General features: G+C 68.8%; 30 protein-coding genes. 15 read left to right on the top strand and 15 right to left on the bottom strand.

Annotated elements, in window-relative coordinates:
• Positions 1 to 42: 42 nt before the first annotated feature.
• The 5 genes from ACYP33_RS31735 to ACYP33_RS31715 form a co-directional block, all read right to left on the bottom strand.
• Entirely contained in the window at positions 43 to 1,479 is a 1,437-nt protein-coding gene (locus ACYP33_RS31735) for a heavy metal sensor histidine kinase (protein ID WP_414447533.1), read from the bottom strand.
• 8 nt (positions 1,480 to 1,487) lie between these two features.
• Complete coding sequence (locus tag ACYP33_RS31730) at positions 1,488 to 2,183, bottom strand: heavy metal response regulator transcription factor (RefSeq protein WP_459625163.1); 696 nt, start codon at positions 2,181 to 2,183, stop codon at positions 1,488 to 1,490.
• Complete coding sequence (locus ACYP33_RS31725; RefSeq protein WP_459625208.1) at positions 2,180 to 3,619, bottom strand: efflux transporter outer membrane subunit; 1,440 nt, start codon at positions 3,617 to 3,619, stop codon at positions 2,180 to 2,182. Before ACYP33_RS31725 ends, ACYP33_RS31730 begins: the two co-directional genes overlap by 4 nt.
• A 128-nt stretch (positions 3,620 to 3,747) precedes the next feature.
• A complete protein-coding gene (locus ACYP33_RS31720) occupies positions 3,748 to 5,118 on the bottom strand; it encodes an efflux RND transporter periplasmic adaptor subunit (RefSeq protein ID WP_459625162.1) in 1,371 nt (456 codons plus the stop codon).
• 31 nt (positions 5,119 to 5,149) lie between these two features.
• Positions 5,150 to 8,392 carry an efflux RND transporter permease subunit gene (locus tag ACYP33_RS31715; protein WP_459625161.1) on the bottom strand — a complete coding sequence of 1,081 codons (3,243 nt, stop codon included), beginning with the start codon at positions 8,390 to 8,392 and terminating at the stop codon, positions 5,150 to 5,152.
• Positions 8,393 to 8,743: 351 nt separating this feature from the next.
• Here ACYP33_RS31715 and ACYP33_RS31710 point away from each other — a divergent pair, with 351 nt between their 5' ends.
• Positions 8,744 to 10,390, top strand: coding sequence for an acyl-CoA synthetase (locus tag ACYP33_RS31710; RefSeq protein WP_459625160.1), 1,647 nt, complete (start codon positions 8,744 to 8,746; stop codon positions 10,388 to 10,390).
• Between the two features lie 42 nt (positions 10,391 to 10,432).
• On the opposite strand, the gene ACYP33_RS31705 is transcribed toward ACYP33_RS31710, so the two are convergent.
• Positions 10,433 to 10,912: a 2,4'-dihydroxyacetophenone dioxygenase family protein gene (locus ACYP33_RS31705; protein WP_459625159.1), complete on the bottom strand. Its 480-nt coding sequence runs from the start codon at positions 10,910 to 10,912 to the stop codon at positions 10,433 to 10,435.
• Between the two features lie 208 nt (positions 10,913 to 11,120).
• Here ACYP33_RS31705 and ACYP33_RS31700 point away from each other — a divergent pair, with 208 nt between their 5' ends.
• The 4 genes from ACYP33_RS31700 to ACYP33_RS31685 all read left to right on the top strand — a co-directional run bounded on the left by ACYP33_RS31700 (position 11,121) and on the right by ACYP33_RS31685 (position 17,105).
• Positions 11,121 to 11,681 carry a hypothetical protein gene (locus tag ACYP33_RS31700; protein WP_459625158.1) on the top strand — a complete coding sequence of 187 codons (561 nt, stop codon included), beginning with the start codon at positions 11,121 to 11,123 and terminating at the stop codon, positions 11,679 to 11,681.
• A gap of 37 nt (positions 11,682 to 11,718) precedes the next feature.
• Positions 11,719 to 12,486: a precorrin-6A synthase (deacetylating) gene (gene cobF, locus ACYP33_RS31695; protein ID WP_459625157.1), complete on the top strand. Its 768-nt coding sequence runs from the start codon at positions 11,719 to 11,721 to the stop codon at positions 12,484 to 12,486.
• 411 nt (positions 12,487 to 12,897) lie between these two features.
• Entirely contained in the window at positions 12,898 to 14,568 is a 1,671-nt protein-coding gene (locus ACYP33_RS31690) for a VRR-NUC domain-containing protein (protein ID WP_459625156.1), read from the top strand.
• A complete protein-coding gene (locus ACYP33_RS31685) occupies positions 14,565 to 17,105 on the top strand; it encodes an ATP-dependent DNA helicase (RefSeq protein WP_459625155.1) in 2,541 nt (846 codons plus the stop codon). The genes ACYP33_RS31690 and ACYP33_RS31685 overlap by 4 nt, the downstream gene beginning before the upstream one ends.
• A 40-nt stretch (positions 17,106 to 17,145) precedes the next feature.
• Here ACYP33_RS31685 and ACYP33_RS31680 read toward each other — a convergent pair whose 3' ends face one another.
• Positions 17,146 to 18,447 carry an acyl-CoA dehydrogenase family protein gene (locus ACYP33_RS31680; protein ID WP_459625154.1) on the bottom strand — a complete coding sequence of 434 codons (1,302 nt, stop codon included), beginning with the start codon at positions 18,445 to 18,447 and terminating at the stop codon, positions 17,146 to 17,148.
• Positions 18,448 to 18,765: 318 nt separating this feature from the next.
• Between ACYP33_RS31680 and ACYP33_RS31675 the strand changes: the two genes are divergently transcribed.
• A complete protein-coding gene (locus ACYP33_RS31675; protein WP_414447545.1) occupies positions 18,766 to 19,185 on the top strand; it encodes a DUF1842 domain-containing protein in 420 nt (139 codons plus the stop codon).
• A 79-nt stretch (positions 19,186 to 19,264) separates the two neighbouring features.
• On the opposite strand, the gene ACYP33_RS31670 is transcribed toward ACYP33_RS31675, so the two are convergent.
• Positions 19,265 to 20,752: an aminotransferase-like domain-containing protein gene (locus tag ACYP33_RS31670; RefSeq protein ID WP_459625153.1), complete on the bottom strand. Its 1,488-nt coding sequence runs from the start codon at positions 20,750 to 20,752 to the stop codon at positions 19,265 to 19,267.
• 460 nt (positions 20,753 to 21,212) lie between these two features.
• Here ACYP33_RS31670 and ACYP33_RS31665 point away from each other — a divergent pair, with 460 nt between their 5' ends.
• The gene (locus ACYP33_RS31665) at positions 21,213 to 22,160 is read left to right on the top strand and encodes an aldo/keto reductase (RefSeq protein WP_459625152.1); all 948 of its coding nucleotides are present in this window, start codon (positions 21,213 to 21,215) and stop codon (positions 22,158 to 22,160) included.
• A 113-nt stretch (positions 22,161 to 22,273) separates the two neighbouring features.
• Here the strand turns inward: ACYP33_RS31665 and ACYP33_RS31660 are convergent, their stop codons facing one another.
• Positions 22,274 to 22,711 carry a carboxymuconolactone decarboxylase family protein gene (locus ACYP33_RS31660; RefSeq protein ID WP_414439256.1) on the bottom strand — a complete coding sequence of 146 codons (438 nt, stop codon included), beginning with the start codon at positions 22,709 to 22,711 and terminating at the stop codon, positions 22,274 to 22,276.
• A gap of 501 nt (positions 22,712 to 23,212) precedes the next feature.
• Between ACYP33_RS31660 and ACYP33_RS31655 the strand changes: the two genes are divergently transcribed.
• The 7 genes from ACYP33_RS31655 (at position 23,213) to pelG (ending at position 36,512) form a co-directional block, all read left to right on the top strand.
• Positions 23,213 to 26,170, top strand: coding sequence for a bifunctional glycoside hydrolase 114/ polysaccharide deacetylase family protein (locus ACYP33_RS31655; protein ID WP_459625151.1), 2,958 nt, complete (start codon positions 23,213 to 23,215; stop codon positions 26,168 to 26,170).
• Positions 26,145 to 30,221, top strand: a complete 4,077-nt coding sequence (locus ACYP33_RS31650) for a tetratricopeptide repeat protein (RefSeq protein WP_459625150.1) — start codon at positions 26,145 to 26,147, stop codon at positions 30,219 to 30,221. Before ACYP33_RS31655 ends, ACYP33_RS31650 begins: the two co-directional genes overlap by 26 nt.
• Positions 30,222 to 30,243: 22 nt before the next feature.
• The gene (locus ACYP33_RS31645) at positions 30,244 to 30,795 is read left to right on the top strand and encodes a penicillin-binding protein activator LpoB (RefSeq protein ID WP_459625149.1); all 552 of its coding nucleotides are present in this window, start codon (positions 30,244 to 30,246) and stop codon (positions 30,793 to 30,795) included.
• Positions 30,796 to 30,872: 77 nt separating this feature from the next.
• A complete protein-coding gene (locus ACYP33_RS31640; protein WP_459625148.1) occupies positions 30,873 to 32,366 on the top strand; it encodes a PelD GGDEF domain-containing protein in 1,494 nt (497 codons plus the stop codon).
• Complete coding sequence (locus ACYP33_RS31635; protein ID WP_459625147.1) at positions 32,353 to 33,543, top strand: sugar ABC transporter permease; 1,191 nt, start codon at positions 32,353 to 32,355, stop codon at positions 33,541 to 33,543. The genes ACYP33_RS31640 and ACYP33_RS31635 overlap by 14 nt, the downstream gene beginning before the upstream one ends.
• A gap of 8 nt (positions 33,544 to 33,551) precedes the next feature.
• On the top strand, positions 33,552 to 35,126 hold the full coding sequence (gene pelF, locus ACYP33_RS31630; RefSeq protein WP_459625145.1) for a GT4 family glycosyltransferase PelF: 1,575 nt from the start codon (positions 33,552 to 33,554) through the stop codon (positions 35,124 to 35,126).
• Between the two features lie 15 nt (positions 35,127 to 35,141).
• Complete coding sequence (gene pelG / locus ACYP33_RS31625; RefSeq protein WP_414439249.1) at positions 35,142 to 36,512, top strand: exopolysaccharide Pel transporter PelG; 1,371 nt, start codon at positions 35,142 to 35,144, stop codon at positions 36,510 to 36,512.
• Between the two features lie 51 nt (positions 36,513 to 36,563).
• Here the strand turns inward: pelG and ACYP33_RS31620 are convergent, their stop codons facing one another.
• The 6 genes from ACYP33_RS31620 to shiA form a co-directional block, all read right to left on the bottom strand.
• Positions 36,564 to 37,604, bottom strand: coding sequence for a hypothetical protein (locus ACYP33_RS31620; protein WP_459625143.1), 1,041 nt, complete (start codon positions 37,602 to 37,604; stop codon positions 36,564 to 36,566).
• A gap of 31 nt (positions 37,605 to 37,635) precedes the next feature.
• A complete protein-coding gene (locus ACYP33_RS31615; RefSeq protein ID WP_459625141.1) occupies positions 37,636 to 38,025 on the bottom strand; it encodes a RebB family R body protein in 390 nt (129 codons plus the stop codon).
• Between the two features lie 151 nt (positions 38,026 to 38,176).
• Positions 38,177 to 39,205, bottom strand: a complete 1,029-nt coding sequence (locus ACYP33_RS31610) for a diguanylate cyclase domain-containing protein (RefSeq protein WP_414447556.1) — start codon at positions 39,203 to 39,205, stop codon at positions 38,177 to 38,179.
• A gap of 290 nt (positions 39,206 to 39,495) precedes the next feature.
• Positions 39,496 to 40,962 carry a MocR-like pyridoxine biosynthesis transcription factor PdxR gene (pdxR, locus tag ACYP33_RS31605; RefSeq protein ID WP_459625140.1) on the bottom strand — a complete coding sequence of 489 codons (1,467 nt, stop codon included), beginning with the start codon at positions 40,960 to 40,962 and terminating at the stop codon, positions 39,496 to 39,498.
• 65 nt (positions 40,963 to 41,027) lie between these two features.
• Positions 41,028 to 41,798: an IclR family transcriptional regulator domain-containing protein gene (locus ACYP33_RS31600; RefSeq protein WP_414439244.1), complete on the bottom strand. Its 771-nt coding sequence runs from the start codon at positions 41,796 to 41,798 to the stop codon at positions 41,028 to 41,030.
• 85 nt (positions 41,799 to 41,883) lie between these two features.
• Positions 41,884 to 43,200 (bottom strand): shikimate transporter, encoded by a 1,317-nt coding sequence (gene shiA / locus ACYP33_RS31595; RefSeq protein WP_414439243.1) that lies wholly within the window; start codon positions 43,198 to 43,200, stop codon positions 41,884 to 41,886.
• A 440-nt stretch (positions 43,201 to 43,640) separates the two neighbouring features.
• On the opposite strand from shiA, the gene ACYP33_RS31590 reads away from it, so the two are divergent.
• On the top strand, positions 43,641 to 44,728 hold a 1,088-nt coding region (locus ACYP33_RS31590; protein ID WP_459625138.1), incomplete at its 3' end, for a 4-hydroxyphenylpyruvate dioxygenase family protein.

Genomic DNA, 44,728 nt, shown 5'->3' with positions numbered 1-44,728 from the left:
GGCCGGCTCGTGATCGAACGAGCCGGCCGCGTCAACCGGCGATCAGGAAGGGCGCAGTGTCGCCTTGTGCGGCATGGTCTTGATGACGGCCCGTTGTTCGGGCGGCATCGCCGGCGGCTTGGCGGGCACCGAGAAGCCGAACGTGTTCCAGCCGTCGTCGCAGCTCACGAACACCGCGCCGCCATGCATGTCGGCGACGGCCTTGACGATCGACAGCCCCAGCCCGTGATTCTCGTTGCTGTTGGTGCGGGCTTCCTCGAGCCGGTAGAAGCGCTCGAACATATGCGCGCGCTTGGTCGGATCGAGCGAAGCGCCGGGGTTGGCGACGGCGATCTCGACCTGCTCGCCGGTCGCGCGGATCGTCACGCGGATTGCATCGCCGGGCCGCGAGTGCTGGATCGCATTGATCAGCAGATTGGTCATGGCGCGGCCGAACAGCGAGGTATCGACGCTCGCGCGCGCATCGCCCGACAGCTCGGCGCGCAGTTGCGCGTCTTCCAGCGAGAACTCGAGGAAGTCGAGCATGCGTGCCACCTCGTTCGCCAGCGACACGTCGCTGAGGTTGGTCGCGCGCTCGCCGCGATCGCTGCGCGACAGGAACAGCATGTCGTTGACGATCACGCGCAGCCGCTCGAATTCCTCGAGGTTCGATTGCAGCGTCTGCTGCATGCGCTCGACCGTGCGCTCGCGCGAGGTCAGCGCCACCTGGGTCTGGCCGATCAGGATGCTGACCGGCGTGCGCAGCTCGTGCGCGACGTCGGCGTTGAACGATTCGAGCCGGTCGTAGGCCAGCTCGATCCGCTCCAGCGCGCCGTTGAACGAACTGGCCAGCTCGTGCAGCTCGCTCGGCAGCGCGTCGGTCTGCAGCCGCTGCTTGCGGTTCGCGGGGCTCAACGCCGCCGCTTCCTTCGACAGTTGCGCGAGCGGCTCCAGCCCGAAGCGCGTCACGGCGCGGCTCAACAGCAGCGACACCACGGTGGCCGCGCCGATCAGCGCCGCCAGCGTCAGCGCGATGAAGCGCAGCATCTTCTGGGTGCGGTCGCAGGCGGTGGCCACGATCAGCGTCAGCTCGGGGTGCGTGCCGTTCGCCGCGATCGTGGTGGTGCGCGTCATCACGTTGTAGCTGCTGCCCTCCACATGCTTCAGGTCGAACTCGCCCACCGGCACGTCCACCGGCGTGCCTTCCACCGGCTTGCCGAGCGTGTAGGCCGGATCGGGGCTGGTGACGATATAGCGCGTCGAGCCGTCGAGCGGTTGCAGGTCGGTCAGTTTTTCCTGGGTGATGTGCCAGCGCGCCGGGGTGCTCGCATGCGAGAGGATCATCTCGGCCACCTTGGCGCGGGTTTCCAGCGTCGCGCGCAGTTCGGCGAACAGTTGCCGTTCCATCATCGCGAACAGGCCGATGCCCACCAGCGAGAACACCAGCAACGAGGTGATGGCGAACATCACCGACAGACGCATCGAGATCGAGCGTTTCATGGCAGCCCTCAGCGACGCAGGTCGGCTTCCGGCTCGTCGCGCACTTCGAGCACGTAGCCCATCCCGCGGATGGTATGCAGCAGCTTGTCGGAATACGGGCCGTCCAGCTTGGCGCGCAGGCGCTTGATGGCGGTTTCCACCACGTTCGCGTTGCTGTCGAAATTGACGTCCCACACCAGCTCGGTGATGGTCGTCTTCGACAGCACCTCGCCGCGCCGGCGCGCCAGCACGCCGAGCAACTGGAATTCCTGCGCGGTCAGATCGAGGCGGATGCCGTTGCGCGAGGCGCGGCGGCTGATCAGGTCCACCCGCAGGTCGCCGATCGAGATCAGCGTCGATTCCTGCACGCGCGCGCGGCGCGTCAGCGCGCGCAGGCGTTCGATCAGTTCGAGGAACGAGAACGGCTTGGTCAGGTAGTCGTCGGCACCGCCGCGCAGGCCGCGCACGCGGTCGTCCACGCGGTCGCGCGCGGTCAGCATGATGACCGGGGTGTCCTTCTGCGCACGCAGCGCGCGCAACACGCCGAAGCCGTCGATCTTCGGCAGCATGACGTCGAGCACCACCACGTCGTAGTCGTATTCGACCGCTTTCCAGGCGCCGTCCTCGCCGTCGGTGGCGATATCCACCACCCAGCCTTCTTCCGACAGCCCGCTTTTCAGGTAATCGACGACCTTCGGTTCGTCTTCGACGATCAGTACTTTCATTCGGATTTCCCGTTGGCTGGCTCGGCGGCGGACCAGCCGCCGCCGAGCGCTTTTGCGAGATATACCACCAGCGCGGCCCGTTGACCACGAATCTGCACCTCCTGGCGCTCGCTGGTGAGCAACTGCTGTTGCGCGCTGATCACGTCGATGTAGGCGGTCAGGCCGCCGGCATAGCGGTCGCGCGCGAGCGAGACGAGCTGGCGCGAATCGTCCACGCCGGCGCGCGCGCGGCGGCTGGCCTCGTCGAGCGTCGACAGGCCGGTCACGGCGTTCTGCACTTCCTGGAACGCGGTCAGCACGGTTTGCCGGTAATTGGCCTGCGCGGCCGCGTAGCCGGCCTGCGCGTAGTCGACGCCGGCCTTGAGCCGGCCGCCCGAGAAGATCGGCTGCGACACCGACGCCCCCACCGACCAGACCAGCGACGGCACCGAGAACAGGCTGGCGAAACGGGTGGCTTCCCAGCCGATGTCGGGCGACAGCGTCAGGCGCGGAAAGTACGCGGCGCGCGCCACGCCGATCTGCGCGTTGGCGGCGGCCATCGCACGCTCGGCCGACGCCACGTCGGGCCGGCGCTGCAACACCTCGCTCGGCAGGCCCGGCGGCAGCGCGGGCGCGTTCAGCGGCTGCACGCGGGGCGCGATCGAGAACGACGGTGCGGGCGTGCCGGTCAGCGTGGCGATCGCGTGCTCGTATTGTTGCCGCGTGTTGCGCAGCAGTTGCGCCTGGGTTTTCGTCGCGTCGAGTTGGGCGCGCTGCTGGAGCAGATCGAGCCCCGATACCGCGCCCAGTTCATGCTGCGCGCTGACGAAATCGAGCGCTTTCTGCTGCAGCGCCACCGAGCGGCTCAGGACGTCGATCTCGGCATCGGTTTCGCGCAGCGACAGGTAGGCGGTCGCGAGATCGGCCGTCAGCACGAGGCGGGCATTGGCGAGATCGTCGGCGGATTGCTCGGCGCCGGCCTGCGCGGCCTCCACGGTGCGGCGGATGCGGCCGAACAGGTCGAGTTCGTAGCTGGCCGCGGCGCCGAACTGCGTGTCGTTCTGGACCGTCGAGTGGTTGGTCTGCGCGTAGTTGGTCAGCGGGCGGTCGGCCGAGATCCGCGAACGGCTCGCACCGGTGTTCAGGCCGATCGCCGGCAGTTGCGCGGCCGAGGTCGAGGCCAGCGTGGCGCGGGCCTGCGCGTAGTGGGCGGCGGCGGCGGCCAGCGTCTGGTTGGCGGCCAGCGCCTGCGTTTCGAGCTGGTTCAGCAGCGAATCGTCGAACACGGTCCACCAGTCGGGCGTGAGCGCCGCGTGGGACGGGCGGGCGCGTTGCCAGTAGGTGTCGTCGGCCGGCGTTTGCCAGGTGTCGGGCGTGTCGACGGCCGGGCGATGGTAATCGGGGCCGACCGTGCAGGCGGCCAGCCACAGGGGGGACGTGGCGGCGAGGGCGGTCAGGGCGGCGCGGCGGGCGAGGGTGGCTGAAAACCGTTGGCGCTTGTGCGGCGACGGCGGCGGCGAATCGCCATCCAGCGCGCGCGCCGATGCGACGCGCGCGAGCCGGCCCGAAGTGCGAAGCACGGCGTTCACGCTCCGGCCCCTGAAGCAGTCGCAGCATTCGAAGCGCCCGAAACGTTCGAAGCACCGGAAGCACCGGAAGCACCGGAAGCACCCGAAGCACCCGAAGCACCCGAAGCACCCGAAGCACCCGAAGCACCCGAACCGGCGGCCGCCGACGAAGCCGCCTTGCCGCTCCCGGCCACCGTCCCCTTCACCACCACCAAGTCGCCGTTCGCCAGCGAATCGCTCGGATTCAGCACGATCCGATCGCCAGCCTCGATGCCTTCGTCGAGTTCGAGCGACTTGCCGAGCGTGCGGGCGATCCGCACCGGCCGCAGCGTGACCCGGCCGTTGGCGTCCACCACGGCCAGCGTCGGCCCTTCGGCGCGGAACAGCAGCGTGTTGGCGGGCACCGTCAGCGTGCCGACCGCCGCCATCGGCAGCGTCGCCTTCACGTAGGCGCCCGGCAGCAGGCGGCCGTCCTGGTTCGGCAGCGTGATCTCGATCTGCAGCGTGCGGGTGGCCACGTCGATGGCGCGCGCGGTGTGCGTGACGGTGCCGTCGAAGGTCTGGCCCGGCAGCTCGGTTTGCGTGACGGCCACGTGCTGGCCGATCCTGATCTGCTGCGCGTAGGTTTGCGGCACGCGCACGTAGAGCCGCAGCCGGTCCGCCTGCGTGACCATGAACAGCGCGCGTCCGGTGCCGCTGTTGCCCGCGTTGATCAGGTCGCCCACGTCGATGTTGCGCTGCGTGACCACCCCGTCCACCGGCGCGACGATCTTCTGGAAGCCCTTCAGCTCGGTCAGGCGGCGCACGTTCGCCTCGGCCGCGGCCAGGTTCGCGACGGCCTGATTGAAGGCGCCCTGGCGGTCGTCGAGTTCCTGCTGCGAGACGGCGTCGCGCTGGCGCAGTTGCTGCGCGCGGTCGAACGAGGTGCGGGCCAGCGCCTGCGACGATTGCACCTGCTGGCGCTGCGCCACCGCCTGCGCGAATTCCTGGTCGACTTCCGGCGTATCCAGCTCGGCCAGCACCTGGCCGGCCTTCACATGCGTGCCGATATCCACGTCCCAGCGCGCCACGTAGCCGCTCGCGCGTGCGTAGATCGGCGCTTCCACATAGCCGCGCAGCGAGCCCGGCAGCGCCAGCCGCGTATCGCCGGTCGCCGGGCTCGGCGTGACCACCATGACGTACTGGCGCGCGTTCTGTTCGGCCAGCTTGTCGAGCTTGCCGTGATTGAAGTAATCGGCCACCAGCGTGCGCGCCGCCAGCACGGCCAGCACCACGCCGGTCACGATCAGCGCGAGCTTGGTGCGCCGGCGCACGGCGGTGCGGGCGGGCAGGTCCAGCCCCGATTCCTCGACGTGCAGCCCGACGGCGCTATGACGTTTCTCTTCCATGAGTTCAACCGGTCTAAAACGAATCCAGGGGTCAGGACGCTTCGGCGCGGTGCGCGCGCCGTTTCGCCAGGCGATGATGCACGCCCGCGAACACCAGCGGGACGAAAAACAGCGTCGAAACGGTGGCGAACAGCAGCCCGCCGATCACGGCGCGGCCGAGCGGGGCGTTCTGCTCCGCGCCCTCGCCCAGCCCGAGCGCCATCGGGATCATGCCGATGATCATGGCCAGCGCGGTCATCATGACCGGGCGGATTCGCGTCGCGCCCGCCTCGAGCGCGGCCGACAGCGCCGGCACGCCGGCATCGAGCCGCTGCCGTGCGAACGACACCACCAGGATCGAGTTCGCGGTGGCCACGCCCACCGTCATGATCGCGCCGGTCAGCGCCGGCACGCTCAGGTGGGTGCCCGTCACGAACAGCATCCAGGCGATGCCCGCCAGCGCCGCCGGCATCGCACTGATGATGATCAGCGGGTCGATCCACGACTGGAAGTTCACGACGATCAGCAGATACACCAGCACGATCGCCATCGCCACGCCCGCGCCGAGCCCGAAATACGAGCTGCGCATGGTGTCCACCTGGCCGCGCAGCGTGATCGTGGTGCCGCGCGGCAGCGTCTTGCGGGCCTCGCTGACGATCCCGTCGATGTCGGACGCCACGCCGCCGAGGTCGCGCCCGTCCACGCTGACGTACAGGTCCGTCACCGGACGGATGTTGTAGTGCGTGACCACCGCCGGATCGACGCCGCGCTTCAACTCGGCCAGGTTGGCCAGCAACTGGTACGGCGTGCCGGGCGCACCCGAGGCCGCGATCGGCGTACTGAGCAGGTCGCCGACCGAGTGGATCTGGTATTGCGGCGTCTGGATCGTCAGCGGGTATTGCACGCCGGTTTGCGGATTGACCCAGAACGTCGGCGTGGTCTGCGAGGTGCCGGCCAGCGAGATCAGCATGTTCTGCGCGACGTTCTGCGCCGACAGGTTCAACTCCTGCATCCGCGTGCGATCCATGTAGGCCGTCAGCGTCGGCTCGTCGATGCGCTGCAGGATGTGCGCGTCCACCGCGCCCGGCACGGTGCGCACGCGCTTGAGCAGGCGGCTCGCGATCGCCATGTTCGAGCTGGCGTCGTTGCCCTGCAATTGCACGTCGATCGCGGCCGGCTGGCCGAAGTTGAGGATCTGCGTGACGATGTCGGACGGCTGGAAGAAGAACTCCACGCCCGGGAAGCGCTCGGGCAGCACGCGGCGCAGCGTCTCGACATAGCCGTTCGCGGGCGGGTGGCCTTCCTTCAGCGCGATCATGATCTCGCCGTCGAGCGTGCCGATCGTGCCGGCGTTGCTGTACGACAGGTTGATGCCGCTCGACGGCAGGCCGAGGTTGTCGACGATGGTTTCGAGCTGGTCGGCCGGCACCACCTCGCGCACCACCTTCTCGACCTGATCGGCCAGCCGCGCGGTTTCCTCGATGCGGATGCCCGTTTGCGCGCGCATGTGCAGGCGGATGTTGCCGGCGTCGACGCTCGGGAAGAAATCGCGGCCCAGCACGAAGATCAGGCCCGTGGACAGCACGCAGAAGCCGAGAAACGCGATGGCGGCCGCGCGGCGGCGCACGATCAGCATGCCGAGCAGCACGATATAGCCGGCGCGCAGGCGCTCGAACGCGCGGTCGAAGCCGTGATGGATGCGCGCGAAACGCGACGGGCGGCGGGCCGGCGCATGCGTCGCGTCGGCGGCCGTGGCGTTGGCGCTGTTGGCTCCATCGGCGCCATCGGCGCCGTGCGCGGCCGGCGCATGGGCCGCGTCGCGCCGGAACAGCAGCATCGCCATGGTCGGCACCAGCGTGCGCGACAGCACGTAGGAGGCCAGCATCGCGAACACCACCGCCTCGGCCAGCGGCACGAACAGGTAGCGCGCCACGCCGGTCAGGAAGAACATCGGCACGAACACGATGCAGATGCACAGCGTGGAGACCAGCGCCGGCACCGCGATCTCGCCCGCGCCGTCGAGGATCGCCTGGCGCAGCCCGGTGCCGAGGTGCAGGTGGCGCTCGATGTTCTCGATCGTCACGGTGGCGTCGTCCACCAGGATCCCGACCGCGAGCGCCAGCCCGCCGAGCGTCATGATGTTGATGGTCTGGCCCAGCGCGGCCAGCGCCAGGATCGACGTGAAGATCGACAGCGGGATCGAGATCGCGATGATCAGCGTGCTGCGCCAGTTGCCGAGGAACAGCAGGATCATCATCGCCGTCAGCAGCGCCGCGATCAGCGCCTCGTGGATCACCCCCTGCACCGCCGCCTTCACGAACACCGATTGATCGAACAGCGAACTGATCTTCAGGTCGGCCGGCAGCGTGGCCTCGACGCTCGGCAGCAGCGTCTTCAGCGCGTTCACCACCTGCAGCGTGGACGCGTCACCCGTCTTCATGATCGACACCAGCACGCCGCGCTGGCCGTCCTTGCGCACGATGTTGGTTTGCGGCGAGAAGCCGTCGCGCACGTGCGCCACGTCCGCCAGATAGATGGTCGCGCCGTTCTGGGTGCGCACCGGCAGGCGGTTCAGCTCGGCCACCGAGTCGGGCGAGGCGTTGGTGCCGACGCGATATTCGGTCGGCCCGATCTTGGCGGTGCCGGTGGGCAGGATCAGGTTCTGCACCCCCACCGCATTGACGATGTCGGACGGCGTCAGGCCCTTGGCCATCAGCGCCTGCATGTCGAGGTCGACCGAGATCACGCGGGTGCGCCCGCCGTACGGATAGGGGATCTGCACGCCGCGCACCGTGATCAGTTGCGGGCGCAGGAAGTTCAGCGCGATGTCGGCCAGCGATTCCTCACTGAGCGACGAGCTCGACAGCCCCAGTTGCAGCACCGGAATGCTCGACGCCGAATAGCTGATCACCAGCGGCGGCGTGGCGCCGGGCGGCATCTGCCGCACGATCGACTGGGCCGACGAGACCGTCTGTGCGATCGCAGTCTGGGTATTCGCACCCGGTTGCAGGAACACCTTGACGATGGCGATGCCGGGCAGCGTCTGCGATTCGATGTGCTCGATATTGCTGACGGTGGTGGTCAGCGTGCGTTCATGGACCGAGGTGATGCGCTCGGCCATGTCGCGCGCCGAGAAGCCGCTGTAATTCCAGATCACGCTGATGACCGGGATATCGATCGAGGGCAGCACGTCGGTGGGCGTCCTGACCAGCGCCAGCGGCGTCGCGAGCAGGATCATGATGGCCATCACGATGAACGTGTACGGGCGGCGCAGCGCGAGATTGACGATCCACATGGAGGCAGGCGGGGGGCGGCTCGGAGGGTGGGGTGTAAGGTCGGGACTGGATGATAGTCAGGTGGCCGGGGCGCTTTCCTGACGCCAGGATGGCTGAATTGTCAGGAAGCGGCGGCCGCGATCGGCGGACGGCCGGGCCGCGCGGGGCCGTGGGGCAGGCGGGTGGCGGCTGGGCGGGCGGCGGCGGTCATGGGGTCAGGGTTAGCGATCTCAGGGATAACGTGGGTTGGTCTGGCGCGAGCCTGTCGTTTCCATGACGGACGCCCCACAATGCGCCGAGTAGCCTGACACATTTCGAAACCGGCCGATATCGCCGATAACGAGCGGGCCGAGCCCGCGGGAGACGCAGTCATGACGCAGTTGTTCGAGGATGGGCTGGGCCGGCGCGACGCGAACTACGTGCCGCTCACGCCGACCGATTTCATCGCGCGCGCGGCCGAGGTGTACGGCGACCGGCTCGCCGTGGTGCACGGCGCGCAGCGCTATACCTGGGCCGAAGCCTATGCGCGCGCCCGCCGCCTGGCCGGCGCGCTGGCGCAGGCCGGCATCCGGCGCGGCGACACGGTGGCCGCGCTGTTGCCGAACATCCCGCCGATGCTCGACGCGCACTTCGGCGTGCCGATGACCGGCGCGGTGCTCAACGCGATCAACACGCGGCTCGACGCGGCGTCGGTGCTGTTCGTGCTGCGTCATGGCGAGGCGAAGCTGCTGATCGTCGATACCGAATACGCCGAGGTCGCGCGGCGCGCGGCCGAGGAGCTGCCGGGGCTGCGGATCGTCAGCGTGGCCGACGCGATGCCGGCCGACCCCGCCAGCTTCGCCGGCGCGACCGACTACGAGGCGTTCATCGCGGGCGGCGACCCGAACACGCCGTGGTCACCGCCCGCCGACGAATGGGACGCCATCGCGCTGAACTACACGTCGGGCACCACCGGCGATCCGAAGGGCGTGGTGTATCACCATCGCGGCGCGTATCTGGCCGCGCTGTCCAATCTGCTCGAATGGGACATGCCCAAGCACGCGATCTACCTGTGGACGCTGCCGATGTTCCATTGCAACGGCTGGTGCTTCCCGTGGGCCGTGGCGGCGCGCGCGGGCGTCAACGTCTGCCTGCGCAAGTTCGACGCGCGCGCCGTGTTCGACCTGATCCGCCGCGAGGGCGTCACCCACTACAGCGGCGCGCCGATCGTGCACAGCACGCTGGCCAATGCGCCGGCCGAATGGCGCGCGGGCATCGATCACGTGGTGCAGGCGCAGGTGGCGGGCGCCGCGCCCGCGCCGGCCGTGATCGCGCGGATGAAGTCGATCGGCTTCGCACTGACTCACGTATACGGGCTGACCGAGGTGTACGGGCCGGCCACCGTGTGCGCCGTGCAGGAGGGCTGGGCCGCGTTGCCCGACGAGGAGGTGGCGCGCCTGACGGCTCGCCAGGGCGTGCGCTACCACCTGCAGGCCGGCGCGACCGTGCTCGATCCGGACACCATGACGCCGGTGCCGGCCGACGGCGAGACGCTCGGCGAGATCATGTTCCGCGGCAACATCTGCATGAAGGGCTATCTGAAGAACCCGCGCGCCACCGACGAAGCGTTCGCCGGCGGCTGGTTCCATACCGGCGATCTCGGCGTGCTGATGCCGGACGGCTATATCCGCATCAAGGATCGCCGCAAGGACATCATCATTTCCGGCGGCGAGAACATTTCGAGCATCGAGCTGGAGGACGTGCTGTATCGGCATCCGGCCGTGGCGGTGGCGGCCGTGGTGGCGCTGCCCGATCCGAAATGGGGCGAGGTGCCGTGCGCGTTCGTCGAGTTGCGCGAGGGCATGACGGCCACCGAGGAGGAGATCCTCGCGCATTGCCGCGCGTTGTTGGCCGGCTACAAGATGCCGAAGGCGGTGCGTTTCGGCGAGCTGCCGAAAACCTCGACCGGCAAGATCCAGAAATTCCAGTTGCGCACGCAGTTGCGTTCGGATGCGGCGATCGACGTGGCGGGGGATTGAGCGCGGGCGGCGTGTCCGGCTGTTGCGGCGCGCCGCGCCTGATCAGCGCGTGACGAACGGCGCCGCCGCGTCGGGCGTGGTGCGTGCATGGCGGCGCTGACGCAGCAGCGCGACGCGACAGTTCTCGCGGGCCACGTCGCGGCCCGCGTCGTCGAGCAGCACCAGATCGCCGCGCATCACGTTGAACGTGATCACGTTGCCGGTCGGCGAGGCGACCGTTTCCGGCGTGTGCACCGAGCCGGCCGGCTCCAGCACCGTGCTGCCGGCGCGCGCGATCCAATCGTATTCGCGGTAGCGCCACTCGCCTTCCAGCGTATAGACGAACACCGTGCCCTCGTGGCGATGGCGCGGCAGCGTCGTGCCGACCGGCATGCGCAGCAGCACCGTCAGCTCGTCGCGGGCCGCATCGATATGGAGGTACTTGATCGCCAGGCCCGGCAGCGCGTCGGCCATCGGCAGCCACGGCAGGTCGTCGTGTTGCAGGCAGTGGATCGGCGGCAAGGCGGCGACGGCTTCGGTCATGGCGGTATCGACGGGGAGGGAGAGCGGGAGCCGCGATTATCGCAGAGCGGCCGCGCTGCGCTTCCTGTTGCCGCCGCCGCTTCGTGCTGCGCGCTGCCGGTTCGGATCGGCCGGCGCCTCGCGACGTGTTCGGCGTTATACAGGGGCACGCGGCAATGCCGCCCGCCGGTGGTCGGCGCGGCCGGCTGTTGCCGCGCCAGCCCGACCGATGACCCGAATCCCGTCCCTTCGCCTGCCTGCCGCCGATGCGCCGTCCTTGCCGGACGGTGCGTCGTCGAGCATGACGCAAGCGCGCGGCGCTGACGCTGCGGGCGCGCCGGGCGGCCGGATCGCCGCGCTGAAAACCTTGGCCGCCGACACCCATCGCCCGCGCGGCGCGGTGACGGCGCGTCGTGGCGAAACGGTCGAGCGCCTCGGGCGGCTGCGCACCGAGCTGTCGCGCATCGCGCCGCCGCCCGATTCGGCCGACGCGGCGCGCGACGCGATCCTCGCCGCGATGGCGCGCGCCGGCCTTGCCGGCTGGACCGTGCCCGAGCTGCACGACGCCGCCACGCTGTGCTACCGCGACGGCTCGAAGCGGATCGACCTGATCTCGCACGGCGTGGTCTTCAACCCGTGGGGTGCGTTCCGCATCGTCGACCTGCGCGCCGGCGCGGCCGCCTATTTCGAACTGGCCGGGGCCGGCCCGCGCGAGTTCGTTGCGCCGCGCGAGCGCCGCTCGCCGGTCGCGCCTCCGTCGGCCGGCAAACCGGCGCCCCGGACCGTTTAGACTGCGCGTTTCCTTCCCGGCCACTTCGGAGCCGCCCATGAAACGCATTCTCGTCATCGGTATCGGCAGCGGCGATCCCGATCATCTGACCTTGCAGGCCGTCGACGCGATGCGCCGCGCCGACGTGTTCTTCGTCATGGACAAAGGCCCGGCCAAGGCCACGCTGGTTGCGCTGCGCCACGCGATGCTGGCGCGTCATCGGCCCGACGACGGTTATCGCGTGGTGGAGGCCGCCAGCCCCGAGCGCGGCCCGGACGGCGACAGCTACGCCGACGCGGTCGCGGCGCTGAACCGCGACAAGCAGCAACTGTTCGAGCGGCTGATTGGCGACGAATTGCGCGACGGCCAATGCGGCGCGTTTCTCGTGTGGGGCGACCCGGCGCTCTACGACAGCACGATGCGGATCGTCGGCGCGATCGCGGCGGGCGGCCGGCACGAAATCGCTTACGAGGTGATCCCCGGCATCAGCAGCGTGCAGGCGCTGGCCGCGCGGCACCGCGTGCCGCTCAACGAGATCGGTCGCGGCGTGGCGATCGTCAACGGCCGCACGCTGCCGGCGCGTTTGCCCGAGGAGGCGGACAGCGTGGTGGTGATGCTCGATGCGCGCAATGCGTTCGAGCGGGTGGAGGATGAGGTGGATATTTATTGGGGCGCGTATGTTGGTACGCCGGATGAGATTTTGCTGGCGGGGCCGCTGGCCGACACGAAGGACGAGATCGTGCGGGTGCGGGCCGAGGCTCGGGCGCGGCATGGGTGGATCATGGATACGTATTTGTTGAAGCGGCGCGTGCCGTCGGGGGACTGAGGCGGGCGGCGCACGTCTCGGCTGAACCAGCGATTTTCCCTTGCCCCGCCTGCGAACAGCTTCGGCCACGACGCTGACTCGCTGCCGGGGGCACCGAGCCAGCCGCGGCGGCAAGCAGCGGGCGGCGTGAATCGTTCATGTCGCGGGCGAAATCCGGTAACGGGCCAGGAAGCGCTCATTTTTAAGCAAATCGTTGCGGGCGCGGGCGGGATGACGTGCATCGATTCGGTGACAAATAGCAAGCTGTCGGCTGTGGCCCACGGCTCGGCGGTCGGCTCCGAGGAATCGCGTGTCAGGATCTGGGCCGCACGCTATGCTGTGTGCTTCGGCCGCCTGGATGCACTGATCCAGCCCTTATTGGCCGTCACCGCAGCCGATGCACCGTCTGACACGAAGCCCCACCCGAACCCCGTGCCGTCCGCCGTCCCCACCCCGTACGCCTTCTACTACCTCGACAATTTCGAGCGCGCCCTGGCCTGGCTTGCCGCCCGCTACGACGATCTGTTCGACGCCGCCGAGCTTGGCTTCCTGGAAGCATTCGCAGCCTTGCCGCAGCCATCCCGCGCGCTGCTCGTGCGCATGCTGATGCGCAGCGGCCCGTATTTCCGCGAAAGCAAGCTGGCCTACGACGAGATCGGCGCGACGCCGGCCGCCGCCGCGCCGCTGGTGGCGCTCGGCTGGGTCGACGCCGCGCCGGCGTTGACGCTCGACGGCGTGTTCGCGCTTGCCACGCGCCCGGAACTGAGCCAGCGCTTCGCCGCGCCGAAGGGCGCGCGCAAGGCCGAATGGCTCGACGCGCTGCGCGCCGACCACAGCGCCGAACAGGCGTTCGAGGCCTGGCTGCCCGCCACCGGCGATCGCGTGCTGGAAGTGCGCGTCGGCGCGCTGTGCGACCGGCTGCGGTTGATGTTCTTCGGCAATCTCCATCAGGACTGGTCGGAATTCGTGCTGGCCGATCTCGGCGTGTTCCAGTACGAACGTGTCGAATTGGCACCGTCTTCGCGCGCGTTCCAGCAACGCGCCGACGTCGATGCGTATCTCGCGCTGTTCGTCTGCCGCGACGCGCTCGACGCTTGGCCCGAAGCCATGCCGCTCGACACGCTGGCAAGCCACGTCAACGCGATCGATTGCGCGCAGCCCTGGCTCGGCACGCGCCGCGCCAAGCTGCTGCACCAGATCGGCAACGCCTGCGAGCGTCGCGAGGATTGGGCCGGCGCGCTGGCGGCCTACGGCGCGAGCGCGTGGCCCGGCAGCCGCCACCGCCAGGTGCGCGTGCTGGAGCGCTGCGGCCGCGACGCCGATGCGCTGGCGCTGGCCGAAACGGCCGCCGCGCAACCGGAAAACGAGGAGGAGCGGCAGCGCATCGCGCGGATGATGCCGCGCCTGCTGCGGCGTGCCGGCCGGCCCGGCGCGCGGGCAATGGCCGCCGCGCCGGCCGCACGCGAGACGCTGGTGCTGGCGGTGCCGGGCCCATCGCATTCGGTCGAAACGGCGGTGGGCGCGCACCTGAGCTGCGACGGCGCGATCGTCTATTACGTCGAGAACACGCTGATCAATTCGTTGTTCGGATTGCTGTGCTGGGATGCGGTGTTCGCGGCCGTGCCCGGCGCGTTCTTTCACCCGTTCCAGCGTGGCCCGGCCGATCTGCACGCGCCCGATTTCCGGCTGCGACGCGCCGCGCAACTCGACGCGAGCCTGGCCGAACTCGATACCGGCGCGTATCGCGACACCATCGTGCGCCGCTATCGCGAGAAGGCCGGGCTGCAATCGCCGTTCGTGTTCTGGGGCGCGCTCGACGACGCGCTGCTGGCGCTCGCGCTCGACTGCATCGATCCGCGCCATCTGCGCCGCTGTTTCGAGCGCCTGCTCGACGACCTGCGCATCAACCGCTCCGGGCTGCCCGACCTGATCCGCTTCTGGCCGGCCGAGCGCCGCTACGAACTGATCGAGGTGAAAGGGCCGGGCGACCGGCTCCAGGACAACCAGATCCGCTGGCTCGACTACTGCGTCGCGCACGGCGTGCCGGTGCGCGTGATCGACGTCGAATGGGCCGAGCCCGAGGCGCAGGAGCGCTGCGCATGAACTACACCGTCGCCGTGCGCGCGATGTGCGAGTTCACCGCGAAAGCCGGCGATCTCGACCTGCGTTTCACGCCCGCGCCGTCGTCGCAGGAAGGCATCGTCGGGCACGGCATCGTCACGTCGCGCCGCGACGACGGTTACGAACGCGAGATCGCGCTGACCGGCGAGCACGGCGGCGTCAGCGTGCGCGGTCGCGCCGACGGCTACGATCCGGCGCTGAACCGTCTGGAGGAAATCAAGACCTATCGCGGCGACCTGAACCGCATGCCGGCCAACCACCGCGCGCTGCATTGGGCGCAGGCGCGCGTCTACGGGCATCTGCTCTGCAAGATGCGCGACCTGGCGAACCTGACGGTGGCGATCGTCTATTACGACGTCGATTCGCAGCGCGAATCGGTGCTGACCGAGACGCACAGCGCGGATTCGCTGCGCGACTGGTTCGAATCGCAATGCGAGCGCTTCACCGTGTTCGCCGCCAGCGAGGCCGCGCATCGCGAGGCGCGCGACGCCGCGCTGCGCGTGCTGCCGTTTCCGCACGGCGCGTTTCGCAGCGGCCAGCGCGCGCTGGCGGCCGACGTCTATCGCGCGGCGCGCGACGGCCGCGCGCTGCTCGCGCAGGCGCCCACCGGCATCGGCAAGACCGTCGGCACGCTGTTCCCGATGCTGCGCGCTTGCGGCGACGGCTATCTCGACCGCGTGCTGTTCCTGACCGCCAAGACGCCGGGCCGCGCGCTCGCGCTCGACGCGCTGGAACTGCTGCGCGGCGCGCACCGGGCGGCGGCAGTGCAGGCGGGTGCGGTCGGTGAAGCGGCCGAAGCTGCTGAATCCGCTGAATCCGCTGAATCCACCGAAGCTGCCGAAGTCACCGAAGCCACCGAAGCCACCGAAGTCACCGAAGTCACCGAAGTCACCGAAGCAGCCAAAGCCAACGTACCCGTCGAACAAGCCGAAGCGCATGCTCCGGCCGCGACCGAAGCCGCATCCCGGCCGGACGCCGCAGCCGCAGCCACCGCAGCCACCGTCACCGAAGCCCCCATCCTCCCGCTCCGCACGCTCGAACTGGTCGCCCGCGACAAGGCCTGCGAACACCCCGACCGCGCCTGCCACGGCGAATCGTGCCCGCTCGCGCGCGGCTTCTTCGACCGCCTCGACGGCGCGCGCAGCGACGCGCTGGCCCGCTACCGGCTCGACCGCGCGACCGTGCGCGAGGTCGCGCTCGCCCACGACATCTGCCCGTACTACCTCGCACAAGAGTTGGCGCGCTGGAGCGACGTGATCGTCGGCGACTACAACTACTACTACGACGGCAGCGCGCTGCTGCACTCGCTGGCGGTGCAGAATCAGTGGCGAATCGGCGTGCTGGTCGACGAGGCCCACAACCTGCTCGACCGCGCGCGCGGCATGTACAGCGCGACGCTCGACCAGTTCGTCATGGCCGACGCCAAGCGCCGCGCCACGCCCGCGCTGGCCGCGCCGCTCGAACGGCTGAACCGCGAGTGGAACGCGCTGAACCGCGAGCAGACCGAGAGCTACCTCGTGCACGACAAGGTGCCGCAGGCGCTGCTGCTGGCCGCGCAACGCTTTATCGGCCGCGTCAGCGAGCTGATGGCCGACGTGCCGCTGTCGATCGAGCCGCAGGTGCTGCAGTTCGCGTTCGACGCGATGCACTTCGTCAATCTGGCCGAGCAGTTCGACACCCATTCGATCTTCGATTCCACGCTGGTGGAGGGCGAGGCGGCGCGCGTGCGCGGCTCGCGTGGCGGCAAGGCCAAATCGGTGCTGTGCGTGCGCAACGTGATTCCCGCCGATTTCCTCGCGCCGCGCCATGCGCTCGCGCGCGCCACGGTGCTGTTCTCGGGCACGCTGACGCCGTTCCATTTCTATCTCGACACGCTCGGGCTGCCGGACGCCACGCCGTCGCTCGACGTCGACGGGCCGTTCCGCGCCGAGCAACTGGCCGTGCGCGTGGCCGGGCACGTGTCGACGCGCTGGCGCGACCGCGACAGCTCGCTGGCGCCGATCGTCGAGCTGATCGCGCGGCAATACGCCGAGCGGCCCGGCAACTATCTGGGCTTCCTGAGCAGCTTCGATTACCTGCGGCGCGTCGTCGAACTGATGCGCGAGCGCCATCCCGACGTGCCCGTGTGGATGCAGGAACGCGGCATGGACGAGGCCGCGCGAGACGCGTTTCTCGCGCGGTTCCACGACGGCGGGCAGGGGGTGGGCTTCGCCGTGCTGGGCGGCGCGTTCGCGGAAGGCATCGATCTGGTGGGCGACAAGCTGATCGGCGCGTTCATCGCCACGCTCGGGCTGCCGCAGGTCAACCCGGTCAACGAGCAGATGCGGCGCGCGCTCGATGCGCGCTTCGGCAGCGGCTACGACTACATGTACCTGTTTCCGGGCGTGCAGAAAGTGGTGCAGGCGGCCGGCCGCGTGATCCGCACCGAGCGCGACGAGGGCGTCGTGCACCTGATCGATGACCGTTATCGGCGGCGCGAGGTGCAGCGGCTGCTGCCGAAGTGGTGGCGGATCGATTGAACACGGCCGGGAAGGCGGCCCCAGGTTCAGGCCGCTTTCTTCAGGCTGCGCGGCGGTCGGCCGTTTCCGGTGATGGCGAGGCGTCGCCATGCGTCGTCGCCGTTGCCGTCGCTTCCGGCGGAATCCCGATCTTCCACACGAAAACCGGCTCCGTGCCGTTGACCGACCGATCCCCGACGATCCGCGCCTTGTAGATCACCGGGTTGTGCGACGACACCGTGCGCGCGTTGCGCCAGTGCCGGTCGAGCGCGGCCGCCTCGCGCGTGGCCGACGCCCCGAGCGCGTTGAACAGATGCGAACCGGCCCGCTGCGCCAGCTCGCTGATTACCACCTGGCCTTGTGCCGATTCCAGTTCCGCTTCGACATTGGCCGCGTGCTCGGCGGGTGTATCCGCGCCGTCGTGCAACTCGTAGGCCCGCTGGGCCGGCTCGGCCGCGCGCACCGCGATCGCCTCGGCCGCGTAGGCCCACGACGCCACTTCGCCCACCACCTGAAGGATCTGCGGATCGTCGGCGGCGCGCGCGGCCGCGCCGTGGCTGTAGACGCGGCGGCGCTCGCGCACCAGCCGCGCCGTGTCGCGTTCGGCGGCGCGCGCGATGCCGGCCAGCGTCGCCAGATGGAACAACTGGTAGAACGCGGTCTGGTAGCGGAAACGCTGCGAGAACGGGATCAAGCCGTGCGGATCGACGCGAGCGCCCTTGAAGCGCGCCGTGCCGCTGGCGGTGGTGCGCTGGCCGAAGCCGTCCCAGTCGTCGGCGATCTCGACGCCGGGCTGTTTGGCCGCCACGGCCGCGATCACCGGCAGGCCGTCCTCGGCGCGCTGCGCGTAGACGTCGATCCAGTCCGCATACAGGCTGCCGGTGGTGTAGAACTTCTCGCCGTCCACCACCCATTCGCCGTCGCGCCGGTGCACCTTGGTGCCAGCCTCGCCGATCAACGCCTCGCCGATCTCGCTCCAGGCGTTGCCAGCCAGCTCTCCGGCGACGAAACGCGCCAGCCAGACGTCGCGCGCCTCGCCAGGCGCGGCGTTGAGCCAGTCCTCGACGAACGCGAAATGGCCACGCAGCGCCTGCGGCAAGTTCGAATCGGCGGCGGCCAGCTCGGTCAGCAGCCGGAACAGTTGCGGCAGCGACGCACCCGAACCGCCCACGTCAGTGGGCACGCGCACCGAGCCGAAGCCGGCCTCGCGCAGCCAGCGGATCGGCTCGACCGGGAGCGTGCGGGTTCGGTCGCGCTCGGCGGCGCCTTCGGCGATGCGCGCGAACACGGGGCGAAAGCGCGCGGCGAGCGCGTCGTAATCGGTGCCGGTGGAGAGGGTCGGGCGGTCGGCGGTGTGCGGCATGGCGTGTTGTCCTCGCTGGTGGATCGAAATCGAGTTATACGAAGCTGTGCATACCACTGGCAACGAACGAGTTTGCGAATCGATATTCCATGAAGAAGGATAGCTAAGAGGCAATAAAAATAATGCGCGGCACGTTGGTTTTCATTTTAATTAATCTTAGGTGCCTTATCTGGCGCTGATTCGATATAAAAATAAACATTGTAAGTTTGTGATTGACGCTCCGAAAAGCCGCATGTTAATTTTTCGCCATCTTCGAATGCATTCGAAGATGCAGAAACATAATGAAAACTGTATTTTCAATCACGTATGGGGAACGACATGGCAGAAATCTATCCGTTCAATCACACTGGCAATTTCACGATCGGCAAGCTGGGCCTTCCGGGCGGCCTGCTGCTGAAGGCGATTCTCACGGTGCCGCAAACCAGCAGCAAGGTCACCGGCCACGGCGTGCTGACCCAGGCCACCAACCCGCCGCTGCATAACGAAACAGCGTTCAATGGCTCGGTGCACGCGCTGGGCCTGGGCGAAGCCAAGCAGGTGTACGCGCTGCAAGGCTCGGCGATCCCGCCGCTGCTGGGCGCGCCGCATGTCACGGAACTGGTGATCCAGCTCGACGGCATCTGGGGCAAGACCGGCAAGGCGTCCTACACGTACGTGCTCGGCGATACCGTGCATCGCATCGAAGATCAGGATGTCGCCGTGCAATGGCTGCTGCAAAACAGCGAACGCGCCGCCTGAACGTGCATTAGTTTTGCAATAAACCTGCCCGACATGATCGGGCGGGTTTTTATTTATTCAAGTGTTTAAGAAGTGGCGATTAATCGCGCGAATTGATTTCGCCCCGCCGCACCGCCGGATCATTCAATAATTCCCCCAGCGTGCGAATCGCCCGTTCGATTTCATCGCTCCACGGATGGCCGAAATTCACGCGAATGCAATTCGCGAACGCATGCGAGGCTGAAAAGATCGGCCCCGGCGCAAGACCCACGCCGAGTGCCAGCGCACGCGCATGCAGCGCCATCGCATCGATCTCGTCCGGTAATTCGATCCATACGAAATAACCGCCTTGCGGGCGGGTCCAGCGCACCTCGCGCGGCAGCCAGCGTGCGATCGCGCGGGCCATCGCGTCGAGCTGGGTTTCGAGCGCGGCGCGCAGCTTGCGCAGATGGCGGTCGTAGCCGCCGTGTTCGAGGTAATCGGCCAGGCCGGCCTGCACGGGGATGCTGGCCGAGATGGTGGTCATCAGCTTCAGGCGCTGCACGCGCGCCGCGAAGCGCCCGGCCGAGGCCCAGCCGATGCGGTAGCCGGGCGCGAGCGTTTTCGAGAACGAACTGCAATGCATGACGAGGCCGTGCCGGTCGAACGCGCGCGCGGGCAGCGGCGCGCGCGGGCCGAAATACAGCTCGCCGTACACGTCGTCCTCGATCAGCGGCACCTGATGGCGCGCGAGCAGTTCCACCAGCGCGCGTTTGCGCGCCTCGGCCAGCAGCGCCCCGGTGGGGTTCTGGAAGCTCGTCATGAACCAGCAGGCGCGGATCGGATGGCGCGCGAGCGCTTCGGTCAATGCATCGAGATCGAGGCCCGTGACCGGGTCGACGGGAATCTGCACGGCGCGCAGGTCGAGCCGCTCGATCGCCTGCAACGCGGCGTAGAAGCCGGGCGCTTCCACGGCCACCACGTCGCCGGGGCGCGTGACGGCCATCAGGCACAGGTTCAGTGCTTCGAGCGCACCGTTGGTCACGACGATCTCGTCGAGCGGCTGCGCGATGCCGAGCCCGAGATAGCGCAGCGCGATCTGGCGGCGCAAGGCCTCGTTGCCGGGCGGCAGATCGACCACGGTGCTCCACGGATCGAGCTCGCGCGCGGCGCTGGCCAGCGATTTGGCAAGACGCGGCAGCGGGAACAGCGCCGGGGACGGGAACGCCGAGCCGAGCGGCGCGATGTCGGGGCGCTTGACGGCGTCGAGCACGGAGAACACCAGTTCGCTGATGTCCACCCGCGTGGACGGCGGATGCGCGGCATCGGCTGTCGCCTGGGCTGCCTGGGCCGGGATGGCGGCCAGCCGCGCGCCCGGCGCGACGAAATAGCCCGAGCGCTCGCGGGCGCGAATCAAGCCCCATTCTTCCAGCAGGTAGTAGGCGCGGAACACGGTCGACTGGCTGACGCCGTGCTGCGCGATGATCTGGCGCAGCGACGGCAGCCGTGCGCCCACGGCCACGTTGCCCGAGCGGATTTCGTCGGCCAGCGCGTGCGCGAGCGCTTCGTAGCGCGTGCCGGGGGCGGCCGTGCCGGTGCGGCGCGTCATGGTGCGTGCCTCGCGCCGCCTGCACGGCCCACGGCGCGCGCGCGAGGCGGGCGGCGGGCGAGGGAGGCGGGAAGTCGGAACATGGCGGGGCGCTCGATGCAAGGAAGGCAGGACGGCGATTGTAGGGGATCGATCGATGGCCGAACAGTCGGCCGAACGGCCAGGGCGATGGTCCGACCGGCGCAGTGGGCCTGGGCAAACATGCCGCCCAAGCCGCCCAAGCCGCCCAAGCCGCCCAAGCCGACCAAGCGAACCAAGCCGAAACACATCGTCCCGCGCGAGCCGCACCCCGGCGAACGCCACCAGGTGCCACCCCTTCCCAGCGCAAGCCCTTTCCTTTTCAGGTTTAATCGGTTGGTCGCGTCGATCCGTCGCACTAGCATGACGCGCATCGACATCCCTCGCGCCGCTTCACCCCCATCACGCGGCGCGTCCCACATCCCCCCGGAGGAAACCCGCTATGGCAACCCGCTCGCTCGGCAGTTCGGATATCCAGGTGTCGCCGCTGATGTTCGGCGGCAACGTGTTCGGCTGGACCGCCGACGAAGCCACGTCGTTTTCGCTGCTCGACGCGCTCGAAGACACGGGCATCAACTTCATCGATACCGCCGACGTCTATTCGGCCTGGGTGCCCGGCAACCAGGGCGGCGAATCGGAAACGATCCTCGGCAAGTGGTTCAAGCGTTCGGGCAAGCGCGAACGTTTCGTGCTTGCGACCAAGGTGGGCATGCTCGAAGCGCGTGCCGGGCTGTCGCGCGAGAACATCCTGAAGGCCGTCGACGATTCGCTGCGCCGCCTCCAGACCGATTACATCGACCTGTATTTCTCGCACCGCGATTTCTCCGATTCGGCCTCGCTGGAAGAAACGCTGGGCGCGTACCGCACGCTGGTCGATGCGGGCAAGGTGCGGATCATCGGCGCGTCGAACTACAGCGGCGCGCGGCTGCGCGAGGCGGCCGAAATCAGCCGTCGCGACGGCCTGCCGGCCTATCAGGTGATCCAGCCCGAGTACAACCTGTACGACCGCGCCGATTACGAACGCGATCTCGAACCGGTCGTCGAGGATCTGAAGCTCGGCGTGGTCAACTATTACGCGCTGGCCAGCGGCTTCCTGAGCGGCAAGTACCGCAGCCAGGCCGATTTCGGCAAGAGCAAGCGCGGCGCGCGCATCGATAAATACCTGAACCCGCGCGGCCTGCGGATTCTCGATGCGCTCGACGCCCTGGCCGAGCGGCACGACGCGACGCCCGCCTCGGTGGCGCTGGCCTGGCAGATCGCCCGGCCCAGCATCACCGCGCCGATCGCCAGCGCCACTTCGCTCGATCAACTGAAGGCGCTCGGCGAAGCGATCCGCCTGAACCTGAGCGCCGACGACGTACGCCAGCTCGACGAGGCCAGCGCCGCCTGAGCGCCCACGCCCGATGCGCGCCGGCATTGCCGCCGGCGCAACACCAAGCGGCCCGGTGCACGATGTGCCCGGGCCGTTGCTTTTCTCGCCTGTTTATATAGGCGTGTCGCCGCTCAGGCCGGCAGCTTGCGGAACGCCACCGCGAAACGGTTCCACGCATTGATCGCGCCGACCAGCAGCGTCAGGTCGACCAGTTCGGCGTCGCTGAAATGCGGGCGCACGGCCTGCCAGACGGCGTCGGGCACATGCTCGTGCGACACCAGCGTCAGCGCCTCGGTCCATTCGAGCGCGGCGCGCTCGCGTTCGGTGAAGAACGGCGATTCGCGCCAGACCACCACGGTGGCGAGCCGGCGATCGGTTTCGCCGTTCTTGCGCGCATCGGCGGTGTGCATGTCCACGCAATAGGCGCAGCCGTTGATCTGCGAGGCCCGCAGGCGCACCAGTTCGAGCAGCGCGTGGTCGAGCGCGCAGCGCTCGATATGCGCTTCGAGCGCGAGCATGGCCTTGATGGCGGGCGGGTTGGCTTGGTAAAAATCGAGGCGGGACGACATGGTGAACTCCGTGTTGGGTGAGGGTGCGTGGTGACGCGGTGAACACAGAGTAGAGGTGTCGGTGGCTATGAAAAATGTCCAATTTCTGGAATTTTCAGGTAGCCACTGAAACAGGCCGGCCGGACGCCATGCCATCTGCGCGATCGACTGGATCGTGTCATCCGCAGGGACGAAAACTGCCAAACCGGCGCGGCACCTTCATCGAAATGATTCATCCCGAATAGTGGATTTTGCGAAACGTTGTTGCAGAACGGTCGTGCGAAATGCCATTGCGGAGATTGCATCCATTTTCGTGAATTGATCGCTGTAAAACGCCCGACTGACACAGGTTTCGCATCAATAGCGAAAGCGCATCGAACATTGTGTCGCGACTGTAACGTTTGCAAGTCTAAGGATTTGCGTTAACACATTCTTTGGCTAGAATCGCCCTATCTAAAAAAGGGGGCGGTCCGGTCGTGGCGTGTCATGATCCATCGCCCGCCATTCGACGCACAGAAATCGATGACGAACCGCCGACGCCCTTTCGATATCCGCGTATCGACCCACCGCGCCGCTTTTGGCCTGCTGGCACGCGAGGCTGCCCAGGCCTGCCGCCGCTGGCTCGGCGCGGTTGCGCTGTTGGCCTCGGCGGCGGCCGTTGCGCCGGTCGCGCTGGCCGACGACGCGAGTCAGGCACCGCAAGCGTCTCAAGCCGCCGAGCAGCAGGGGGCTTCGGCCGGCATGAATGGCACGAACGGCGCGCAGCCGTCGTTTGCGCTGTTCTACGGCAAGCGTCCGCCCGTCGAATTGCTGTCCGCCTACGACGCGGCCGTGGTCGAGCCCGATAGCGGCTTCGATCCGCTCATGCACCCGCTGCCGCACACCACATGGTTCGCCTACGCGAGCGTGGGCGAAGTGCTGCCGTCGCGCGATTACTACAAGGACATCCCGAAGAGCTGGTTCGCCGGCAGCAATGCCACCTGGGCTTCGCGCGTGATCGACCAGAGCCAGCCCGAATGGCCGGCGTTCTTCGTCGATCGCGTGATTCGTCCGCTGTGGGAGAAGGGCTACCGCGGCTTCTTCCTCGACACGCTCGATTCCTATCAACTCGCCGCCACCACGCCCGAGGCGCGTGCGCGCCAGGAAGCCGGCATGGTGGCCGTGATCCGCGCGATCCGCGCGAAGTACCCCACGGTCAAGCTGATCCTGAACCGCGGCTTCGAAATCCTGCCGCAAGTGCACGACCAGGTGTACGCGGTGGCGTTCGAATCGCTGTATCACGGCTGGAACCAGGCGCAGCAGCGCTATCAGCCGGTGCCGCAGGCCGATCGCGACTGGCTGCTCGGCCAGGCCCGCACGATCCGCTCGCAATACAAGCTGCCGGTGATCTCGATCGATTACTGCGCACCGGGCGACCAAAACTGCGCGCGCGATTCGATCGATCGCATCCGTGCCGATGGCCTGGTGCCGTACGTGACCGACGGCGCACTCGTGACGATGGGCGTGGGCGCGGTCCAGCCGATGCGTCGCCGCATTCTGGTGTTGCAGGACCCGCCGCCGCGCACGGACCTCAACGTGTCGCCGGGCGTGCGTTATCTGGCGATGCCGCTCAACTATCTCGGTTATCAGGTCGATTACGTCGATGCACGCGGCGACCTGCCGGCCGGCCCGCTGTCGGACCGCTACGCGGGCATCGTGCTGTGGCTCAACAACGACGTGCCGCGTGGCGCGGCCTATCGCGCCTGGCTCGAAGCGCAGGTGGACGCGCACATGCCGATCGCCGTGTTCACGTCGTTCGGCACGCAAATGGACGGGAAGCTCGCCGCCAAGCTCGACCTGACGATGGTGGACGGTGCGCCCGACAAGGGCCGCCTCGACGTGGAATCGTTCGATCCGAAGCTGATGGGCTTCGAGATGAAGCCGACGCCCGATCCGCGCGACTACACGGCGGTGCGCGCCGGCCCGCACAGCCGCTCGCTGCTGCGCCTGCGCTCGGGCCGCTTCGAGATCGACGGCGCGGCCATCACGCCGTGGGGCGGCTACGTGATGCGGCCGTTCGGCGTGTATTCGCTGGCGGCCGTCAATCAGGCGCGCTGGGTCGCCCAGCCGCTCGAATTCCTGCGCGCCGCGCTGCGCCTGCCGAGCGACATGCCGGTGCCCGACACCACCACCGAAAACGGCCGCCGCCTGCTGATGTCGCATATCGACGGCGACGGCTTCGCCTCGCGCGCCGAGTATTCGACGCCCGACATGCCGAACACGCAAGCCTTGCCGGCCTATTCGGGCGACACGCTGTATCGCCTGCTGCGCGATTCCGGCATGCCGACCACCGTCTCGCTGATCGAAGGCGAGGTGACCGACGCCGGCCCGTTCCGCGGGTTCGCGGCGCACCTGCGCGAGCTGGGCCGGAAGATTTTCGAGCTGCCGAACGTCGAGGTGGCCACCCACACTTATACGCACCCGCTGCAATGGATGCGGGTTACGGGGCTGGGCGTGTCGGACGACGACGCGCCGGCCGAAGGCGCGGGCGACCAGGACAACACGAGCGGGCTGTCGATCAACATTCCCGGCTACAAGTTCAGCATCGATCGCGAAATCGGCGGCTCGATCTCCTACATCGACAGCAAGATCGCGCCGGCCAACAAGCCGGTGAAGATGGTGTTGTGGAGCGGCGATTGCCAGGTGCCCGCCCCGGTGCTGAAGGCCGCCTATCGGGCCGGCGTGCTGAACCTGAACGGTGGCGACACCGTGATCACCAAGACCTATCCGAGCTGGACCGGCATCGCGCCGCTGGGCGTGAACAAGGACGACTACTTCCAGGTGTTCGCGCCGAACCAGAACGAGGAGCTGTACACCGACCTCTGGCACGGCCCGTATTACGGCTTCAATCGCGTGCTCGAAACCTTCGCGCTGACCGACGCGCCGATCCGCTTCAAGCCGATGGACATCTACTACCACATGTTCTCGGGCACCAAGCTCGCGGGCGTGAAGGCGCTGCAGGAGATCTTCAAGACCGTGCTGGCACAGCCCGTCACGCCGGTGTTTTCGAGCGATTACGCGCGCAAGGTGCTCGATTGGCTCGACGTGAGCGTGGCGCGCGACGGCGACGCCTGGGTGGTGCGCGACGCGGGCCGCCTGCGCACCGTGCGGCTGCCGGTCGGCAAGGCGCCCGACCTGCGTACCGCCACCGGCGTGGCCGGTTACACGCCCGGCCCCGGCGGCACCTATGTGCACCTGACGGGCAGCGAGGCGCGCTTCAGCGTGATCGATGCCGCGCGTGCGCCGCGCGTGCCGTACCTGGCCGACGCCAACGGCGTGCTGAACCACTTCGAGCGCACGCCGCGCGGCTTCTCGTTCGACCTGCATTCGCTGATCGCGCCGCAGTTCCGGCTCGCCAATGCGGGCGCCTGCCGCGTGACCCGTCAACCCGTTTCCTCCGATCCTTCGAGCCTGCATGTTGACGTCGCCTGCGACCTCTGACCGCCAGCGGTTTTTCCCGCTGCCTGCCGTTATCGCCGTCGGTGCGCTGGTGGGCGCGATGCTGCTGCTCGCCTATCCGCGCGGCAAGCTCGACGCGCCGGCGCTGGCCGGCACGGACAGCCTGTCGATCGCGTACCTGGAAGCCTGGCTGCGTATCGAACCGAACAACGCCGACGTGCAGACGGCGCTGACGCGCGCGTACCTGCGCGGCGGCCGCAGCACCGACGTGATGCGCATGATCGACCGGCTCGACACCTCGCACGACGCAGCGGCACGCCTGAACGCCCTGGCGATCCGCATTTCGATCGCGCAGCGCAATCTCTATTCGCTGAAGCCGAACGATCCGGCCCGGCCGGCGCGGATTCGCGAACTCGACGCGCTGCTTGCGCAAGCGGTGGACCAAGCTTGGGATCTCGAAGCCCTGACGGCGCTCGCGCGTCAGGCGCGCGGCCTCGGGGACAACGCGCTGGCCGGGCGTTATTACACGCAACTGGCGCAACGCGACACGGCGCATGCCGACGCGTGGCTCGCCGAGCTCGCAGCCACCCGGCTGGGCGGACAGAACTACCGCGAGGCGGCCGACGCCTGGTTCACGGTACAGGCGCGCGCCACCACGCGCGCCGCGCGTCGCAGCGCCTTCATCTCCGGCGTCAAGGCGCTGCAGGCGGGCAACGACATGCAGGGCGCGATGAGCGCAGCCCAGGCGCATGTCGGCAGTCTCGCCAGCGATCCCGATACGCTGCGTTTCCTGTCGAACGTGGCGCTGGCCGCCGGCCGGCCGGATCTCGCCGCGCAATACGTGACGCGCCTGCTGCAGGTGCTCGGCGACGCCGGGCGTCCGGACGCACCGGGCTTGCGCCATGCGGCACCCGACGTGCGGGCCGCGAGCCTGCATGCCGCACCGGCCGACCGCCGCGGCGCGCGCGCGAAAGCCGACGCACGGGCACTGGCCGCGGCGGGCACGCTGGTCGAACAACACAACGCACAGGGCACCTGGTTGCGCGCCGCGTGGCTGCAACCGGCCGCGCCGCGCGCCCGGCCGAGCCTGCGCGACGCGGCGCTGCGTGCCGGCGACACCGTCCATCTGGTGCGGATCGCCGCGCCGTCGAACGGCCGTGTCGCCTCGGGCACGATCGCGCCGGATTCGGTCCCTGCCTCGCAGGCCGCAGCCCCGACACAGGCGAGCCAGGCTCAAGCCGCCGAGCCGGAGGTCCAGCAAAAGGCCGGCCAATCGGATTTCGATCTGGCCTACCGCGTGTTCCTCGCCGCCGGCGACGTGGCCGGCGCCGAGCGCGTGGCGCGTCAGGCGCTGGCCCGCGATCCGGGTTCGGCGAGCTGGCACGAGCGGCTCGCGCAGGTCGCGGAATGGAATCACCACCCCGACGTGGCGTTGGCCAACTACCTCGCGCTCGCGCAGTCGCGCGGCGACGCGCGTGCCTGGCAGCAGGTGGCGCGCCTCGCGCCGGGCGTCAACGACCAGCGCGCGATGCTGGCGCTGACGCTGTATCAGGCCGATGTCGCGCCGGGCGACATCAAGCGCATCGACGCCGCGGTGACCGCCTACGAATTGAACGCCGACCCGGACGGCGCGCTGCGCTTCCTGCAGGCGCGCTTCAAGGGGCCGATCGGTCAGTTGGTACGCGAACGCTACGCCCGAGTGGCCGAGCGCAAGGGCGACGACGACCTGGCGCTGCGCACCTGGCAGGATCTCGAACGCGACGACGGCCCGAACCCGGCCTACGCGCTGAAGATCGCCACCATGCTCTACACGCGCACGCGTTTCGACGCGGCGCTTGCCGCGATGAATGCGGCCAAGTCCAGCGCGAAGCCGGCCGACCAGGATTTCTGGCGCTTCTACGCGATGCTCGGCACCACCACCCAGCAGCAACGGGATACCGGCGCGGGCTATCGCGCGCTGCTGGCGGGCGGCCAGGCCAACCGCGACGATCTCGAATCGATGATCGGCTTCTACGACGATTCGCCGATCGATGCCGCGCGGCTGGCCGAATTCGGCTATCGCCAGACCGGCAACGTGCGGATGCTGACGCAGGCGCTGTATTACTACGAACGCGCGCATGCGCGCGGCCGGATCGGCCCGCTGCTCGCCTCGTTGAGCCCGGAGCAACTGGCGGTGGCCGAGCAATCGGCGCCGTTCCTGCTGGCGCGCGCGCAGTACGAGCGCGATGCCGGCCGCCAGGACGACGTGGCGCGCGACGTGCAGCGCGCCCTGGCGCTCGCGCCGGACAGCACCGAAGCGCAGGTCACCTGGCTCTGGTATCTGAACGACCGCGGCACCGAGGCGCAATTGCGTGACACGATGCGCCGCTACTCGACCCGCGCCGAGACGGACGCGCCGCTCTGGCCGCCGATGATCGCCTCGGCGCTGCGGCTCGGCGACGGCCGTCAGGCGCTGCATTACCTGCGCAAGCAGGCCGACGCGAACCGTCAGGACCCGCTCTGGCGCCTCACGTTCGCCGATGCGCTCGAACTGGAAGGCCGCGCCGACGAGGCGTGGCAACTGCGCAAGTCGACCTGGATCGAACTGGCGCGCCGCCGCCGCGATCCGAAGGCCGCGCCGCTGCCGGACGCCGAGCGCGAGGATCTGGCGGGCCGCTTCGTCTCGCTCACCACCCAGTTCGGCACCGGCGATGCGTCGCGCGCCGTGCTGATCCAGATGCTGCGCGCCGATGCGGCCGGCGACGAGGCCGAGCAGGGCACGCCGTATCAATCGCAACTCGGCGATTTCGCGATGCTGCCGCCGGTCAAGCAGCAGGCGATCCGCCGCGAGCAGCGCGTGGTGTCGGCCATCGCGCGCGAGGCCGCCGTGTCGTGGGCGCAGGCGCAGCAGGAGCCCGATCTCGAACACGCCTGGCTGACCAGGCTGTTCATCGACCGCAACAGCCGCCCGGTGTACGCCGAGGCGCAACTGGCGATCGACGACGGCGACGTCAACACGCTGAACCGTCTGCTCGACACCTTGCCCGACCTGATCCCGCGCCAGAACCGGGTGGACGCGCAGGTGCTGACGGGCCGCCTGACCGACGCGCAATCGAGCGCGTATCAATCGCTGATCAACACGCCGAACGACGACGTGATGCAGCAGCAGTTGCGCGAGACGGCCATGAAGAGCGCGCAATCGGTGGAAGTCGCCACGCGCTACAGCAATCAGGGCGCGCTGCACTTCAACGAGCAACGCGCCTCGATCGGCGCGCGGCTGACCGACACGCAGAGCGTGCGGCTCGGCTATCGCCAGCGCGAGCAGTCGTCCGATTCGTCGACGCTGCCGAACATCCCGAGCCAGGACCGCGTGCTGGAGGCGATGTACAAGCACACCGGCCAGTACGACGACGAAACCGTCACGGTCGGCCGCCGCGAGGCGCTGCGCAACATCACGACCGCTCGCGTCGAGGGCCGCACGCGCCTGAACTCGAAGCTGACCCTGAGCTACGCGGTCGGCTACAACCAGGACGCGACCGAAAGCACGCAACTGACGGTGGGCGGCGTCAAGGATCTGGCGTCGGTCGGCCTCAGCTACCAGCTCGATCCGCACTGGTTCGGCAGCGGCCGCTACGAATACGCGCGCTTCCACGGCCAGGACCGCACCTTCCTGGGCAACGGCCATCTGGTCGAGTTGACGGCCGGCTACAAGATCAAGGCCGACTACCCCGATTACACGATCCGCGCGGTGTTCACGCATGGCCAGTACAGCAGCGCCAATGCGGCGGTCAGCGGCCGGCTCGCACAGATCCTGCCGGACGGCTCGTCCGCCACCGCCGCGTCGTTCATGCCGCAAACCTTTACGCAGGGCGCGCTGCTGTTCTCGTTCGGCGACGATCCGAACGAGAACTACGCGAAGGGCTGGCGGCCGATGTTCTCGGCCGGCCCGGTGCGCGATTCGCGCGCGGGCTGGACGGGGCAGGTCCAGGTCGGCCTGGCCGGCAGCGTGTTCGGCGGGGATCAGGCTTTGCTGTATGGGCTGTATCAAGGGGCGTCGTCGAACAGTTCGACGTCCGTCAAGGAAATCGGCGCGCGATATCGCTGGCTGTATTGAACGCAATTCTCAGGAGAAACGCATGAACACGAACCACGCATCGCGGCGCTTCCGGGCGGCCGCGCTGGTCTGCGCCGCCACGCTCGCCGTTGCCGCGCTTGGCGGTTGCGCGGTGGTCGACCGCAGCGCGGCAGTGCCCGCGTCCAAGGGCGACGCCTGGACCGTCCTGCCGATCGCCAACCACACGGAAACGCCGCAGGCCGGCCAACGTGCGGGCTCGATCGCGCAAAGCCTGCTGCGCACCTACGGCTACCAGAACGTGGTGCCGTATCCGGGTGGCGGCGACGACGAAACGCTGTTCGATCCGGCCAAGCCGGACGCGCAGCAGAACGCGCTGAACTGGGCGCGCCAGCAGAACATCCGCTTCGCGCTGACCGGCTCGGTCAACGAATGGCGCTACAAGGTGGGCGTGGACGGCGAACCGGCCGTCGGCCTGAGCTTCGACGTGATCGACGTGCAGACCGGCAAGATCGTCTGGACCGGCACCGGCAGCCGCACCGGCTGGAGCCGCGACGCCGTGTCGGGCGTGGCGCAGAAGCTCGAGCGCGATCTGCTCTCGCCGCTCGGCCGTTGAATCCGGGGTAGCACGGACGTGACGAATCAGAAGGCAGGCGCGATGAATCCGACATCGACATCGATCAGGCGGTGGGCATGAATACGCAGGCAAGGGGACCGGACCCGGGCGGTTCGCGGCAGTCGCGCACCGTTCGTTCGACCGGCGTGGCCGCATGGTGGAACACGCTGATCGCGCCGCCGGACGGCAGCACGCGCCGGCGCGTGGTCGCGCTGATCGAGACGCTGGTGGTCACGCTGGTTGCGGTGGGCCTGTGCCGTGCATTCATGGCCGAGGACCCGCTGTTGATCCACTCCGGCTTCGGCTGGATCTGGCTGGTGCCGGTGATCATCTCGCTGCGTTACGGCTCGGTATTCGGGCTGGTGTCGGGCTTCGTGGTGCTGGCGGCCTGGTACGTGCTGTATCCGTCGGTGCCGGTGGCGCCGAGCCTGCCCCTGGCCGGCGGGGCGTCGGCCGTGTTCGCGGGCGACGTCGCGCATGTGAAGCCGTTCCCGATCGGCTTCTTCCTCGGCGGCTTCTTCCTGACGCTGCTGACCGGCCAGTTCGGCGATATCTGGATGTCGCGGCTGCGGCAGAACCGGATCGCGCACGATTATCTGTCGGAGCGCCTGTCGATCCTGACGCGCAACCAGTTCATGCTGCGGCTCTCGCACGAGCGCCTGGAGCAGGATCTGCTGAGTCGTCCGGCCACGCTGCGCGATTCGCTGGCGCGGCTGCGCACGGTGGTGTTCGACCAGTTGCCCACGCCGCCGGAGCAGGGCGATGTGGCGCTGCGCGGCGCGCAGGCCTTCCTCGATTCGGCCGCGCAGGCGGTGCAGCTCGAAGTGGCCAGCGTGCACGCCTGGCGCCATGGCGGCCCGGCCGCCGAAGTGGCGGCCTCGGTGGGCGGCGCGCAACCGCTCGACGTGCACGACCCGCTGGTGCGCGAGGCGATCGACACGCGCCATCTGGTGCACGTCGACGCGCAGGCGCATGCCACGCCGGCCTCGATCGGCAGCCGCTATCTGGCCTGCGTGCCGCTGCTGGACGTCAAGGGCGAGCCGGTCGGGCTGGTGGCGATCGAACGCATGCCGTTCCTGGCGCTGACGCGCGACAACCTGCAGTTCCTGCTGGTGCTGTGCAACTTCTACGCGGACGGCGTGCGCCATGCCGAAGTCACGCGCGAGATGCTGGCGGCGTTCCCCGACTGTCCGCACCGTTTCGCGCTCGACTATGCGCGGCTGGTGCATTTGCGCCGCGATTCGCGCGTGCTGTCGTCGGTGGTCACGCTGGTGTTCGAGAACGACGAACGCAGCGCCGCGCTGTGCGAGCACGTGGTGCGCACGCGCCGTGCGCTCGACTCGCAATGGGAAATCGTCACGCCGAGCCATCGCGCCGTGCTGACGCTGATGCCGCTGTCGGGCAACAGCGGTGCGGACGGCTATCTGCTGCGCATCGAGGACAACCTGCGCGCGCAGTTCGGCGTGGATTTCGAGAGCGCGCACGTGGCGGTGTATTCGATGAACGTGCCGGCCCAGGACCCGATGCGTCCGCTGGTCAAGCTGATGGAGCATTGCGGTGTCGCCGGCTGACCCGCGCCTCCCGGCCGGCGAGGCCGGCCCGGCCCCGGCTCGACGCGACGGCGGTGCGCTCGGCGCGCTGCTGGCCGTCATCGCGCTGCTGATCGCACTCGCGCTGCAGGCCTATGCGTGCCTGACCAGCCTGCGCAGCGCGCCCGACCTGTCGGCGCTCTGGCTCGGCGGGCTGCCGGCCGATGCCGCCGCCGTGGCCGCGTCCTCGCGCGTCAACACGCCGCTGTTCGTCACCTGCCTGCTGATCCTGCTGGTGGCGGCCGTGTTCGCGACCGCCGGCTCGGTGCGCCTGCTGCCGCGCCGGCTGCGTCCGGCGCGCTGGCCGGGCGTGGTGCTGCTCGGCTTCTTCAATTTCGCGGTGCCGTTCGGCGGAATTGTCTGCGCGCTCGGCGCGTTCGCGCTGGCGCGCGTGCTGCCGGCCAATCGCACCAACCTGCCGGTCACGGCGGTGGAAGAGCCGGAGTTCGCCGAATACCTGATCGGCTCGGTGTCCTACGGACGCGGCGCACGCCTGAAGGCCGAACTGCGCAACGCGGATGCCAGCGTGGATTTCCGCATGACCGCGCTGCTGGCGATGCAATCGCTGCCGGTGCGCACGATCTCGCCGATCCTGCAGGAAATGCTCGCCGATCCGCTCGACGACATTCGCCTGCTGGCCTACGGCAGCCTCGAAAGCAAGGAAAAGGCGCTGACCCAGCGCATCACGGCCGAGCGCAGCGCGCTCGACGGCGCGGGCGCGGCCTCGCTCGATTCGACCGAACGCGCCCGCATCCTCAAGACGCTGGCCGAGCTGTACGGCGAGCTGATCTATCAACAACTGGTGACGGGCGACGTGTACGACAACGCGATCGCGCAAGCCGACCGCTTCGCCGAAGCCGCGCTGGCGCTCGCGCCGGGCGACGCCGCGCTGTGGCGCCTGCGCGGCCGTCTCGCGCTGCTGCGGCGCGACCTCGACGCGGCCGACGCGATGCTCGAACGCGCCATCGACAGCGGCTTCCCGCGCGACCGGATGCTGCCTTACCTGGCCGAAGCGGCCTACCTGCGCCGCGATTTCGTGCGCGTGCACGGCCTGCTCGGCGCGATGGACCGTCACGCCGTCACGCCGACGCTGCAGGCCGCCCTCGATTTCTGGCAGCCGGAGCCCGACGCGGCTGCGGTCAGCGCCTCCCGCGAATGAGTTCAGCCATGACGACACCGTCCCCGACCGCGCTGCCGCGCGCCGCCTCCGCCGACGTGCTGCTGCTGCTTGAAGGCACGTTTCCGTATGTGAGCGGCGGCGTGTCGAGCTGGGTCAACCAGATGATCCGGGCGTTCCCGGAGCACAGCTTCGCGTTGTGCTTCCTCGGCAGCCGCCCGCAGGACTACACCAAGCAGCACTACGCGCTGCCCGACAACGTGGTGCATCTGGAGAATCATTACCTCTACGATTTCGCGCCGCCGCCGCTGGTCAAGAAGATGAGCGGCGACCCCGAGGCGTTCGCCCGATCGGCCGCGCTGCACGAAAGCATGCGCAACCCGGCGATGCGCACGATGGGCGCGCAACTGCTCAAGGACATGCTGGCCGACCTGAAGCCGGGCGGCGCACTGAGCGAGGACGCGTTCCTGTATTCGAAGGAAGCCTGGGAATACCTGACCGACCAGTACCGCAAGCACTGCACCGATCCGTCGTTCGTCGATTACTTCTGGACCGTGCGGATCATGCACAAGCCGCTCTGGCAACTGGCGCGGATCGCCGAAGCGCTGCCCGCCGGCAAGGTGCTGCATACGGTGTCCACCGGCTATGCCGGCTTTCTCGGCGCGCTCGCGCATTACCGCACGGGCCGCCCGCTGCTGGTGTCCGAGCACGGCATCTACACCAAGGAACGCAAGATCGACCTGTTCCAGAGCGAGTGGATTCGCGACAACCGCAGCATCTTCGAGCGCGACGTGTCGCAGGTCGGCTATTTCCGCGATCTGTGGGTGCGCTTCTTCCAGGCGCTGGGCCGCGCCTGCTACGACGCGTCGAGCGACATCATCGCGCTGTACGAAGGCAACCGGCAGCGCCAGATCATCGACGGCGCGCCGGCCGAACGCACCGGCACGATCCCGAACGGCGTGAACCTCGCGCGCCTCGCGTCGCTGCGCGAGAAGCGCACGGCCGCGGTGCCGAAAACCCTGTGCCTGATCGGCCGCGTGGTGCCCATCAAGGACATCAAGACCTTCATTCGCGCGATGCTGACCGTGCTGCGCCGCATGCCGGACGCCGAGGCGTGGATCGCCGGCCCGGAAGACGAGGATCTGGCCTATGCGCAGGAATGCCGCGCGCTGGTGGACAGCCTGGGCCTGAAGGACAAGGTCAAGTTTCTCGGCTTCCAGAAGATCGACGAACTGCTGCCGAAGTGCGGGATGCTGGTGCTCAGTTCGATCTCCGAAGCATTGCCGCTGGTGGTGCTCGAAGGCTTCGCGGCGGGCGTGCCGTCGGTGACCACCGATGTCGGCTCGTGCCGCCAGTTGATCGAGGGCCTGCCCGGCGAGGATGCCGCGCTGGGCACGGCGGGCCGCGTGGTGCAGATCGCCGACCCGCGCGCGCTGGCCGAGGCCGCGCTCGACCTGTTCGAGGACGACAACTGGCACGCCGCGCAGCGCGCCGGGATGGCGCGCGTCGAGCGCTATTACACGCAGGACCAGATGATCGGTTCGTACCGCACGCTGTATCAGCGCCTGATCGCGGCGCCGGCGCAGCCGGCCGCGGGCGGGCCGCTGGCCTGCCCGATGCACTGAAGGAGGCCGCGAACCATGGCCGGAATCGGATTCGAACTGCGCAAGATGCTCCGTCGCAACACGCTGACGGGCATGATGCAGGCCTATACCTATGCGGGGTTGATCGGCGCGGGGCCGTGGGTGCTGTCGATCGTCGGGATCTTGCTGATCGGCGTGCTCAGCGTGCCGTTCGTCACGCCGACGGGGGCCGTCACGCAGTTCCAGGTGTCGGTGACCTATCTCATCGCGGTGTCGCTGGTGCTGACCGGGCCGTTGCAGCTCTGGTACACGCGCTTCACGTCGGACCGCCTGTTCGAGAAGCGCCGCGACCTGGTGCTGCCGAACTTCCACGCCGTGATGCTGGTGGTGACGGCCGCCTCGGCCGTGATCGGCGCGCTGGTCACGCTGTTCGCGTTCGGCGGCCAGACGGCCGGCTACCGCATGCTGATGCTGGCCGGCTTCGTGGTGATGAGCAACATCTGGATCGCCACCATCTTCCTGTCGGGCATGAAGCGCTACGTGGCGATCATCGTGGTGTTCGCGGTGGGTTATGCGGTCACCACGCTGGCCGCGCTCGGGCTCGAACGCTTCGGCCTGAGCGGCCTGCTGGCGGGCTTCGTGATCGGCCAGACGCTGCTGCTGTGCGGCCTGCTCGGGCTGATCTACCGCGATTTCGACAGCGACCGCTTCATCTCGTTCGAGATCTTCGAGAAGCGCTACCGTTACCCGTCGCTGATGCTGATCGGGTTCCTGTACAACCTCGGCATCTGGATCGACAAGTTCATGTTCTGGTACTCGGCGGGCACCGGCCAGCCGGTGATCGGGCCGTTGCGCGCGTCGATCATCTACGACATTCCGGTGTTCCTCGCGTACCTGGCGATCATCCCGGGCATGGCGGTGTTCCTGCTGCGCATCGAGACCGATTTCGTCGAGTACTACGACGCGTTCTACGAGGCCGTGCGCGAGGGCGCCTCGCTCCAGCATATCGAGCGGATGCAGCGCGCGATGGTGGAAGCGCTGCGCGAGGGCGTGTGGGAAATCCTGAAGATCCAGGGCATGGCCGCGCTGATCCTGTTCGCCGCCGCGCCTACGTTGCTGCAGTGGCTGCACATCCCGTCGCTGTACCTGCCGCTGCTCTATATCGACGTGATCGCCGCCAGCATGCAGGTGGTGTTCATGGGCATCCTCAACGTGTTCTTCTACCTCGACAAGCGGCGCATCGTGATGTGGCTGGTGGGCGGCTTCGTGGCGCTCAACGTGCTGCTGACGGCGTTCACGCTGAACGCGAACCCGGCCACCTACGGCTACGGTTTCGCGGGCGCGCTGTTCGTGGTGATGCTGGCGAGCCTCTACTGGCTCGACCGCAAGCTCGAAACGCTCGAGTACGAAACGTTCATGCTGCAATGAGCATGGCGCGGCGGCGCGGCTGACGCCCGGCCGCCGCACACCGCCTGCCGTTCAGACGCCGGCCGCCTGGTAGGTGGCCAGCGAGATCAGACCGCCGTGGCTCAGTTGCACCACGGCATGGCGGCCGTCGCGCCCGATCGGGTACGAGCAGGTGCCGCCGTCCTGGCCCAGCACGCCGCTGGACACTTCCGACTCCATCAGAAACGCCGTCGCGTCCGCCAGATAGCGCGCGACGAGCTGTTGCGCCTGCTCGCCCTGTTCGCCGCGATAGCCGCCGTGACGCGCCACCTGCAACGCGCCGCGCGAGAGCCGCACGAAGCCGAGCGCGCGGCCCGACGCCACCCAATTGCGCACCACCTGGGCCACCTCGAACGGCGCGGGCAGGCCGGTCACCTGCGGGCAGTCGAGCGCGCCGAACAGCGCCGGGTAGAGGTGGTCGAGCGCCGCTTGAGCCGCCTCGCGGCGCTGCGCGGCATGGGCCGCCGGGTTGCCGAGGCGCTCGGTGCTGTCCAGATAGAAGCGGAACAGGTCGGCGAATTCGAGCGCCGTGCGCGCGTTGGCCACGGCGAACGCGGCGGCCTCGTGCTGCACGAATTCGGGGTGACGGGCGACTTCGTCCATGCCGGCCAGCACGGCCAGCGCGAGGCGGCCGTCGAGATCGACGGCCTGGAACAGCGGCGCGCCGTCCACGCCCAGTTGCGCGAGGAAATCGGTGCCGGCGGCCAGCGCGTCTTGCGTGAGCAACTGATGGGCATCGAGCAGCGCGCGGGCGCGCTCGAGCGCCTCGGGCGCCGCGCCGGACGCTTCGCCAGCGGCCAGCACGCGCAGGTCGTGGGCGCCCAGCGACAGCAGCTTGATCGGATTCACGAGCAGGCGCAGCGCGGGCAGCAGCGCCAGCGGCGCGGCATGCAGGCCTTGCTGCACGGCGGCCACGAGCTGGGTTTCGTCGGCGAAGTCGTAGCGCGCGTTCGGCGCGGCCACGGCCCAGGCGAACCAGGCGGTGCCGCCTTCGATCAGGTCGAGCGTGAGCCGGGCGGCCTCGGACAGGTTCGATGCATTGCGGATCACTTGGCCGGCGAGGGTCAGGGGCATGGCGGGTTTCCTGCGATGAGGTGAAGGGCGCTCAGATGCCGTGCGTCGGATGCACGACGAGCAGGTGGGCGGTGACGTCTCCGGTGCTGGCCGTGTCGACCGTGTAGAGCGTGGCGACGCCCTGCACGTTGGCGGCCTGGGACGAGGAGACGGTTTGGTCTTGCAGCGCGGTGGCGTTGTGCACGGCATTCGAGAGCGCCTGCGATTGGCCCGGCGGCAGATCGTCCAGGCTCACGCCGTGCTGGTCGCGGATCACCTTGACGTCGACATGCGGCACGCTGGTGGCGTTGTGCAGGGCGTTGGAGATCGCCTGGCCCGGCAGATCGCCGATCGACAAGGCCGGCGCGTCGCCGAGCACCTTGACGTTGGCCTGCGTGACGGCGTCGGTGATCTGATTGTTGACGGCGGTGGGGAATGCCATGCTCGCTCCTTTGGCGCGGGGCCGGACGGTGGACGTCGCTGTCGTGCGACCGCGCGGCTGCGCGATCGTGCGGCGATGGTGACACGGCCGCCGCCGGCGCGCCACCGCATTCGTATGACGACGCGCCGCGCTTCGCCGCGCGGCCCGGTGTTCAGCGCTCGCCCTGGCCGCCGCCCGATTTGCGTTGCCGCTTGGTGGCATACATCGCCTGATCGGCGCGGTCGATCAGGCCGGTCATTTCCACGCCGTCTTCGGGCAGGATCGCGATGCCGACGCTCACGCCGAGATCGAGCTGCTGCCCCTCGAACTCGAACGGCTCGGCCACCATTTCGGTCATCCGCTCGCTCTGGCTTTGCGCGTCGGAGCGGCCGGCGATGCCGGGCAGGATCACGCCGAACTCGTCGCCGCCCACGCGCGCGACCGTATCCGAGCGCCGCACCGAACGCGCGATGCGCGCGGCCGCCTCGCGGATCGCCGCGTCGCCGGCGCGATGGCCGTAGTGATCGTTGATCGGCTTCAGTCCGTCGAGGTCGAGGTTCAGGATGCCGAGCGCGCCTTCCGAATGCTGGGCCAGTTGCACGGCCTGGCGCAGACGGTCGTAGAACAGCGCGCGGTTCGGCAGCCCGGTCAGCGCGTCGTGGGTGGCGCGCACGTACAGCTCGTTGGTTTCGCTGCGCGCCGCGTGGAACATCGCGGCCGCGATCAGCTCCGACATCAGTTGCAGCACCTGGATGTCGGCCTCGCCGAACTTGCCGATTTCCGGCGACATCACCTTGAGCACGCCCACCGTCGTATCGAGGTGGCGCAGCGGCGTGACCAGCATCGAGCGCAGGCCGACGCGGCGGCAGGCCTCGCGGTCCACGCGCTCGTCGAGTTCGGAATCGTCGCAGCGCAGGATCTCGCCCGTCTGCACGCACAGGCCCGACAGGCTGCCGGCGCGCTTCAGGCGCATCCCCAGCAGGTCGGTCGCAAGGCCGGCGGTGGCGCGATAGACCATGTCGTCCTGTTCGGCCAGTTCGACCACGGCGCTTTGCGCGTGCGTCAGGTGCCGGCCGCGTTCGGCGACATAGGCCATCACGCCGCCGAGGTCGAGGCCGAGCTTGGCGATCTCGGTTTGCGAGCGAACGATCTCGAGCAGGGTTTCGGCGGAGGGAGCGAAAGACGGGGGCTGGAGCGACACGGGGATGTCCTGCACGGAAGACGCATGCGCGGCGGCTCGGGCTCGGGACGCGCGGGCATCGGATTGAACCGGTTCGATCGCGCGTGCCGGGTCCGGCCGGGCCGCGCTTGCGCGCAAGCATAAAGCAAATTCCGGCGGCCGGGAGAGGGCCTGCGCGTGAATTTGTGTGACGGGCTTACGCCTGCCTTGCGCGTCGCGCGAGGGCTGTAAGCTGCGCGGTTTCGGCGCGCTCGGCGCGCGTATTCGTCAGGGCAGGACGCGGCGACGGGGCGCGGTTTTCAGCGTTGGCTTCAGACCTTCACCAGCCGCGCGAGCGTCGCCATCGCGGTATCGATATGCGGCGCATCGATGCCGCCATAGCCGAACAGCACGCCGGGCACGGCCGGGGTGTGCGCATGGAACGCCGACAGCCCGATCAACGCGATCGACGCCTCGCGCGCGGCGGCCAGCAAGCGCGCCTCGTCGAGCGCGGCGCGAAACGGCGCGGCCACGTGGATGCCGGCCGACGCCGCCACCGGCGCGAACCACGGCGCGAGTTCGCCGTCGAGCCAGGCCGCGATGCGCGCGCGCCGCAACGCGTATTCGCGCGCCATGCGCCGCAGGTGCCGGCCGAACGCGCCGTCGAGCATGAAGTGCGCGAGCGCGGCCTGCATCAGCGTGCCCGAATGCCAGTCGGCGATTTGCTTGACCTTCAGCAGCGGCGCGATCAGCGGGCGCGGCGCGATCGCATAGCCGATCCGCAACTCGGGAAACAAGGTCTTCGAGAACGTGCCGACGTAGGCCACGCGGCCGTCGCGGTCGAGGCTCTTGAGCGGTTCGAGCGGGCGGCCGTCGAAGCGGAATTCGCAGTCGTAGTCGTCCTCCAGCACCACCGCGTCGCGGCGGCGCGCCCAGTCGAGCAGCGCGACGCGGCGCGCCAGGCTCATCGGCATGCCGAGCGGGAACTGATGCGACGGCGTGGCGTAGACGAAGCGCGCCGCGTCGGGCAGTTGCTCGACGATCAGCCCCTGCGCGTCCACCGGCACGCCGATCACCGTGGCGCCGAGCGCCTCGAACGCGGCGCGCGCGGGCGGATAGCCGGGCTCCTCGACGGCCACCATGTCGCCTGGGCCGACCAGCGTGCGCGCGAGCAGGTCGAGCGCCTGTTGCGCGCCGTTGGTCACCACCACGTCCTGCCAACTGCACGCGATCGCGCGGCTGAAGCCCACGTAGCGCGCGATCCCCACGCGCAGGTTCGGGTCGCCGGCCGCGTCGCGATATTCGCCGCTGCCGCGCGATTGCGCGCGGATCGCGTGGTTCAGCGAGCGCCGCCAGTCGCCCCACGGAAAGCGCGTCTTGTCGGTGATGCCGCCACGGAAATCGAACGCGAGCGGCGGCGTGGAGATCGGCATCGCCAGATCGACGGGCACGCGCGACCACACTTCATGGGCGCGGGCGGGAAGCTTCGGGAGATCGGCGGGGTCGGGAAGCGGATCGCGGGCGGCGCGCCTGGCGTCGAGCGCGTCGTCCGGCGGCGCGAAACCCGACGCGACGAACGTGCCGTGCCCGGCGCGCGTCTCCAGATAGCCTTCGCTGGCGAGCCGTTCATAGACGTCGAGCGTGGTTTTCCGCGACACGCCCAGTTGCTGCGCGAGATCGCGCGTGGACGGCAGCCGCGTGTCGGCCGCGAGCCGCCCGCCGACGATCGCCGCGTGCAGTTGACGGTAGAGCTGGCCGGCGAGATCGCGACGGCCGTGGAGACTGAGCTGGAGATCCAAGCGCGGCGGTCCTGCGGGGTGGGAGACGGCACATTCTGGCACGCCTGCCGCCGGCGACGGCGCGCTCAGAGCACGTTCAACATCGCCAGCGCGGTTTCCTGCAACGGCGGCAAGGCGCGCGCGAGCGCCGCCTCGGGTGTTTCGTTGCCGATCGGCATGTTGGTGCTCAAGGCCGCCACGACTTCGCCCTGGCGGTTCTTCAGCGGCACCGCGATGCCGCGCACGCCCACCTGCAACTGCTGCTCGATCAGCGCGTAGCCGTCGTCGCGCGCCTGCGCGATCAGTTGCTGGAGGCGGCTTTTATTGGTCAGCGTGTGCGGCGTGTAGGGCGGCAACTCGGTGGCGTCGAGCCACGCGGCCACATCCTCGGGCGTGTGCCGGTGGCCGAGCAGCACCACGCCGGCCGAGGCCAGCGGCGCCGGCACGCGCGCGCCGAGCACGAAACCGGTGGTCATCACGCGCGACACGCCGTTGCGCGCGATCACCACCAGTTCCCAATCGTCGAGCACGCTGACGTAGGCCGATTCGTTGAGCGTCGCGCTCAGTTGCTGTAGATACGGCTGGACGGTGCGCGGCAGCCGCGCCGAATCGAAGTACGACCAGCCCACCCGCAGCACGCGCGGCGTGAGGCCGTAGAGCCGGCCGTCGGTATACACGTAGCCGAGCGATTCGAGCGTGAGCAGATAGCGGCGCGCGGCGGTGCGCGTGAGGCCGGTGCGCGCGGCCGCCTGGGTGGGCGTCATGCGCGCGTGTTCGCTGTCGAACGCTTCGAGGATCATCAGGCCTTTTTCGAGGCCGGCGATCCAGTCGCGCTTGTCGAGTGGGGTTTTCTTCATCGCAGGTCAAACGGGCCGGAAGGCCGGGCTGAAGCGGGCGGCGGCGCGAGGCATGGCACCGCGCGCCGCCCGGCGGACGGGCGCATCAGGACGCCGCCGGTGCAATCCGCATCCGCGCCGCGACGATCACCGAGATCAGGCAGCCGAGCGCCAGATAGCCGGCCACCAGGTGCCACGAGCCGCTCGCGAGGCTGACCAGGCCCACCGCGATGAACGGCGTGAACCCGCCGCCCACCACGCTGGCGAACTGGTAGCCGACGCCCGCGCCGCTGTAGCGGTATTCGGCGCCGAACAGCTCGGTGAACAGCGGCTGCTGCACGCTGACCACCATGTCGTGCGCGATGTTCGCCAGCATCACCGCGAAGATCACGATCCACACCGTCGAGCGCGCTTCCAGCGCCACGAAGAACGGCACGGCGGCGGCCAGGCCGATCAGCGCGCCGATGATGTAGATGCGGCGCAGGCCGAAACGGTCGGCGAGCCAGGCGAAGCAGGGGATCGTCACGCAACTGATCGCGCCGACCAGCAGGCCGATGTTCAGGAACAGCTCGCGCGACATGTGCAGGTTGGTGGTGGAGTAGCTCAGTGCGAACGCGGTCACGATGTACATCGTGAACAGCTCGGCCAGGCGCAGCGCGATGATGAACAGGAACGCCTTCGGGTGACGCGTCAGCGCCTCGAGCACCGGCATCTTGAGCTTGTGGCCGGTCTTCTCGACCTTCTGCACGAACTCCTGCGATTCGTCCATGCTGGCGCGCACCCACAGGCCGATCAGCACCAGCACCACGCTGGCCAGGAACGGAATGCGCCAGCCCCAGGCGCGGAACGCGTCGTCGCCGAGCGTGTGGCTCAGGATCGACACGATGCCGGTGGCCAGCACCAGCCCCACGCCGTAGCCCACCTGCACGCCGCTGCTGTAGAACGCCTTCTTCTTCTGCGGCGCGCTTTCCACCGCCATCAGCGCCGCGCCGCCCCACTCGCCGCCCACCGCGAAGCCTTGCAGCGCGCGCATCGCGACCAGCAGCACCGGCGCCCACCAGCCGATCGACGCGAACGTCGGCAGCAGGCCGATCGCCACCGTCGACAGGCCCATCATCATCACCGTGATGACCAGCATCTTCTTGCGGCCGAGCCGGTCGCCGTAGTGGCCGAACACCACGCCGCCGAGCGGGCGGAACAGGAAGCCCACGCCGAACGTGGCGAACGCGGCGAGCGTGCCCATCGTCGGGCTGACCTTCGGGAAGAACTCGGCGTTGAACACCAGCGCGGCGACGATGCCGTAGAGCAGGAAGTCGTACCAGTCGACGACCGCGCCGACGAAACTGCCGATCGCGGCCTTGCGGGCCTGGGCGCGGGCGCGCTGGGCGCTCGCCTGGTCGAGTGAATCGAATGCTGGGGTCATGTGGCGTCTCCTGTCGTGCTGGTCCCGGTTCCGGCCGCGTGGCGGGCCGGAGTTCACATCGCGCCTGGCTGTCGTCGCGATGAAATTGCTCGCAGCATAGGGGCGCGGCGGCGGCTCGACAATGCTTGGCGAACGCGGGAGCGCGATTATCGTTCAATTGCGTGCGATCATCGAACGTTTTTCGGGTTAGCACTAGGGCGAAAATTCGCCGGAGCCCGAGCGACGCTGCTGGAAGCGCCCGATTGCCGAGCGGGTTCGATTCGCTTCAGACTGTCGCGACACGCCGGCCGAAAACGCCGGCCGACGCATCGCCCGCGTGCCGCGCCGCAATCGGCGCTTTGGCTGTAATGAACGATACGGTTAAAATTGCGGCGATGGCGCAGCCGGCCCCGGGCCGCCGCCGAGCCTTGCCACGCCACCCCCGCTTCTGGAGACCACGGATGTCCAGCCACTTTCCCAAGTCGTCCGCGACGCCCCCCGTTACCGCGGACGACAACCCGCTCGGCATGGCCGGCCTCGAATTCGTCGAGTTCGCCGCGCCGGCGCCCGACGATCTCGCGCGCCGCTTCGAGCAACTGGGATTCAAGGCGATCGCCCGGCACGTCAGCAAGGCGGTGACGCTGTACCGGCAGGGCCAGATGCATTTCCTGCTGAACGCCGAACCCGATTCGTTCGCCTCGCGCTATGCCGAGGAATACGGCATGGGCGTGTGCGCGATCGGCATCCGCGTGGACAGCGCGCAGCGCGCGTTCGACCGCGCGCTCGAACTCGGCGCGTGGGCGTTCGAGGGCGAGCGGATCGGCAAGGGCGAACTGGCGATCCCGGCCATTCAGGGCATCGGCGATTCGCACATCTATTTCGTGGATCGCTGGCGCGGGCGCGGCGGGTTGACGGGCGGGGTGGGCGACATCTCGATCTTCGACATCGATTTCCGCCCGATCGACCCGGCCACCGCGCAGGCGGACCTGCATCACGCGGGCAGCGGGCAGCTCGTGCAGGTCGATCACCTGACGCAAACGGTCGGCGCGGGGCGCATGCGGGAATGGCTCGATTTCTATCGCGATCTGCTGCATTTCCGCGAGATCCACGAGATCAACGCGAACTGGCACGTGTCGGCGGAATCGCGCGTGATGGTGTCGCCCGACGGCGAGGTGCGGATTCCGCTCTACGAGGAAGGCACGGCGCGCACGCAACTGATGCACGACTACCTGCCCGATCATCCGGGCGAGGGCGTGCAACACATCGCGCTGGCGACCGACGACATCGTCGCGTCGGTGGACGCGCTGGCCGCCAACGGCGTGACGTTCGTCGAGCCGCCGGCCGCCTATTACGATTCGATCGATGCGCGCCTGCCGGGCCACGGGCTCGACGTGGCGGCGCTGCGCCGGCGCGGCATCCTGGTGGATGGCGAGATCGTGAACGGCGTGCCGAAGCTGTTCTTCCAGACCTTCGTCAAGCGCCGTCCGGGCGAGATTTTCTTCGAGATCGTCCAGCGCAGCGGCCATCAGGGCTTCGGCGAGGGCAATCT

The organism is Burkholderia sp. 3C, from assembly GCF_054589155.1.
Note: the sequence above shows the minus strand (reverse complement) of the source record. Positions and strands in the feature narration are given on the sequence as shown.

Excerpts from the sequence above, each read along its gene's own strand:
- ACYP33_RS31735 (WP_414447533.1), bottom strand. The coding sequence starts at position 1,479 with ATGAAACGCTCGATCTCGATGCGTCTGTCGGTGATGTTCGCCATCACC.
- ACYP33_RS31730 (WP_459625163.1), bottom strand. The coding sequence starts at position 2,183 with ATGAAAGTACTGATCGTCGAAGACGAACCGAAGGTCGTCGATTACCTG.
- ACYP33_RS31720 (WP_459625162.1), bottom strand. The coding sequence starts at position 5,118 with ATGGAAGAGAAACGTCATAGCGCCGTCGGGCTGCACGTCGAGGAATCG.
- ACYP33_RS31715 (WP_459625161.1), bottom strand. The coding sequence starts at position 8,392 with ATGTGGATCGTCAATCTCGCGCTGCGCCGCCCGTACACGTTCATCGTG.
- ACYP33_RS31710 (WP_459625160.1), top strand. The coding sequence starts at position 8,744 with ATGACGCAGTTGTTCGAGGATGGGCTGGGCCGGCGCGACGCGAACTAC.
- ACYP33_RS31705 (WP_459625159.1), bottom strand. The coding sequence starts at position 10,912 with ATGACCGAAGCCGTCGCCGCCTTGCCGCCGATCCACTGCCTGCAACAC.
- ACYP33_RS31700 (WP_459625158.1), top strand. The coding sequence starts at position 11,121 with ATGACCCGAATCCCGTCCCTTCGCCTGCCTGCCGCCGATGCGCCGTCC.
- cobF (WP_459625157.1), top strand. The coding sequence starts at position 11,719 with ATGAAACGCATTCTCGTCATCGGTATCGGCAGCGGCGATCCCGATCAT.
- ACYP33_RS31685 (WP_459625155.1), top strand. The coding sequence starts at position 14,565 with ATGAACTACACCGTCGCCGTGCGCGCGATGTGCGAGTTCACCGCGAAA.
- ACYP33_RS31680 (WP_459625154.1), bottom strand. The coding sequence starts at position 18,447 with ATGCCGCACACCGCCGACCGCCCGACCCTCTCCACCGGCACCGATTAC.
- ACYP33_RS31675 (WP_414447545.1), top strand. The coding sequence starts at position 18,766 with ATGGCAGAAATCTATCCGTTCAATCACACTGGCAATTTCACGATCGGC.
- ACYP33_RS31670 (WP_459625153.1), bottom strand. The coding sequence starts at position 20,752 with ATGACGCGCCGCACCGGCACGGCCGCCCCCGGCACGCGCTACGAAGCG.
- ACYP33_RS31665 (WP_459625152.1), top strand. The coding sequence starts at position 21,213 with ATGGCAACCCGCTCGCTCGGCAGTTCGGATATCCAGGTGTCGCCGCTG.
- ACYP33_RS31660 (WP_414439256.1), bottom strand. The coding sequence starts at position 22,711 with ATGTCGTCCCGCCTCGATTTTTACCAAGCCAACCCGCCCGCCATCAAG.
- ACYP33_RS31655 (WP_459625151.1), top strand. The coding sequence starts at position 23,213 with ATGACGAACCGCCGACGCCCTTTCGATATCCGCGTATCGACCCACCGC.
- ACYP33_RS31650 (WP_459625150.1), top strand. The coding sequence starts at position 26,145 with ATGTTGACGTCGCCTGCGACCTCTGACCGCCAGCGGTTTTTCCCGCTG.
- ACYP33_RS31645 (WP_459625149.1), top strand. The coding sequence starts at position 30,244 with ATGAACACGAACCACGCATCGCGGCGCTTCCGGGCGGCCGCGCTGGTC.
- ACYP33_RS31640 (WP_459625148.1), top strand. The coding sequence starts at position 30,873 with ATGAATACGCAGGCAAGGGGACCGGACCCGGGCGGTTCGCGGCAGTCG.
- pelF (WP_459625145.1), top strand. The coding sequence starts at position 33,552 with ATGACGACACCGTCCCCGACCGCGCTGCCGCGCGCCGCCTCCGCCGAC.
- pelG (WP_414439249.1), top strand. The coding sequence starts at position 35,142 with ATGGCCGGAATCGGATTCGAACTGCGCAAGATGCTCCGTCGCAACACG.
- ACYP33_RS31620 (WP_459625143.1), bottom strand. The coding sequence starts at position 37,604 with ATGCCCCTGACCCTCGCCGGCCAAGTGATCCGCAATGCATCGAACCTG.
- ACYP33_RS31615 (WP_459625141.1), bottom strand. The coding sequence starts at position 38,025 with ATGGCATTCCCCACCGCCGTCAACAATCAGATCACCGACGCCGTCACG.
- ACYP33_RS31600 (WP_414439244.1), bottom strand. The coding sequence starts at position 41,798 with ATGAAGAAAACCCCACTCGACAAGCGCGACTGGATCGCCGGCCTCGAA.
- shiA (WP_414439243.1), bottom strand. The coding sequence starts at position 43,200 with ATGACCCCAGCATTCGATTCACTCGACCAGGCGAGCGCCCAGCGCGCC.